Below are 57,671 nucleotides of genomic sequence, written 5' to 3' on the forward strand. Positions count from 1 at the left end.
GGGAATGATCGAATAGCCAGCCACCATCGGCGTTGAATGGCTTTGGTGGGCTAAAGCCCCACCCTACGGTTCATGCCCCTGGGGAGTAGGGTGGGCTTCAGCCCACCACATCGATCGTTCCTCACGCTCCGCATGGGAATGCCTTTGCAGGACGCTCCGCGTGCGACTCAGGTGCGGTAGCGGGCGCGGAACGCTCAGGGCATCAGAAGTCCAGCGACGCACCCAGCCAGTAGGTACGGCCATAATTGACCGTGCCGTCGTCCTCGTCGTTGAGGCGTTTGTTACCCAGGTTGTAGACGGCCGAGTTGAGCGTCAGGTTCTGCGTCAGCTTGTACGAGCCACCGATGTCGGCAGTGGTGTAGGCGCGGGACGATTGGCCGGTCAGCGTAGCGCCATATTCCTCGCCGCTGTAGTTGGTGGCAGCCCAGGCCAGGGTTCGGTCATTGATATCCCAGTCGGCACGCAGGCTCGCCTTGCGCTTGGGGGTCAGGGACAGCGGCCGGCTCTTGTCAACGCCGCTCTTCTGCTCGGAATCCAGGTAGGTGAAGTTACCCTTGATCGCCACGTTGGCCAGCGCCTGCCAACTGCCGCTCAACTCCAGGCCACGGATCACCGCTTTGTCGACGTTGACCCGCTCCATCACGGTCAGGCCCTGCCACTGTTCGGTGGTGGTGACCGTGGACAGCTTGTCCTTGAAGTCGTTGTAGAACAGCGTGGCGCCAGCCGACAGGTCGTCACGGTTCGACCACATCGCGCTCAACTCGTAGTTGGTGCTGCTCTCGGGTTTGAGGTTGGAATTACCGAACTGCACGAAGCGGTTGCGGCGCACCACGGCGTAGTCGTCGATTACCGCGCGCAGTTCCGGCGCCTTGAAACCGCGGGCCACGCCACCTTTCAGCGTCCACTCGTTATTCAGGTGCCAGACGCCATAGACACGTGGGTTGACGTGACTGCCGTACTGCTCGTGATGATCCAGACGCACGCCGGTGGTAAGGGCAAAATCGTCGGTGATCGACCATTCGTCTTCGGCGAACAGGGCCTTCTGTACCACCGAGTATTCCTCGTTCTCGCGCTCGCGAGAGGTGCCGCGGTTGGCCTGGTTCCAGTCGGTCAGCGTGGCTTCGTTCCACTGCACGCCGGTGGTGGTGACGTGGTAGTCGGTAGGGATCACCAGCTTGCCGTCCAGCACGCGGTTGCGGATCTCCGGCTTGCGCCCGAACACGTCGGCCTGCGCCGGTGTCGCCTTGCCTTCGCGGCTGGTGGTTTCTTCGGCGAACGACAGTGTCGAATCCGCCCAGCCCCAGCGGCCTTCGTGAGTCAGCGACCAGTGATCACGGTTGTTCTTCTGTTCGCGGGTCGACCAGTTGGCGCTGAGACCATCGCCGTTCTTCAGGCGCGAGGCGCCCGCTTCGAGCAGGAAGTCATGATTCTCGGTCGGCGTAAGGGCCAGGCGCGCGGTCAGGCTCTTGTTGTCGGACTTGGCGAAGCCTTCGTTGGCTTCGACGTCGTCATCGGCCTGGCGGTCGAGGTAGCTGCCCCAAACCTGCAGGCCGAGCACTTCGTTGATCAGCGGGCCATTGAGATAGAACTGGGTGTTGCGGGCATTGCCCTGATCGCTATTCGGGCGTGCCGAGTAGTCATGGGAAATGTTACCGCCCCACTCGGGCGATACCTTGCGGGTGATGATGTTGATCACCCCACCGATGGCATCCGAGCCGTACAGCGACGACATCGGTCCGCGCACCACCTCGATGCGCTCGATGGCTGCCGTGGGCGGCACGAAGCTCTGCTCATAACCCCGGTTGCCATTGACCCGTGAGTCGCGCCCGCTCTGGCGTTTACCGTCGACCAGAATCAGCGTGTAGTCGCCAGGCATGCCGCGAATCTGGATGTCGGTCTCGTTGGCGCCACCGTTGACCACCACACCTTCCACATCACGTACCGCATCACCCAGGTTCTGCACCGAGCGCTTGCGCAGATCATCACCGCTGATCACCGTGACCGACGCCGGGGCGTCTTCCAGATTCTGGGCAAAGCCGGAGGCGGTCACCACCATGTCGTCCAGTTCGACGGTGTCGGCATGGGCGAAGGTGCTGCCAGTGGCCAGGCAGAAGGTCGCCAGGCGAATCAGGGTGCCAATACGGCGGCGAGGGAAGGGCGCGTGCATGGAGTGTTCCTTAAGAATCGTTTGCAGGCGCGAATCGTATGCATCCATGGCGAGGAAGGTTGGACAAAGTGAGACAGGCTGGTCGCGTGGGTTGGGAACTTGGAGTATCTGTTGGAACGTGCCGCGGACAGCAGATCTGCCGATAGCCTAATGGTTGACCTTGATGGCTACGTGTACCAGTGCCAATTGCGGCAATGCCCGCGATCATCCATGCAGGCTTCCGCGACCGCGATTGCGGAGAAGCCGATGAGGATCAATGTCGCCACAACGCAAGCCGTTATCGAGCCCCAACCACGCTTTTCGGTGCAGAACACCTTGAAGGAGGCAATCAACCCCAGCGCTAGCAGTGCGAGCGCCATATGAGACATCAGTAGCTTGAGTATCAGTTCACCAAAGCCCCCAGGCCCATCACCGCGGATCATCAGCGCCTCTCTGACGAATAGAGAAAACAGAGCCGAGTTGAATAGGTTGTAGGCCAGGCATGCCACCAACGCTCTTGGATTTCTCCGACGGCCATTGACGGTGCTGCTTGTCGGTTCGCCGGTATGTCCGCACGGCGTTTGCTTGGGACGCTTCAGCATGGCGCTAATGTTTCACCCGAATGCCTTCGCCGCAGCGGGCGGTAAAACGCTCTAGACGATCACGGCGCTCCATGTCATTGCTGTGATCCTGATTCGACAGTCTGTTGGCGTGCCTTATGGCTGCGTTGAACGAAGCCTCTTCGCTGGCAGAGGCAGGTTCAAAGGCGCCCCGAACCCTATGGTCTTCGTCGAACTGCGCGTCCCAGCTTCTGAACACCAGGTTGTATTGATGGTCCTCGGCGTCTTCATCGTAGTGGGCAGTATCGACCTCCAGGGCGACACGGCCTGCGAAGTCAGGCACGGGCGAGCGCAAGGCTACCCAGGCCATGCTCGTATCGGGCGAAAACCTCACCACGACAAGACCCGGTTGCCATTCGACGCACCAGTAGATGGCTCCTGCGCTGAGTATGTAACTGTAACGAGCGCCGGTTTGCAGTATCGCCGCCGGCCCATCGAGATATTCCTCATCGCTCAGCGGTTGCAGATGAGGGATCACGCAGCGGGTGAGGTAGCCAGCGTCTTCTGGCGCGACCGGGCCGGTGTAGAGACCGTCGGGGCATGATTGTTCACTGATGAATATGGCGTACTTCATAGGCGATATGGGTTCTGAAAGTTTGATCCAGCAGAGAGTTCGGTGGACAAGCTTCGCGTTGTCCACCCTACCTCGCTTTATGATTGATTTTGAGTGGGTAGATTGTTCAGTGGGTTGATCGGTCTGTTATGTGCTTTTGTATTGATCAAGCAATCGGCGCAAGCCAGTTCGATCTTTAGAAGGCTGGTTTGTGATTAAGAATTCAAGAACCTGAAATGCATTCAGTCCATTAATATACTTCTTGGTGCTTGATATTTTTAAATAAGGGTCTGCGCCGCTATCTAGAAGCATTCTTGTCAGCGCCGGTTCGTTATATAAGATCGAGGCCACCAGCGGGGTTGAGCCTACCTCATCCGGCTCCTCAACATTGCAACCTGAAGACAAGGCCACTCGGATCATTTTTAAAGCTATTTCTTTTGGGAACCCTGGTTCATGATAAAGCCCGGTAGCTAGCACGATGGTTGGGCCTGTAAACCGACCATCTGTAAGGTAACAGCCTGTATCATCCGTGCTTCGTAGTGCCTGGGTGTTATTCGCTTGAGCAATTGCATGGCTCAAGCCCCCGAGACTTGAGGCCATCATTATTCCTAGCGTGAATAATAGAGCTTTTTGCATTTTGCGGTCCCTGCGTGCATAGCGCCTGAGTTAAGTTGCTTCGCGCAACAGTGTTGGTTTGGGGCGTCAAGCGGACTCACTGGAATGCGTCCATAAGCAGGTAGGTTCCAGGCGATCGTTGATGCCGATCTATCAGCGGCACAAGTCTCTTGAAATGTTCGGTATTGCAGTGCGCGTCCAGAGCCGCACGATCAGGCCACTCCTCTATGAAAATGAAATGCCCCGGCTCTTTCTGGTTGATGTATAGGTCGTAAGATACACAGAGCGGTTCTTCTTTGCTTCTATCCACAAGCTCCCGATACAGAGGCATCACGTCCTCAATGTGTTCTGGCTTGATGAAGTCCTGTGCAATTACCTTGAGCATCAATATCAGTGTCCACTAATTCAGTAAGGAGGGGCGCTTTTTATCCGCCGCTGTGCGACCTGATTTCAAGGATCTCTGCCGGTTGAAGGTTTTCAAACGTGCATGGCAAGCGTCTCGTTGTTCGCTCTACAGAGCTGGGCTATCTACTGGGGCCTCGGTCGTCTCATTAGCCAGTTTTAGTCGGTCAGCCTTGCAGATGTATTTAGGCTTGTTTTTCGGCGCCAGCTTGGCATTGGCCTTCTTGGCATGGGCTTCCAGTAACTGTTTTATTTTCTTTCGACGATTCATGGTTTTCTGCTTGGTTTTCAAGGTGCCGTATGGCGCAAAATTAGGGTCTTGAGGTGCATTGTGAAACGCTGCCACTAACTGGCAGCCCGCTTGGTTTTTTGAAACCCGGCTAGGCCGTGATCCACGACGGTGACCCCGATGAGAAGTTATTCACTGTACAGGCACCGTGTACCATTGCCTTGCTCTAACCACTATCGTTTTCTCTGGGATCTCGATTTCTGCATCCCCGATGGTTACCGTCCCCAAATGCAAGACCCAGCGCGAGCTTGCGTGAGGCGGAGCGGTGTCAAAACGCAGGCTGACTCCACCATGCAATCCGCCACTGTCGTTGGGGTCGATTGTCTGTTCATGTACGACAATATCGGGGATTTTTCCACCCCAAGGAAGGCTAGACGGTATGTTTTTTGCGCTCGGGCTGGTGACATAAAGCGCTGGCGTGATGCGTTGGCCATCCTCCTTTTCTATATAGGCCTCCCCTGCGGAATATCGTATGAGCATGGATGCTCTTTTGAAGTCATTCACATAGAGATAGATCCATAAGCTGGACTCGTCTACATAGTGTATTTTCGTTACAAGTTCGAAAGGCTCTGGTTTTTCATCATTGCTGACGTCAAATCTATGAATGCTTGGCCATTCGGTCTCTCCCTCAAACCAGGGTTGAGGGGGAATCGATCCCATGCACGCAGTAAGTAGAAAGAAAAGAGGGTAAGCAAGCCTGGTCTTCCATGGCAGACCCATTACTACCTCTGCATTCTGGGCGTTTGGTTAAGGGCGGAATTTAGTCCGTCCCAGCGACGGTTCGAGCCAATTGTTAGCCGCATTTTCGCACAATAAGATTTTGCCTATACCCGCTTTCTGCAAGGGTGAGCGGATATGTATTATTGTTAAGCAGTTGTTGAAGCTTAGCAAGGCCGTTGGCCTCTTCGTAAACCACTTGGCATGAAGCCGAATCGAACAGTTCTCTCAGCTTGCTTTTGACGATTGAGACTAGCCTCGGAGAGGCGCTGGCGAAAATAGAGATTATATCTAATTGATCTGTAAGCTCTCGATATGTATCGATGGCAAGAAGATTTTCAGGGGTGTGAGTGTTTAAAAAGGCGTAGACGTCACCTTGACCGATATCTGTCTCATGAAAATATTTTCTATATAGCTGTTTAATATTCACCTCTAAACCCAAAAGCTCAATGACAGACTGGATTTCTCTTTTGGCCTCAAAGTCATCGTCGTCTTCACCATGCCATTGCACTAAATCGCTCATGGATATTGCTAGATAAAATTGGCGTGTTTCAATTAGTTTCATAGTGTGGCTAACATTTGGTTGCGGAGCGAGCTTTAGCGATGAGTGCGTAAGGCGTTTTTCCATCCGCCGACTTAATGCGCGATCCAAGAACTATCTTGAGCAACAGTATCGTTTTAGTCTACGCCGTCCATCACATCGCTCTCTATAGATTGAGTCCCGCCGATCTACCTTAAAGCTTCTTGACGCCATCCCACACATACCGCTCCCCACCACCAAAATAACGCCACTCGCCATAAAACTCCGTGAAGCGGTCATCGAAGTTGAGTTCGAGATCTCCGTAGCCGTATTTGTCTATCCACACGCACTTCAGGAGCTGGCTGTGCAGGGGCTTGCAGTCCTTCAGCCGGCCTTTGGTTTCGCCATCCTGATCGGTCAGGACATAGCTGCCGGACAGGGTGTCTTTGGCGCTCCAGCGCAGGGAGGTGACCACTTTGTCCAGCTTGCCGGCGTTTTCGATCTGGCCCACATAGTCGCCTGCCATGTTCGGCTTGGCGGCGATAGCCAGTGCGGGGCAGCAGATGACGAACAGCGCGAGTAGGGCAGCCTGTATCGGATATTCATGAGCGCGGAGGGCGGTGGCTAAGCCGTGCCGTTTGGCGATGCGAGGGGGGCTGGCGGGTAACATTCCTTGTTTTCTCACAGCTCAGATCCGGTTTGAGCGTTTGGCGTTTCGGTGACGGGTTATGGGCCGTCAGCGCTTGGTTGGGAGTGGCAAGACACTACTCGGCTTGTGCCTGGTCTGTCCATCTCTAGCAGGCTCGCGCCGGTACAAAAACGCCCACTGTCCAGGCTGGCGCAGTGGGCGTTTGTTAGGCGAGTGAGCTTAAACCCGCTCAGCCCACATATCGTACTCATCGGCATCGACGATACGCACGCGTACCTTGTCGCCCGGCTGGAAGTCGGTGCCTTCGATAAAGACGCTGCCGTCGATTTCCGGGGCATCGGCCCAGGAGCGGGCCACGGCGCCCTGGTCGTCGACTTCGTCGATCAGCACGTCAATTTCGCGGCCGATCTTCATCTGCAGGCGTGCGGTGCTGATGGCCTGCTGGTGGGCCATGAAGCGATCCCAGCGATCCTGTTTGACGTCATCCGGGACGATATCCACGTCCAGGTCGTTGGCCGGCGCGCCTTCCACCGGCGAGTACTGGAAGCAGCCGACGCGGTCGAGCTGGGCTTCGGTCAGCCAGTCGAGCAGGTACTGGAAGTCTTCTTCGGTTTCGCCGGGGAAGCCGACGATGAAGGTCGAACGGATGGTCAGGTCCGGGCACTGCTCGCGCCACGACTTGATGCGCGCCAGGGTGCGGTCTTCGAAGGCCGGGCGCTTCATCAGCTTGAGGACGCGCGGGCTGGCGTGCTGGAAGGGGATGTCCAGGTAAGGCAGGATCTTGCCGGCGGCCATCAGCGGGATGATGTCGTCGACGTTGGGGTACGGGTACACGTAATGCAGGCGCACCCACACGCCCATGCTGGAGAGCGCTTCGCAGAGCTCTTTCATGCGTGTCTTGACCGGCTGGCCGTTCCAGAAATCGGTCTTGTACTTGAGGTCGACGCCGTAGGCGCTGGTGTCCTGGCTGATCACCAGCAGCTCCTTGACGCCGGCCTTGACCAGGCGCTCGGCCTCGCCCAGCACGTCACCCACCGGGCGGCTGACCAGCTTGCCACGCATCGACGGGATGATGCAGAAGCTGCAGCTGTGGTTGCAGCCTTCGGAAATCTTCAGGTAGGCGTAGTGGCGCGGGGTGAGTTTGACGCCCTGGGGCGGCACGAGATCGATCAGCGGGTTGTGATCCTGGCGCGGTGGCACCACGTCGTGCACGGCGTTGACCACCTGCTCGTATTGCTGCGGGCCGGTGACCGACAGCACGCTGGGGTGCACGTCACGGATGCTGCCTTCTTCGACGCCCATGCAGCCGGTGACGATGACCTTGCCGTTCTCCTTGATCGCTTCACCGATCACTTCCAGCGACTCGGCCTTGGCGCTGTCGATGAAGCCACAGGTGTTGACCACCACCACGTCGGCGTCCTGATAGGTCGGCACGACCTCATAACCTTCCATGCGCAACTGGGTGAGGATGCGTTCGGAATCGACCAGGGCTTTCGGGCAGCCAAGGGAGACGAACCCAACTTTCGGGGTGGCGGTGGTGGTCATGCGGGCGAACCTCAGGCTGAGATGATGCGGGCGCTCGGGCGCCTCTGATCAAAAAGTGCGCAATTCTAGCGGCGAGCGCGAGACTTTGCCAGCACTGCCGACGGGCCGTGCTGCACGCCGACGCCTGGTCTCACCTCAGAGGCTCAGTTGTGTCTACTTCTGGCGCTTCTGGATCGCCCCGATGAGCCGCTCGGCCAGCGCCGGGTAATCCTTGTCGTAGTGATGCCCGCCGGGCAACTGTAGTTTCTCACCGACGCTCTGCTCTTGCGTGCAGCCGCTTTCCGGCGCCTCTTCGCTGCCATAGACGCACAGCACCTTTTCCGCCGGCAGCTTGACCAGCTCCGGCCCGGTGGCCGCTTCGCTGGCATCTTTGCCGAGCCAGCCCTGAACGCGGATCTCGAAGGCGCCGCTGCGCGCCAGGGCCAGCAGCAGCACGGCGTCGACCTGGCGCTTGTCGCTGTCGGGCAGGCGGTTGTAGAGCGCCGGCATCACATCGGCGCCGAATGAGTAGCCAATCAGCACGAAGCGTTTGGCGTGCCATTTCTCCCGGTACTCGCGCATCAGTTCGGAGAGGTCGCTGGCGGCTTGTTCGGGGCTCTTGCGCTGCCAGAAGTAGCGCAGGGTGTCGACGCCAACCACCGGGTAGCCCCGTTCGGCCATCTGTTCGGCGACTGCCTTGTCCAGGTCACGCCAGCCGCCATCACCCGAGTAGAACAGGCTCACGGTCTCGCCGGGCTGGGTTGCCGGCACTTCGACCACCGGCAGGGCATCGCTGGCGCCTTGCAGCAGGCGACGCAGTTGCGCGGTGAGCAGCGCCTTGGGCGCGGTCTGGTAGTCGCCGATCAGGGTTTCGGCATTGCTCTGCTGGCGCACGAAGCGCGCGCTGGCGTCATCCGGGTTGTCGTTCCACACGGCCAGCCAGTGACCCTGTGCGCTGCTCGTTGGTGGCGGCGTATCGCAATCGGGTTTGTCCAGCGAGAAGCCAACGGAGAGTGCCTGGGCCTTGTCATCATTCTGGGTGGCGAGCCAGCGCCAGGCGAGCATGGCGGCATTGTCGCTGCCAGCGAACAGGTTCACTGGGCCGTCCATCTGGGCGGTGGCCTCTTGCAGACGTTTGGCCTGGGCCTCGCAGCTCTGCGCTATGGCCTGGTACTGGCCGATCATGGCGTGATTGGATTGCGCCAGTTCCAACAGCTCGGCATCGCTGAGTTGCTGGTCGGTGGGCAGGGCCAGGAGCACGCGGCGTTGCACCCTGTCACCCGGCGTGGCGAGCAGCAGATCGCCGCCGGAGGCCAGTGGCTGGCGTGCCAGGCTGGCTTCGGCGGGCGGCCGCAGCCAGTAGTAGAGGCCGCCAGCGAGCAACACGAGCAGGAGGATCAGTATCGGTATCAGGTGTTTGGCAGTACGGGTCATCAACGTTTCACCAGTCCGGTAAAACCGCCGGCGATCAGCGCGGCGGTATCGGTCAGCGCCACCAGCGGATCGAGCCCGGCAGGTACGGCCATGTAGCGGGGTTCCCAGTCCGGCTGGAACTTGTCCTTGAAGCGACGCAGGCCTTGGAAGTTGTAGAACGCCTCACCGCGCTGGAACACCAGGGCGCCAAGGCGCTGGGCCAGTGGCGCACCGCGACGCGGCTGCAGGCCGGAGAGCGGTACCATGCCGAGGCTGAAGCGGGCGAAGCCGGCTGCCTTGAAATGCAGGATCAGGCCGAGCATGAGAAATTCCATGGTCAGCTTTGGCGCATCCGGCAGCACACGCATCAGATCGAGAGTGGCGAGGTCGCGGCTGTCGGTCTCCAGCAGGTTGGCGAAGGCCACGGCACGGCCCTCGACCCGCGCGACGACGATACGGAAGTGACGCAGATAGGCGGGGTCGAAACGACCGAGGGAAAAGCCTTTCTCGCGCATCTGCTTGCCGTTCAGCCAGGCATCGGAGATGCCGCGCAGTTCGTCGAGAGGCGCTTGGCCGGGCTCGAAGAATTCCAGCACCAGGCCGTCGCGCTGCCCGCGGTTCCAGGTGTAGCGCAGGTCCTTCATGGTCTTGCCGGTGCTGTCCAGGTCGAAGCGATTCAGATCGACCCGGGCTTCCTCGCCCAGCTTGATGGCGGTGAGGCCGATGTCCATGTACAGCGGCAGGTTCTCGGCGCGCACCTGATAGAACACCGGGCGGGTGTGGTGGCGGTCGCACAGATCGCGGAATTGCCAGACCAGCTCGGCACGCCGCTGCGTGGTGCCGATTGGATCGAACAGGGCGACCATGCTGCGGGCGCGGCGCGAGTACATCAGAAAGGCATCGCCCTGCGGGTGTACCAGCAGGGCCTTGTCGCCGGTCAGTGCGAGGCCGCCATCGGCCTGGTCGGAGGCCTTGATGATCTGCGCTGCGCGATCCAGTTCTTCGCTGCTTGGCAGGGTGATGGCCGGTGGTGCGGCGCGCAGCAGCCAGGCAAGGAAGACCACGCCGAGCAGCAGCACGCAACCGAGGGCGGCACGCAGGCCCCGTGGTGCATCGGCGTTGACCGCGAACTGCCACCACAACTGGTGTTCGTAGGGCACGTCCTGATAGGCGAAGAACAGCAGCCAGATGGAGGCACCGAGCACGCAGGCGCTGGCCGCCAGGTGCCAGGGTGAGAACGGCAGCTCCATGATGCGGCTGGGGCGATAGAAGTAGGGGCGGAATAGGGCCAGCAGGCCAGCGGTGATGCTCAGCAGCAACGCTTCCTCCCAGTCGAAGCCCTTGAGCAGCGAAAGCACCGCACCGGTGACCAACAGCCCAAGGGTCATCGCCCAGGCCGCGGAGAGACGGCGGCGCAGCCCCTGGGCCAGCAGCAGACAGAGCAGGCCGATCAGGCTGGCGCCGAAGTGCGAGGCATCGATCAGTCGGTGCGGAATGAGAAAGTCGAGAATCTCCAGGCGTTCATCCAGGCTCGGTGTCGCGCCGGAGAACAGCAGCACCATCCCCGAGATGAACACCAGCAGCGCCAGAACTGGAGCGGCCAGGCCGCTGGCCGCACGAATCGCCTGGCGGGCATCCACCAGACGGCGCAGCTCGATGGCCAGCAGCAGCAGGCAGGCCACCAGCAATGGCAGCACGATATAAATGAGGCGATACAGCAGCAGCGCTGCAGCCAGGGGGGCAGCGCCCAGTTCGTTGGCGAAGGCTGCCAGCAGCACCGCCTCGAACACCCCTACGCCGCCGGGCACGTGGCTGAGCACGCCAGCGGCCAGCGCCAGCAGATAGACCAGCAGGAAGGTGGTGAAGGGCGGCGCTTCGGGCAGCAGCAGATACAGCACGCCTGCTGCGGCGCTGACATCGACCAGGGTGATCAGTACCTGAAGCAGGGTCAGGCGTGTGTCGGGCAGGCGCAGCAGGTGCCTGTGCAGGCGCACGGTGACGCAGTCCGGGGCTGGTCTTTCCGCCAGGCGAGCGCGGTGCAAAGCCAGAAGCAGCGCCGCGCCGAGGGCCAGAAGAACCAAACAGAGGGCGATCAATACCGGTGTTGGCAGGTGCAGGGCGGCGGCCGCTGCACCAGGATCCGCCAAGGCTGCGAGGGCTGCCAGCAGGGGCAGGGCGCAGCCGAGTGACAGGCTGGCGAATACCGTCATGCGCGCCACGTCACCGGCGCCGATGCCATGGCGGGCATACAGGCGATAGCGAATCGAGCCCCCGGAAAGCATCGACAGGCCGACCGCATTGCCGATGGCGAACGCGCAGAAGCCGCCAGTGGCCAGTGTGCGGGCTGGCAGGCTGACGGCTGCGTAGCGGCTGGCCGACCATTCGTAACCGAGCAGGGCGATGAAGCCCAGTACGGTCAGGCCAACGGCGCCGAACAGATTCACGGTCGGCACCGCCAGTATGGATTGGTGCAGCGCACTCGGGTCGAGCTCATCGAGCAGATGCCGGCAGGCGAGCAGCGCCACCACGAATAGCAGCAGGGCGGCACTCAGCCCCAGCGGCTGGCGGTATCGGTCCAGGCGTTGGCGCCATAGCAGCAGTTGAGATTTGGGCAGGGAAGGTGGGGCAGTAGCGTCGGAGCTGGCGCGCATCGGATACCTCTTGGGTAGTGCGGCTCAGATTGGAAGGCGGAAGCCAAGTTTCTTTGTGTGACAAATAATGTATGGGTACAGGCGTGCCGCTTCAAGGTGTGCATGCCTGACACCAGGAAAGATTTATCTGCAGAAGAGGATAGTGCCTGAAGAGAGTGTGTGCAGGAGGTGCCCGGACGTTTTCAGGCGCCCATAAAACAAAAGCCCCGACAGCTAGGCTGTCAGGGCTTTCATTTCGAAGGTGGTTGCGGGAGCCGGATTTGAACCGACGACCTTCGGGTTATGAGCCCGACGAGCTACCAGACTGCTCCATCCCGCGCCGGCAATTCTATATGGAAACGGACATCTGTCAATCGATTTGTGCTTTTCAATCAATTAGTTAAATCGACAGAGCGGAAAAACAAAAAGGCCACTCGATTGAGTGGCCTTTTTGAGTATCTGGTTGCGGGAGCCGGATTTGAACCGACGACCTTCGGGTTATGAGCCCGACGAGCTACCAGACTGCTCCATCCCGCGCCGGCAATTATATATGGAAACGGACATCTGTCAATCGATTTATGCTTTTCAATCAATTAGTTAAATCGACAGAGCAGAAAAACAAAAAGGCCACTCGATTGAGTGGCCTTTCTGAGTATCTGGTTGCGGGAGCCGGATTTGAACCGACGACCTTCGGGTTATGAGCCCGACGAGCTACCAGACTGCTCCATCCCGCGCCGGCAATTATATATGGAAACGGACATCTGTCAATCGATTTATGCTTTTCAATCAATTAGTTAAATCGACAGAGCAGAAAAACAAAAAGGCCACTCGATTGAGTGGCCTTTCTGAGTATCTGGTTGCGGGAGCCGGATTTGAACCGACGACCTTCGGGTTATGAGCCCGACGAGCTACCAGACTGCTCCATCCCGCGGTCGCCATTCTATTCATCTGAGGCATGCTGTCAACGCTTATCTGGGAAAAAACTGTTTTCCGTTCAATCAGTTAGCAGCGCTGCGTACGTGTCGTAGACAGTCTAGCCCCTGCCATGCGGGCCTTTCAGGCGGTTTTATGGTGTCAGCGCCCATGGCGTGCAGGGCGATGAAATGCGCAACGTCGGGCTGGAAGGCTGTTCTTATATACAGTAAGGTGCCCATCCACCTTTGCCCGCCGCTGTTCATGGTCGGCCAGCTCTCTCGTTATCAGGTCTATGGCACAGCGCAAGATCATCCATATCGACTGTGACGCCTTCTACGCCTCCGTCGAAATGCGCGACAACCCGGCCCTGGCCGACAAGCCCATGGCCGTGGGCGGCTCGGCGGATCGGCGCGGAGTGATCGCCACCTGCAACTACGAGGCGCGTGCCTATGGGGTGCGCTCGGCCATGGCCTCGGGGCATGCGCTGAAGCTGTGCCCGGACCTGCTGATCGTCAAACCCCGCTTCGATGTCTACCGCGCCGTATCCCGGGACATTCACGCGATCTTTCGCGACTACACCGATCAGATCGAGCCGCTGTCCCTGGATGAGGCCTTTCTCGACGTGTCCAACTGCCAACACTTCGGCGGCAGCGCCACACGTATCGCCCAGTACATTCGACGCCGGGTATCCAGCGACCTGCATATCACCGTGTCGGCAGGGGTCGCGCCGAACAAGTTCCTGGCCAAGATCGCCAGCGACTGGCGCAAACCCAATGGCATATTCGTGATTACCCCCGATCAGGTCGAGGACTTCGTCGCCGAGTTGCCGGTCACCAAGCTGCATGGTGTCGGCAAGGTGACCGCCGACAAGCTGACCCGCCTGGGCATACGCACCTGCAGTGACCTGCGCGAGTGGAACAAGCTGCGCCTGGTGCGTGAGTTCGGCAGTTTTGGCGAGCGCCTGTGGAGCCTGGCCCATGGCATCGACGAGCGCGCGGTGCAGACGGACAGTCGCCGTCAGTCGATGAGCGTGGAAAACACCTACGATCAGGATCTGCCAGACCTGGAAGCCTGCCTGGCGCAACTACCTGCGCTGCTGGAAGAGCTGGAGCGGCGCATGACCCGCCTGGACGGCAGCTATCGGGTGGGCAAGCCCTTCGTCAAGGTCAAGTTCCACGACTTCACCCAGACCACCCTCGAACAGGCCGGCGCCGCCCGTGATCTGGACAGCTATCGAGCCCTGCTCAGTAACGCCCATGCGCGCGGCAACCGACCGGTGCGTTTGCTGGGCGTGGGCGTGCGTTTGCAGGATCTGCGCGGCAAGCACGAGCAACTGGATTTGTTCACGCAGCGTGAGCCGTAAATAGGCGCAGCTGCGCCAGTAGTCCCCAAAGTGTATCGCCGGCAAGCCAGCTCCTACGTGTTGTCTGTGCACAGCAGTTGCCAGACACAGCACCATGTAGGAGCCCGCTTGCGGGCGATCAGGGTTTTCCGCCGATCGCCACGTCGGCCCCGGCTCTTATTCGTCAGGCCACAGCCGGATCGGTTTGCCGCTGGCTGGCCACAGGCGCAGTTGCTCGATCGGCGAGATGTCCCAGCGTTCGATGGTGCTCAGGCTCTGCAGGAAACGGCTTTCCTGTTCCATCAGTGCCGGTGCGCACATTTTGCGGGTGCTGCCGGCCTGGCTGAAGGTCAGCTTGTCGCCGTCGCGCTGGTAACTGGCGAACCAGTGGTTGCAGCCGGCGTTGCCATAGGCGCGACCATCGTCATCCAGGGTGATGGTCAGGTGGCTGTTGTCGATCAGCGGACGTTCGCCAATCCATTCGACGCGGTAGACGCGCTCGGTTTCCAGTTGCACCGGTTTGCCGGCGCAGCCAGCCAGGGCAGCGGTCGCCAAGCCCAGGGCGAGAAGCGGTTTCATCAGGCCTCCTTTTTCAGACACGCAGGACACAGGTGTTTGTCCTGCTGTTTACGCCAGCCCAGCTCCACGAGGCGAGCATCGGCAGCGGGCGTCTGGGCTTTCTTGCCCAGCGCACTATCGACCGCGAATTCGAAGTCCAGTTGCTTGCCGCAACCGTCGCAGGTGACTTGCCAGTTGAAGATCGACAGTTCGGTAAAGGCAGGCCCGTGGGCGACCGCGACCCACTGGCCGGGAGGATTGATCAGGTGGCGAACCTTGTCGACCTGCAGACGCATGCTCAGGTCACGGCTGCCTTTGAGGCTGACCACCAGGGCGTCGTTGCTCTTGATCGAGCCGCCGTTACCGGTGACCTGATAACGGCCGGGAGCCAGCGCGCGGCACTCGATCAGGGTGTGTTCGGGGTTGAGCAGGTTGTAGCGGAAATCGTGTTCGGCCATGGTTCCTCCGGGTGAGGAGGGCATTCTAGCAGGCCGCGATTGGGGAGGGCGGGGCGGTGAAACGCTGTTTGATCACGTTCCACCCTTGGCTCTTCAGGCTGCTGGGAAGATCTCGCGTAGCGCGGCACGATAGAAGTCGAATGCCGCAACGGCGCCGCTGACCGCTTCTTCGCGCTGGGGCTCGGTCAGCTCAAGGCCGTCGAGCAGGGCGACGAACTGGCGCCAGTGCAAGCCGCGACCATCCGGGTGGGCCGCCAGGTGGCGGGCGCCGTTCTCGGCATCGAGGCCGATCTGCTGGGTTTCCTTGAACAGAAAGGCCGCACCCAGGTTGGAACCTTCACTGCAATACAGCCAGCCCAGGGCTGCATGGGTGCTGGTGGGGGCCACCGCTGGCGGGGCGGATGGCACCACCAGATCCAGGTCGGCCATATCCGCGCACACCGCTTCGAAACGCGGCAGCTCACTCAAGCCCGGCAGCAGACGATTGAGTTCGATATCGTCATACAGCGCGTCGATGGAACCATGGAAGCGATGCTGCAGGCGCAGAAAATAGCCATAGCGCAGCAGGCTCTCGAACGGACGGGCCTGCATGACCAGTGTATCGACGCTGTCATGGTCGCGGCTGGTGCCGGCTTTCAGGCGTTTGCTCAGGGGCAGTTGCGCGGTGGGGTGGGCGATGGCTGTCATCGTTGGGCTTCCGGTGCAAGATTCTCAATGAGGCCGATGATGGCGAGAACCCGGGTGCAGGGCAATCTGCGGATCATTAAGAACGCTTAACCGTTCAAAACGCCGATTCACGTATCAGAATAGTCAGCACGCGGCGCCACGCCTGCATCAGCGGGCTGCGGGCATCACCACTGATCGAGGCATTGCCACGCAGGGTGATCGGCATCGCTTCGCTGTGGTTGTCCAGAGGGCGCAGTTGCACACGATACAGCGCCTGTTCGGGAACCGGTACACGCTGCTCATCGAGTTGCGCCGCCAGCGCGCCCTGATAAACCGACGCCAGTTCCGGGGCAGAGGTGAGCTGGCGTACTGCGGTCTGGCCAATGTCCTCGACCTGCAGCAGGCGGCGCGGGCGCCCCGGATCTTCTGGCAGGAACCAGGCCTGAGCGCCGACCTGCAGGCGCTCGCGATCCGCCTCGCCGACGAACGCTTCGACCCGTTCGCTGCCTGCATTGGCGACCGTGCCCAGCCATTCGCCGGCAGGCAACCATTCGCCTGCGGCCAGCGGAGCGGCGCTATCGACCAGCACGCCATCGAATGGTGCCTTGACCTGCAGTTGCGCCATTCGCTCCTGCAGGGCAAGACGCCGCTCGAGCGCCACCTGTAATTCTTCCCGGGCGATCGACTGGCGGGCGGATCCTTCACTGGCGCGAACCTGCAGGCTGCTTTGCTGGCGCAGTTGCTCGATTTCTCGCTCGAGGCCTTGCAGGTCGTGCTGCAGCTGCGCCGAGTGCAGGCGAAACAGCGTTTGCCCAGCACGTACGGGTTCCCCCGGCTGCACCTCTATACGCTCCAGCCTGGCGCCCGCCGGGGTGAGCAGAATCGCCTGTCGTTCTGCGCGTAACAGGGCTGGCGCCTCGATTCGGCTGCGCCACGGCCAGGCCAGCAGAAAGAGTGCGACCAGCAATACGCTGGCGCAGATCAGGGTGTTGCGGTTCATGCGGTAGTCCTTGCGGCGTTGGTGCCAGTGGCGCAGCTCGCCGATGATCGGGCGGAGAATGAAATGCACGATCTCGACGATGAACAGCAGCACGCCGAGCAGCTTGAAGGCGAAGTGATAGACCAGCAGGGCGATGCCCAGAAACAGGAAGAAGCGGTACACCCAGGTGGCGAATGCGTAGCCCAGCAACACGCGCCGCAGCGCCGGTGCGAAGTGTTCGGGAGGCGCATCGCCGAAGCCGAACAGGGTTTCGCGCATGCGCCAGCGGGCGAGGGCGAAGGCGCGCTCCTGCAGGTTGGGTACGTCGAGCAGGTCGGAGAACAGGAAGTAGCCGTCGAAGCGCATCAGCGGATTGAGATTCACCGCGAGGGTGAGTATCCAGGTGGTACTGGCCAGCATGAATGCCGCGCTGCGCAGCATGCCATCCGGTAGAAAGCTCCAGGCCAGTGTCGCCCAGGCGGCCAGACACAGTTCCACGCCCATGCCGGCAGCGCCGATGGCCATCCGTTGACGTCGTGAGGTGAGCCGCCAGGCGCCGCTGGCGTCGGTGTAGAGCACCGGCCACAGGACCAGAAAGGCCACGCCCATGGTCGGCACTCGGCAGCCATAGCGTTTGCAGGTGTAGGCATGTCCGAATTCGTGGAGCACCTTGGTCAGGCTCAGCGTTACGGCTGCCAGCAGCGCGCCTTCCAGGCTGAAGAAATGCAGGAAGGTGTGTAAGAAACTGTCCCACTGGCGCGCCGCCAGATACAGGCCAAGCACTGCTGCCGTGAGCGTGGCCAGTGCGAAGCTGCGGCTGAACAGCGGGGCGACGTGGCGATAGCTGCGCGACAGGAAGCGATCCGGACGAAGCAGCGGAATGCGGATCGACAGGTAGTTGCTCAGCAGCCAGGCGCTCCAACCGCTGCTCTTGCCCGCTTCGCCGCGTTTGCGCAGATCGGCCAGGGCTGCGTCACCACTGACTTCGACCAGTTGCATACTGCGCAGGAACTGGCTGAAGGCGTCGACGTCCTCACGGCTCAGGGCCAGCGTGGTTTCCCGGTTAATTGCTTCGGCGATTGCCTGGGCACTGCCCATCTGCCAGCGGGCGAGAATTTCCGCTTCGGCCCAGCCGATCCGGTAGAAACGCCCGCGGGCAGCGTCTTCGAGTGTCCAGCTTGGCGCGCCGTCTCGCGAGCGAGGTCCTGGGTGCAGGCGCAGGGTCCGGCGCAGATCGGGCAGGCGTGGTGCGCGATTCGTGGAGGGCAGAGCGAGCGGTGCGTTCATCTACCAGCCCAGGTGGACGCGCAGCGCTGCCAGGGGGCGGCGCAGCAGGTAGTGAATCAGCAAGGTACGTTCGCCATATAGCTTGGCCGTGCCCTTGAGGCCGACGCGCAGGCGCGGGTCGGCCTCGCTGAAGCCCGCTTGCAGGCGGTAAGCCATGCTGCCGTCCGCACTCGCTGAGGCACGATAGCCATAGCGCTCGAGGCTGGCGGGGAGGGGGCTGCCCGGTTGGCTGTTGAGAAACAGCAGCACCTCGGCACCCGGCTCCAGGGCGATGGCATCGGCCACCGGTAGCTGGATTTCCAGGCGCGCGTCGTGGGGATCGGCGACCTGCATGATGCGCTCGCCGAGGCTGACCGGCCGGCCGATCCAGTCACTGGGGTCGTCGAAGATCGCCACCCCATCACGGGGGGCCAGAATCAGGCTGCGCTGCAGGTTGTCTTCGATGAAGGCCAGGTCGGCGCGGGCCTGGTCGCGACGGGTGATCAGTTCGGCCAGGGCGGCCTTGGCACGCTCGTCGAACAGTGCCTGCTGGCGCGTCTGGCGCAACTGGGCGTCGGCCGCCGCGAAGGTTTGCCGGGACGATTCCAGTCGGCTTTCCAGCTCGCGCTTGTCCAGCTGTACCAGCGCATCGCCGTTCTTCACCTCCTGGTTGGGTTGCACCAGAATGCGTTCGACCACCGCCTGCAGCGGGGCACGCAGCACCGCCGGGTTGCGCGGCATGATTTCGGCCGGGGCCAGTACCGTCTGATGCACCGGCAGCAGCGCGGTCGACAGTGCCAGGGCGCAGGCGACCAGCGCGATCCGCCGTGGTCGCTTGCGCAAGCGATTGACCAGCGAGCGCTTCTTGCCGCCCATGAGGCTGGCCCAGGCATGCCCGTAGGCGTCCAGCAGTAGCTCCAGCAGCGCCCGTTCCGGACGTGCCAGCGCGGGTTCGCGGCTCAGCAGCAGGCTGCCGAGCACCTGGCCGTCGCGGTTTTTCAGAGGCAGGCGCAGCAGGCGGGGCGCCAGGTATTCCGACCATTCGGCCTGCAGAGCCGCGAGGGCATCGGCGGTGCTCAGATCACGCAACTCGGCCGCCCAGGGCTGGCTATCCCAGCCCGAACAGAGGCGGCCCAGAAACAGCATCAGGGGGGCATTGGCCTCTACCTGGGCGAGCCCGGAGCAGGCGCTGATACGTCCCTTGTCGGCATCCCACAGAAAGGCTTCCTGATAGTCGAGTAGCTGGCGCGTATCGTTGACCATCAGGAAACCGAGGCCGGCCACGTCGTTCTGGGCGCGGGCGCGACGCTCGAGTTGCAGCAACAGCGCCATGCGCTCGGCGCGTTTGTCAGGCAGGGTGGTGACACTGGCGTTCATGAGCCATCTGCCGGCGGTTGCAGCAGCGCGACGCCGCTCATTCCCGGGAGCAGACCCGCGTTGTCGCCGGTGATGCGCGCGAATACCTTGAGCGATTGGCTGAGTGGGTCGATGGCCGCGCCGAGCCGTTCGATCTGCGCGGGGTAGCGTTGCCCAGTTTCGTCCAGCTTGACCTCGAACTCGACGCCGGGCTTGAGCCAGGTCATCCAGGTCGAGGGGGCGATCAGTTCCAGCTGGTAGGCGCTGTCGTCATAGATCGCCAGTAACTCGGTGCCTTCGGCGACGTGCTGGAAGCGCTGTGCCATGCGTTGCGAAACACGTCCGGCAAAGGGCGCATCCAGATTGCAGCGCTTCAGCATGGCGCGGCCCACGCCGCTTTCCGCCTGGGCCACGGCCATGTCGGCCTGGGCCTGGGCGACCTCGGCCTGGCTGATGGATTCCAGGGCATCGAGGCGCTTGGCGACGTCGAGCTTCTTCTGCGCACCGCGCTGCACCGCTTCACTGCGGTTGAGTTGCGCGCGCTGCACCGAACAATCGAAGGCGGCCAGGCGCTGGCCTTCCTTGAAACGATCACCTTCCTTGACGGCCAACTCGGTGAGCTTGCCGCTGAGCTCGCTGGACAGCACCGTCTGGCGGACCGGGCTGAGTTGCACACGCAGCTCGTTGCTCGTTTCATCGGCATGGGCGAGGTTGGCTGCCGTGGCGACCAGTATCGCCAGGACGGAGGGCCAGAAGCGTTCCGTGGCGCGCGGCTGATCAGCGGCCATTGGCCTGCTCCACCGGAACCAGCTCGGCGCCCCGCAACGAGCCGAGGCTTTCCCACATATCCAGGCGCAGGGTCTTGGCGGGTGGCTGTGCACGCTGGGCTACCAGTGGCCCGCTCGGTGCCGCAGCCGTCACCAGCGGCGTGGAGGTGGCGTAATGAACCTGCTGCGTGGCGGCGATGCCGGCCGGCACGGCACCCTGGCCCTGGTTGAGGCGCATGGAGTTGCCTGCGATGGCGCGGGTCAGCTCATCGACGCTGCTGCCAGCGATGCGTTCGGGCAGCGGATCGAGGCCGGCGGCCTGGTAGACGGCGCCGTGAGCGACCTGCAGTTCGGCGAAGGCGCGGTCGCGGGTACGGGTCGCCAGTACCGTTTCGGTTGCCGTGCGTACGCGCTCCAGTCGGCTCTGCGCCTGGCTGGAGAAGGCGCTTTCACTCTGCCGCAGGATGCCGCGTTGCACCTGCTGCAGTTCATTGGAACGGGCGAACACCTGGCTGGAACGCTCGTACTCGCGCCAGGCCACGTTGACCTGGGTGAGCACCGCCATGCGCATGGCCTGGCGGCGCAGCTCGGCGACCTGCAGGCGGGTTTCACCGGTTTTCTTGATGGCCGGGTAAGCCAGGACGTTGAACAGGTTCCAGCTCACCTGCATGCCGGCGTCGGCCCAGTTGTCGTTGACCAGATAGCTGTTGCTGTCGTAGTTGGCGCCGACGAACAGGTTGGCTCCCGGCAGCAGCTTGAGCATCGCGGCTCTGGTTTCCAGCACGGCATTGCGTGCCTGATAGCTCTCGCTGCGAATCTCCGGGCGCTCCGTCATGGCGGTCACTTCGAGATCCGCCAGGTTGTAGGCCAGGGCCGGTTGGGTGTAGCTCGATTCGTCCGGCAGAACCAGGCTGAAGGTCGTCGCCGGCGGCAGATTCATCAGGCTGGCCAGGCGCGCCTTGGACACCGCCAGTTCACCTTCCACCACTTCGAGCTGGCGGATCATTTCCAGCAGGCTCTTCTGGTAGCGCAGCGATTCCAGGGGCGCAACGAGGCGCTGGCGCTCGGTCTGCCGAGCCTGGTCCAGGGCGCCGCGGGCATCACTCAAGGCGCGTTGCACCTCCGGCTGCAGGCGCTCGGCGCTTGCGGCCTGCCAATAGGCGTCACGAACCTGCTGAACGATATCGGCGACCACCTTGCGGCGCGCCTCTTCGGCGGCCAGTACCTTGTTGGCCTGGGCCTTGGCGCTGAAGTAGCTGACCCCGAAGTCGAGTACGTTCCACGACAGGCGCAGGTTGGCGTCGCGGCTGGAGCGATCGCTGCTGGTCGACGGCTCCAGGGATTGCCGCCCGGTGGTGACCGATTCGCTGGATGAACCGGCGACATTGTCGCGTCCCTTCCACCCGGCACTGGCCGCCAGTTGAGGCAGCAGGCTGAGGTTGGCGACGCTCAGGCTGTTGTCTTCCAGGGCGCGCTGCATCAGGCCCAGGCGCTGTTGCAGGTTGTACTTCACGGCGCGGGCCATGGCTTCGTCCAGGCTGATGGCGCGCGTCACCGGCTCCTGATCGTCGAACATCGCGCTGCGATCTTTCTGCGCGTCGGCCAGTTGCTGCTCGGGTGTCAGCTCTTGCGGGGTGACCGCGCAGGCACTCAGGCCCAGCGCGGCACAGGCGATGGCCAGACGCAGGGTGGAACGGTCGAAGGTTTTGCGGTTCATTGATCGATGATCCTTGGCAGTGTTCAGGCGATATGGCGTGTGGTGACAGCGACCGGCTCCCCAGCCAGGTCGCTCAATTGCTCGAGCAGCTCGAGCGCTTCGCTGAGCAACGCGCTCGAGGTGTCCTGGCGTATCCGCTCCGGCAACGACTCTGCTGCGGGAGCGGGTTGCTGCAGCGCTTCACTGGTGCTTTGCGCCGCCGCGCCCTCGGCACGAATGTCCATGGGCGTACGCTGTTCGCGGCCCTCGCCATCGCGGCTGATCAGGGTCAGGCGCAGCACGCCATCGCGCTGCAGGCGCTCACGATCGATGCGCAGCTCCCCGCTGCGCGCATCGAACGATGCCCAGCTCGGCAGCGGCAGGCCGTTGGCCAGGGTGATGCGCTGCGGTGCACTGCCATCGGGCAATTCCCCGGGCAGTTCGAGGGTGATGCTGCGGGCACCGCCCGAGCTCAGGTCTACGCTTGCGCTCAGGCGCGAGCCCTCGACGCTGAAGCTGCCTGCGCTGTTCTGGTGGCCCGTATCGGTGAGCACCGTGTCGGCGTTGGCCAGTTGCTGGCTCAGCGAACCGCGTCCGTCGGCCAGGCCGTTACCGGTACTGCGCAGGAGGCTTTGCACCGTTGGTGCCGGTTGCGCGGAGGTAGGCGCTTCGGCCGGGGTGTTGGCCGGTACATCGCTGGCCCCGAACAGGGGGGCGTTCAGGGCCTGGCCGCCGAAGCTGGCAGTTGGCGCCGTGTTCGCCTGCTGCGCGAAGCCGGTGTTCAGCTCCGGCAGGGCGGCTTCGCCCGTGTCTTGTACCGGGGGCAGGGCCACCGCCAGGGTTAGCGTGCGAGAAACCGTCGTGCCATGTGGGTCGGTGGCGGTGATGGTAATCGAATGGTTGCCCGCCACATCCGGCGCGGTGCCAGACAGGGTGCGGGTGGCCGCGTCATAGCTCAGCCACTCGGGCAGCTCGAGTTCCCAGGTCAGGTCGCTGTCATTGGCGTCGCTGAACAGATTTTGCGGCAGGGTAACGCTGTAGCTTTCCCCGGGAGCTGTTCTGTCCAGGCTGTAATCGCTACCAGCGACCGGCGCGGAGTTGCTGACGTTCAGCGTCAGCTCCAGCGAGACGGCGCCGCCGCTCGGGTCTCTGGCCGTGACCACCACGCTGTGCTCACCCATTACGGTCGTGTTGCCGGAGATGATGTGGGTGGTCGGGTTGAAGCTCAGCCCCGCAGGTAGACCCGTCACCGCCCAGGTCAGGCTGTCGCCTTCGGGATCGCTGAACAGGTTGGCCGGCAGCGTGATGCTGTAGGCCTGACCGGCCTTGGCCTGGTTCAATGCGTAGTCGCGGTGCGCGTCGTTGATCAAGGGCGCCTGGTTCGGCGCCAGCAGGGTGACGTCGACACTGCGCGCCTGGCTGTCCACGACACCATCATTGAGCACGATGCTGACAGCGTGGCTGCCTGGCACAGCCGAGGTGCTGGTGTAGGTCACCTGGCGCAGCAGTGCGGTGGCTTCGCTCCGGGTCACGCCGACGCCAAAGCTCAGTACCGCTCTATTGCCGTTCTGCGTCAGTGTTGCGACGTCGACATCACCACGCACAATGCGCTCGCCATCGAGATGGTAGGTGCCATTGTTGAGAAAGCCGAACTGATCGCCGCTCTGGCCGCTGATGGTGACGCTGGCGCCCTGGTAATCATTGGCGGCATCCAGTTCGGCATCGTTCAGGGTCAGCGCTGGGAACAGCACGACAGGTGCGCCGTTGACCTCGACGGTAGGGCCTGGCACCGCAGGTGCATTGAGCACCAGCAGTTTGCTGCCGGTGACGATAACGCCGCCATCGGCCGACACCGAGATATGGCTGGTCCCTTGCAAGCCGTTCTGCGAGGAGTCGAGCTTCTCCAGGGTAATGGCCGAGTAGTACGCCACCGAGCCGTCGGCACGGATGACGAACAGGGCCTTGCCGTCGCTGGAGACGGCGATGTCTTCGACCGTCGGGGTGTCGTTGAGGGTGCCCTGGTGGGTGAGGGCGCCGGTGGCGGGGTCGAGACGGAAGGCGTCGATCTGCTGCGGGTGGTCATGGATGATGGTGGTTACCGGCGTGCCATCCCCGCCACCGCCTTCAGTCGTGGTGGTGCGGCTGTTGGCGATGATAATGGTACGGCCATCGGCGCTGACGGCGATGTGCTGAACGCGGTCCAGGGTGATGGTCTTGCCGGTGGCGTCGGTTTCGCCTGAGTGGATATGGCCCAGTGAGCTGAGGCCACCGTTGGCATCACGCTTGTAGACGAGCAGGGTCGAGCCATTGCTGGGGTGCGTGACGACGAACACCAGCTCGCCTCTGACGACGATTTCCTGTGGATCCCACAGGTAAGGCGCGCTGGTCATGGAGCCTTCGAGGGTGGTGGCCAGGCTGATTGCACCCGTTACCGGGTCGCGGTTGTACACGTACAGGTTGGTGGTGTGGATCAGGTACAGGTTCTTGCCATCGTCGGACAGGGCGAGGCCCTTGATATTCCACAGCGACTCGGAGAATGAACCCTGCACCTGCAAGGTGCCGTCGGTGCCGATAGTGAACCAGGCGATGGTGTTGGCGTTGCCGTCGACCTTCAGCACGTACAGGCTGTTGCCGTCGGCGCTGAGTTGCAGGCTTACGACCTCCTGTTGGCCTGGGAGGGTTTGCACATGGGTCAGTTCGCCCGTTTCGGTATTGCGGCTGAACAGCGCGATGTTGCCTTGGCTGTCGGCCACGTAGACGCGGCTGCCATCGCTGGACACCACGCTGGTGGTGGGTGTCGAAAGGCCGGGAATGTTGGTCAGGTCTTGCAGGCGTTCGAGGTCGCCCAGCGACAGGATCGGGTCATCGTTGATGGCTGGCGCGTCGTTGACGGCGGTAATCGCGATGTTCAGGTCTTGCGCGGTTGACGCCAGGCCGCGCTGGTCGGCCAGCTTGATGCTCACCTCGACCCTGGCGGGCGGTGCGTCGCTGCTGTTGGCGTAGGTGACCTGGCGCAGCGTGTTCTGTACGTCGGCCGTGGTCGGGATGGCGCTGTGGGCATCGGTGAAGGTAATGGTCATCACGCCATCGGCAACGGTTACGCTGCCGATCACCTTGCCATCCTTTTGCAGGGCGTTGCCCGCCAGGGTCAGGCCGTTGACGGCCTTGAAGCCCAGGCTGTCGGCGGAACTCTTGCCGTCACCCAAGGTGATGGTGAGCGTGGCGCCATCGTAGTTGCCGGCACCGCCATTGAAACGGTCCAGTTGAGTATCGCCAATGCTTGCGCCCGGCGCGATCAGCACCGGTTCCTGCTGCTCGGTGTAGGGTACGGAGCCTGAAATACCGCCCAGCGTGGGTGGCGTGTTGGGCTCAGTGGCGGCGGTAAGGTTCACCACGGCACTTCGCTGTACCACGGTGGTGTCGTTTTCGCGCCAGTCGGCCACGCTTTCCACGATGCTCAGGCTGATGTTGCGTTGACCGCTGCTCTCATTGCCGGTGTGGCCGTAGCTGAGGCTGTCGATGACCTCGGTGGTGGCCGCGGCAGAGCGGGCTACGTAGAGCGTGACCGTGGTGGTCCCGGTGCCGGCGTTGTAGCTGACCATGTACTGGATAGCGCTTCGGCCGACGAATACGCTGCCGTCGATGCTCCGGGCAAGGTCGACCCTGCCGCCGTCCACACCCAGCACGTCGCCTGCGGTTACGCCGGTAATGGTGACGATGACCCGGTGAATGTTCTGGCCCGCCTCGACGGTGTCGATGGTGGTGTTCTCGAACAGTGGCACCCGCTCGCCTTCGGCATTGAAGGTTGGGGTCAGTGCGGTGGTGTCGATGATGGCGGTGTCGTTCACGCCCACCAGGTTGACCTCGAGGGTGCGCTCGTCACTGAAGCCGCTGCCATCGTTGAATGTCAGGTTGAAGGTGGCTTTGCTACCCCCGGCGGTAGGGTCGTCGCTGGCGTTGCGGTAGGCGATGCCGCGCAGCACGTTCTGCGCGTCGGCACGGCTGACGTCGCTGGTGAAGGTCACGGTCAGCGTGCCGTTGGCCGAGGCCAGGGTGGCAAGGCTCATGTTGCCAAGCCAGATGGCGCCGTTCCTGAACTGCAGGCCGCTGCCGTCGAGGAAGTCGAATACGTCATCGGCATTGGCCTGGCCGTCACGGCTTATCACGATGGATGAGCCTTTGTAGTTACCGGCGCCGTTGTTCAGCGCATCCAGTTGCGGGTCGGACAGGGTACCGCCAGGCAGCAGCGCGACGACCTGGTTCAGGGTGGCGGTTTGGGCCGAGCTCACCCCACCCTCGTTGATGCTGACCGAGAAGCTCATTTGCTTGGCCGGCTCGCCAGACAGGTTGTCGTAGGCGATCTGACTCAGGATGTTCTCGGCCTGGGTTTGCGTGGCCTCGCGGGTGAAGGTCAGGGTCAGCGTGCCATTGGCCTGAACGAAGTCGGCGATCACCGTGGTGCCATTCAGAATCTGGCCGTTGACCAGCCTCAGGGCGTTATCTTCCAGGAAGGTGAAGCGATCGGTGCCCTGGGCCCCGCCAGTGCGTTCGATCACGATGCTCGCACCGGCAGTCAATGCGGCGCTGTAGCTGGCGTCCGGAAGCAGGACCGAAGCGTCTGCCGCCTCTACATAGCTCACGCTGGCGGGCTTGAGGTCGAGTACCAGCAGCCCCTCGTTCCAGGAGAACGAACCCGTCACGTAGAGCTGCGTGCCATCGGTGCTGAAGTTGGCGCCACGCAGCTCGGTGCCGTTATCGGCAAGGCGGGTGAGTGCACGTGCGGCGCCCAGCGAGCCGTCGCTGGCACGGGCATGCAGCGTCACCTGTTTTCCGCCGACGACGACCAGGAATTGGCTGTCTGGGCTGACGAGCAGTTGCTTGATCGGCCTCTGCACGTCAACCACGTTGCCGCTGAGGGTCAACTCGCCGCTTGCCGATATCGACAGGCTGCGCAGGCTTTCATCGTTGTCGATGAGGTACAGCGACCTGCCGTCTGCGGACAGCGCCAGGCGGCTGACGTAATGCTCCTGCCCATTGCCTTGCACATCAGGGCCGCGGGTGAGGGCGCCGTCACTGCCGACCCTGAACACGCTGAGCAGGGTATTGCCGCCGGTGGTGGCGACATACAGGAAGCTGCCGTCGGCAGACATTTGCAGGTCGGTGAAGCTGCTGTCGCCCGGTGGCGCGAAGGTACTGCCGGCTACCCAGCCGTCGGCGCCGCGCTGCAACACGGTCACGCCGCTGGAGCTGCTGACGTAGGCGGTGTTTTCGCTGATGTGCAGGTCGTTGACCAAGCCGAGGTCTGCACCGATCGCGCCGAGGGCGGTGAGGGCACCGGTTTCGCTGTCGCGGGCGAACAGGGCGATCCCTTTGTCGGTGATGGCGTACAGCGTAGTACCGTCAGCCGATACCCCCAGGCCGCTGGCGCTGAGCAGGCCGTTCTGGTCGTTCGAATCGAGGCTCGACAGCAGTTGCAGCGTACCGTCCGCGCCACGCTGGAAGACGTGGAGGGTGCTGATCGGTACGTCGGCGAGGGCGTCCGAGTTCCACACGGTAGTGGTACGCACCACATACACCTTGTCGCCTACCTGGATGACGCTCTTGGTACCGTCGTACGGGCTTGGGTAGTCGCTGGAGCTGATGATTTCGGCCACTTCGCCTGCGCCGACTTCGGCGCCCAGGGTCGGGCTTTGGTTAACCGTCACTTGCAGGGTATTGCTGATCTGCAACTGAGCGGTGTCCTGGCCACCGTTGGCGCTCCCGCCGTTGTCCTTGATGCTGGTCAGGGTGACGGTGCGCTCGCCCGTGGTGCCGGTGGCCTTGTCGAGGTTGGCATAGCCCAGCCCGCTGACCAGGGCGCTGGCTTGGGCGCCTGTCAGCCCGGCAGCGCTGGACAACGTCACCGTGGCCGCACCGGTGGTGGTATCGAGGGTCACGGTCCAGGCATGGCCACCGCGCGTGGTGCCGCTACCCGCGACCAAGGCAATGCTGCTGCCATCGATACGCAGGGTTTCGTTGGCGCCATCCTTGAGGCCGGAGACGGTGAAGGTGAGGCCGTTGATCAGCTGGCCTTGCTCGGTGGTGGTGATGGCTGCACCGCTGAACAGTGTCACAGCGGCGCGCCCGGCATCCTGGCTGAGGTTGGGACGTGGCGTGGCGCTGGCCTGCGGGGCGTCGTTGATCTGGGTGACGGCCAGGGCCAGGGTGATGCTGTCGGTGCCGCTGGTGAACTGGTCTTTCACGCCCAGGGTGAGGCGGATGCTGGCGCCGGGGTCGGCGCTTGCGTTGGTGTAGGTGATCTGGCGCAGAACGGCGTTGGCGGTGGCGGTGCTGACGTCGGCGGTGAAGACGATGGTCAGCTTGCCGTCGACGTTGCTCAGGCTGGCGATCTTCTGGCCATCGAGGCGGACTTCCTCGCCAACCAAGCTCAGGCCGTTGCTTGCGCTGAGGCCGAAGCTGTCGTCGGTATTGGCACGGCCTTCGCGTTGCAGGGTGAGGGTGGCGCCGTTGTAGTTGCCGGTGCCGTTGGCCTGGGCGTCGAACTCGGTGTCGGAGAGGGTCAGGCCACTGGCTGGGGTAGTGGTTTGTTTCTCGGTATAGGGCACGGATATCGCGTCTTCGACGGCGATATGGCCTAGCCCCTTGAAGTTGTAGAAAGACCCGACGTAGACCGACGAACCGTCAGGGGCTATTGCGATCCGGAGGGCACGGTAGTCGCCGTTGGCACCGTTGTACCCCACGGTCTTGACCAGCGTTGGCTTGCCATCGCTGCCGATGCTGTAGATGTGCAGCGCTCCGGTGTTGTTGCCTGCGTAAAGCGTTTTTCCATCGTCAGACAGTTGCAGCCCCCAGACCTGGCTGGCGGAAAGAGCGCTGGGCGTGGTGAGCGTTTTTGCCCTGGTGTCGTAATGGAAGGTCAGGATGCTTCCGGGGGAACCGGTCGAAATGTAGACATAGCCGTCGTCGGAAACCGCGATGGTGCGGACAAAGTTGCCGATATTGCCGGTGTGGCTGGCAACCCTGACCAGTTGCCCATCCGCATTGCGCTCATAAATGACCAGTGAGTTGGTACCGGTTACGAACACGCGGCTCTGGGCGTCTATCGCAATGGCGTAGCCGGTGCCGCCGAAAGTTTGGTCGGTGAAAGTCTCTGCTGTGCCTAGGGTGCCATCCGCGCCGATCGCGTAGGCATAAAGCGTATTGCCTGCGACCGCGTAGATATGGCCGTCAGCCGAGGTGGCCAGGTATTTGACCTGCGTATTTCCGAGCGTCACGCTCTCGCCGGTTGCACTGAGTGTGCCGTCGGCATTCACGGTGAATTTACTCAGGACATAGCCTGTCTGGCCTTCTTTTTGGCCAACCAGATACAGGTACTTGCCGTCGGCGGAATAGGCGGCTGAGGCAGAGACGCGCAGACCATCGACCTCAATGCCATTGCCGTTGTTGCCATCGTTGCTGGCGCCTTGCACGAACCGCTGTAGCTGGGTAAGAGCGCCGGTCGCCGGGTCGCGGCTGTAGACGGTGAGCGTGCTGTTTCCGGTTGGATTCAAGGCGTGTTGAGTCGAGTCATTACCCAATACGATCACGGTTCGACCGTCGTCGGATATTTCAATGCTGTAGACAGATGCGCTGTAGCCGTTGATACGCCCATCCGAGGTGTGGATCAGCCCACTGGTGCCCGGTGAAACGGAGGGCGGGCGGTTATCGGCCTCCGCCTGGCTGATTACACGAAGTACCACGGTGTGTTGGGCGCTAGCGCCGTGTTCGTCGGTAGCGGTCACGACAAGGGCGTAATCATTGACCGCGCTCGGCGCGCCACTGAGCGTGCGGGTCGCCGGGTCGAAACTCAGGCCCGCTGGCAGCCCACTGACGCTCCAGGTCAGGGTGCTGTCGCTGTATAGGGCGTCGGCATCGCCGAACAGCTCGGCGGGCAACTCTTGGCTGTAGCCAGCGGTGCCGACCACCACGGAAGGCAAGGCGGTGATGGCATCTGCACTGACCACCGGCGCGCGGTTGGCGATCTGTTCGACCTCCAGCACCAACGCCAGCTCGGCGCTCTTGCCGTCACTGTCGGTGGCGATGAGGGTCAGGGTGTGCGTGCCTGTTTGCGTCGTGCTGCCGGAGAGGGTACGTGTCAACGGGTTGAAGTGCAGGCCGGCGGGCAACCCGCTGATCTGCCAGGTCAGCTTGCCACCGTCGGCGTCGGTGAACAGGCCGGCAGGCAGAGTGATTTCATAGGCTGTTTCGCTGGTGGCCTTGGGCGGACGATAGCCATCGGCATTACCGCGTGGGGCGCTATTGGCCCATAGCTGCAACACCTCGGTGTTGCTGGCCAACAGTCCATCGCTGCCCTGCAGGGTCAGGCTGACGAAACTGCCGGCGGTGAGGCTGGCGGCACTGCTGTAGGTGACCTGGTGCAGTACCTGATTGGCAACGGCCTTGCTCGTGTCGCCAGTGAAACGAACGGTGAGCTTGCCATCGCCTGCCACGCTGAACGTGGCGATGACGTTGCCGTTCAGGCTGATCGAGGTGCCAGACAGCACCAGCCCGTTTTCATTGGCGAAGCCAAAACTTCCACTCGAAACACTGGCAGCGAGGGTGAAGTCGGTACCGTTGTAGTTACCGTTGCCATTGGCGAGGGCGTCGAAGTTGCTGTCCTTGAGGGTGATGCCAGAGGCGACTTTCGTGGCTTCGCCAATGTTCAGGGTCTGCACGGCGCTGTAGCGGGTGACGCCTTCGCTGGCTGACACCAATACAGAGCGGCCATCGGCGGAAAGCGCGATGTCGCGGATATCGGTTTGGGTGGCGATGCTGCTCAAAAGGTTCAGGGTGCCATTGGCGGCGACCTTGTAAACCATCACACCGCCATCGCGGCTGCTGGCATAGAGCAGGCTGCCGTCACTGTTCAGGGCAATGTCGCTGACACGAGGCAAGGACTGTGTTGCTACCAGCGAAAGCTCATTGCCCGTGGCGTAGACGTCGATGGTGCCGTTGCCTGGGTGAGCGATGTAGAGGTAGCGACCATCCTGGGACACCGTCAGGCTGTAGTCGACCGCGGCGAAGCCGGCGGCGCTGCTGTTGAGGCTGGCCACTTTGGTAAGGGTGCCATTGTCGTTGCGCTGGTAGCTGATCAGCACATGGGCGGTGCCCGAATAAATCACATAGACATGGTTGCCGGAGACGGTGACCGAACCGTTTCGGCTGTTGCTCCCGCCTTCACCCTCGGCACGGGCCAGGAACGTGATGCCGCCGGTTGCGACATCACGGCTGAAGATGGCGACATCGTTGCTGGACGTGCCGACGTACAGGTAGCTGCCGTCTTGCGAAAGCGCCAACCCGCCGGTCGTGCCGCCATTGCTGCTGTTGACCGTGGCGGCATGCTCGATTGCACCGCCGTTGACGTTGAGCACGTAGATGTAATCAGGGTTGTATTCAAACTGGCCGGCGCCCAGGGTATCGATCAGGTAGATCGAGCGGCCATCGGCGCTGATGACCATTTCGGTGGCCGTGTTCATCCCCTCGACGGTGAGGGTTGCGACCAGCGTCAGGCGGCCACTGCTGTCCACCGAGAATGAAGTGACGGCGCCGCTGCCCGCCACGTAGGCGTACTTGCCATCGCTGGAATAAACCACCTCGGTCGCGCCACCAATGCCCAGTTGCTCGGGGCTGAACGACTCACGGGGTGTGAGCGACTGGTCGTTGACCAGCACCGGTGCGGCATTGATCCGGTTGTCCAGGGTAACGGTCGCGCTGATGTCCAGCCTGGTGCTCTCACCTGTGTCGCTGAGGCTTTGCAGCGTGATGTGGCGATCGCCGGCTTCGACCGTGGTGTCCCGGGCCTGGTACTGCAAGCTGTCGATCAGGGTTTCGATCTGCTCGGGCGTGACAGCGGTTGAGGTCCCTTCGAAGTTCAGGCGGACAGTTGTCGTCGCGCCACTGACCTCGACGGTGTAGCGATAGCCGTTGGCGTTCGTGAAGCCCGACTGGTTTTCCAGGGCGAGCAGCTGCCCATCGACGTGCAGCCCCTGGTTGGCGCCGCTGGTGTCGAGGGTGACGACGAGCTCCTTGAGCTCTTCATTGTCGGCGGCCAGGGTAACGTCGACGTTCTTGAACAGGTCCACCGGCGGAAAACTGTCGGTGCTGCCGGTGATGGTGATTACGCTGTTCTGCGGCGTCGCCTTGACCCCAGGCGCCTCGGCGGTCGCATCGACCTGGGCAGCCACGTCCGCGGCGGTGGCCACTGCAGCGGCATCCAGAAGGATGCGCGGCTCCAGAGCCAGAGCCCGGAAATAGCGTTGCGAGTGCTTGCGTGTGGTCATGGCAGTCTTCCAGGACAAGGGGCGGTGAAAATGAAAGAGTGGGATGAGAGTCGGGGCTACTCGACCAGCCGGACGTAGGAGCCTTGCCTGCGTATCTCTTCGAGAATCTTGTCGAGGCGATCCTGTATGCCGCCTTCGGCGGTCGTGAAGTCGAAGCCGGGCAGGTAGGTGATGTCGCCCGCCTGTTCGGCGCAGCGGGCCAGGCCGGGGCCGGCAAGGCGGCGGAACTCGGAGGCGCCGTTGATCAGCGTGCCTTCGGCGCCCAGGTCGTTGTTCTCGATTTCGTCCTGGCCGATCGCGATCATGAAGAAGCGCAGCTTGCGTTGGCGAAAGCTGTCGCACAGCCGGGCGAAGCGCTGTGTTCTCAAACTCTGGTTTTCGCCGTCAGTGCCAGCCTCGCCATCGATGGCCTGGGCCGTCTCGGCGTTGTAGGAATCGCTGTCGAACCAGCGCTGGCCGGTGGTGTTGACCAGCATGACGATGGCCTTGTAACTGTCGCCGCCATCGTCCTTGAAGTCCTTGGGCAGCTCGTCCGGCAGATCCCAACCGCTGCTGCCCCGGAAGGCTGGAGCCAGCGCCATGGCGCTCCAGCCCATGGCAATGGCGTAATTGACATTGAAACGCGTGGACATCTGATCGAGGCGCTCTTCGATCTTGTCGAGGTCATTGCTCAGTGGCAGCAGGGGGGCCGAGGGGCAGCCTTTGTCGGCGACCATCCAGCGGGTATCGTTGGTGCCGGTGGCTTGGCCATCCAGCGGCGGAGGGCCGATCCAGCTGATTGGCGTGGCGCCGGGGCTGCCGTTTTCTGGCAGGTCATCGCGATAGTAGATACGGAATTGTCCAATGGGCGCGCGATCCCAGAAGTAGTTCTGCCCACGGCCCAGGCCGCGGTACATGCACAGCAGATTGGCGCGGCGATCCGGAATGCGGCGATCCTGCAGACCCGCGTAGCCAGTGCGGAACAGTGTGGTCAGTTCCACCGGGCGCAGGGCGCCGGTCATTGCCCAACCGTTCAGGCGTCGCGCATGGTTGGCGCTGGGGCCAGGTGGGGTTCGTGACGTCGGGTTGGTGTAATCCGGCGAGACGTTGACCGCCTGGCTGTAAGGCACCAGTGCCAGCCAGGCATCGTCGCGCCCCTCTACCAGCTTTCGGGCGAAGCGCATGCTCTGGCGACGCAGTACGCGCAGATTGCTTTCGTTTTCCGAGCCCGTGTTGGGTAAGGCTAGCGCGACCTCAAGGCCGCTGGGTTGCACCTCGACGGTGGAGTGCACGCGGATCTCTTCCACCTCGCCACCGAGCAGTTCCGGACTGGCCTCGAAGACCACCTCGACTCTGTAGCGCGTGCGTTGCTGGTCATCGGTTTGCTGGCTCAGCACGATGGCCTCGCTGCTGATCTGTTCGCCCAGAGCGCTGTCCATGCCGAGGTTGTTGAGTACGTAGCCCTCGGCCAGCAGCTGCAGCTTTTCCAGGGGTTGCTCACCATTGAGCAGACGCTCGTTACCCACCGCCATCGCCGCAGCATCGGTCGCGCGTTTGATCTGGCTGGCGCTGTTGGTCATGCGGCTGGTGTCCAGCGCATAGGCGGTGGCCAGCAGCGCGCCGCCGATGGCCAGCACCATGAAGGGCGCGACGCTGCCACGCTGCTGCGTGCGGCGCATCATGGGCGGCGATCCTCACGCAGAGTGCAGCTGAGGATGAGAGGGCAGTTGAGGCAGAGGTGGGCGGCTGTCATGGAGGGTAGGCGAGCGATCCGTGGGCGATGCTGGTGGGAGGTGCCAGAATGGGTATAAAGATAAGAATAATTCCCAATATCAGGCAATCGCCGCTTCATTAAGAATGCTTAATGAGCGCTGTGCAGTGGGACTGCAGGCCCGTGCGTCAGGAGGTCGTTCGAAGGTGATGCAGGGGCTCAGTGGCTTTCCAGCTCTGCGTGAACGACCTGCTGCGGGCGTTGTGGCTCCGTACGTGACCACAGCCACAGTGCCCCGCATGACATGCCGCCACCGGCAGTCAGCAGTAGCCATAGCGGCGGTTGATGCCAGAGCAGCACGGCCAGGCACAGCAGCATGCTCAGGCTCGCTGCCCATTTGGTTCTACGTGCCACCACCCCGACCTGCCAGTCGCGCAGCAGGGCGCCGAACAGGCGGTGTTGCAGCAGCCAGCGATGCAGTCGAGGCGAGCCCTTGGCAGACGCCCAGGCGGCCAGCAGCACGAACTCGGTGGCTGGCAGGCCGGGGAGGAGTACGCCGAGAATCGCACAGCTCAGGCTTAGGTAAGCGAGCAGCAGATAGGCCATGCGTTTGATGCGACTCATCGGCGGCTGCCGGCTGGCGTCGGAAGCATCCCGGGAGGTGTTGGCGGTCATGGCGAGAATCCGTTCTGGAGAGCGCGCAGTTAAAGAGACGTGCCGCTGGCCATCAAGTTAAGAGGGCTTCATGTTTGCGGTGGGGGCGTCTCAGTCCTGATAATCCACGCCGACTTCCTCGCTCAGCAGCCGGTCCAGTGCGACTTCGCTGTAGACCATTCGCCCAAAGGCGATGGCCTGCATGTCCTTGTCCAGCAGCAGGCCATTGCTCAGTGCCAGGTTGTCACTGTTGCGACAGAGCTGCACGACCAGTATCGACGCGCTGCTGGCCGCGGTCTCTTCGCTTTCTGCCGCTGTCCGTTCTATCTCCTCGGGGAGTTCGCCCGTGTAGCGCTCGCCTTCCGAGTTCTCGGCGCACAGCCCTTCGAGATTGCCCCGTCGCAGTGGGCGCCAGGTCATGCTGCGGTCGAGGTTCACCTTGCTGATCAACAGTTCGTAATCGCCCAGGATATCCGGCGCAGCGACCTGATCGATAAGTGCCTGCAGGCCGTCCTGATCAAGACGGTTCTGCATGGCCAGCGTGCTGGCGATGCCATGGGCCGATTGTTCGAGGTGGGCGCGAGCCAGGTTGATGTTGTACAGATCGCCGATCAACAGGGCTGCGCCGATCAGCAATGGCAGGCTCAGGGCGCCTTCGACCAGGGCATTGCCGCGCTGACGCTTGAGGCTGTTGCTCATCGTTCTTGCTGCTCCGCTTCACGCTCGCTGGTCAGGTTACCCAGCAGTTGGCGGTACTGATATTGAAAGGCGTCACCCAGGCCGAACAGGGCCGGCAGTGGGGTGATGAAATGCTGGGTCATATCGACGGTGACGCTCAGTACTTGGGGCGAAGCGTCCCCATCATCGAGCTCGGCATTGGGCTGGCCGCCGCCGAACTGGCGCAGGTTGTCGAAGGCCAGCAGCTCGACCTGCAGGTCGCTCTGGTCGAGCAGGCCATAGGAGCCTTCCACCAGGCGGGTCTCGATGGCCTCCTGAAGGGTTTCCGGGCTCTGCTGGTAGAAGGCGCGATCCTGGCGGAAATCCTGTAGCGAGCGCTCCAGCGCCAGGCTGCCGACGCCGATCATCAGCGCGATGCGCGCCAGTTCGAAGATCATCATCACACCGAACAGCAGGACCGGCAGGATCAGCGCGGTCTCCACGGCGGTGACGCCATCCTGCTCGCGCAGCAACGCCTTGGCATTCATGGCTTCAGTCCTGCTCCTTGAGTGACAGAGGCTGCTGACTGGCGGCCAGCAGTTCGCTTGCCAGCGGCGCGCCACCCTGAATGCGTTCGCGGGCGGCGCGGAAGCCGTCGAGAATCCGCGTGGCGTATTCCTCTTCCAGATTGTCGAGCAGGACCCGTTTCGCGGTGTCGTCATGGCCGGAAATCACATAGGCCAGGGCGAGGTTGAGCTGCAGTGAAATATCGCCTTGGCCGCGTGCGCCGTTGAGCAGGCCAATGGCCCGGCTGCTGTCGCCATTGGCCAGCCAGGACAGTGCCAGATTATTCAGCGCCGGGCTGTAGCCAGGGGCGTTTTGCAGGGCCAGTTCGAATTGTTGGCGCGCCTGATCGTTCTGGCCTTGCAGGTTCATCGCCACGCCCAGGCCGTTAAGGGCCGTGGCATCGTTGGGGCTGGCCTCCAGGGCGCAACGGAAGTCCCGTTCTGCCTGGGTGGCCTGACCCAGTGCCAGGCGTGCGCGCCCCGTGCCGTTGCACAGCGCCAGACGCTGCTCGTTCGGCAAGCGGCTGCTGTCGCTGGCGAGCGCCAGCTGAGCGCGCAGGTACAAGGCCAGGGCTTCCTGCGCAGGTCGCACGGCACTGGCGACGCTGGCGTATTCGAGCAGGTAGCTGCCATCGAGCTGGCCGCGTTCGTCCATGCGCGCATAGACCGCGTGAGCCGCCTGCAGGCGGCCATTGTCACGCAGGGTGTGGGCGAGATGCAGGGCTTCCCTGGCTTCCTTGCCCAGTGCGGGATTGGCGTTCGGCAAGCCGATGCTGGCGCAGCCGCTGAGTGCCAGGACCAGCAGGGCAGGCAGCAGAAGAGGGCGGATCAGGTGCATGGCAGGTCTCGATTCATTGGCTGAGCAGGCGGACGATGCGCACCATGGCCGGTGCACCCATCATCGCCACGATGGGGGGAAGGATCAGGGTCATCAACGGAACGCTGAGTTGGGCAGGCAGCTTGCCGGCGCGCTCTTCGAGCGTGAGGATCAAGGTCTTGCGGCTTTCCTCGGAAATGGTGCGCAGCGCCTGAGACAGCGGCGTGCCGTAGCGTTCGGCCTGGATCAGGGTCGCCACCATGCTCTCGATACCTTTGGCACCCGTGCGTTCGGCGAGATTGAGCAAGGCGCGCGGGCGATCGCTGAGGATCTGCAGCTCGGCATAGGTGTAGCGCAGCTCGTCGGCCAGCTCCGGGGCCGAGAGGGTCAGCTCCTTGGAGACCACCTGCAGCACACGGCCGAGGGGCAGACCGGCTTCGGCACAGATCACCATCAGATCGAGGCCGTCCGGCAGGCTGCGTTCCAGGCGTTCGCCGCGCTGAGCGCTGCGCAGCTTGAGCCAGACTTCCGGCAGGGTGGTACCGACGAACAGCGCGATCAGACCGCCTGCCAGGCCGTTGAGGCCCAGCCGCGAACCAGGTTCGAGCACACCGAACAGCACGATACCGGCCAGCAGCAGACCCAGTGCATATTTGCCGGCCAGCAGCAGGCCCAGCGCTTCGCGGTTGCGCAGGCCGGCCATGGATAGCAGCCGCCGCAGTTTCTGGCGATCCTGGTCGGTGCCGGCGAGCGTTTCACCCACGCGCGCCACCGGCAGCAACAAGGCCTGCAGGCGTGGCGGCAGTTGCATGCCCTGCTGGCGCAAGATGTCGTTGACTTGAGCCGCTCCCAGAGCAGGGCTGCTCCGCTGGCTGCCGGGCAACAGCCGTTCACGCAGTGCCGCCGGTCTCGAACGCTGGTGCAGGGCGATCAGCAGCAGGCCGATGCCAGCGAGCAGAATGGCCAGGGCGACGCTGGTCAGCGGGTCATCGGGCCAGTTGGTCATGACACCCTCCGAACCATCAGTTGGGTGATCGTCAGACCCAGGGCGACGCTACCGAAGGCGTAGAAGAGCACGATATTGCCGGTCGGGTCGTTGAGCAGGAAGTGAAAGTCCTTCGGCGAATTGAGGTACATGTAGCCCAGCGCGAAGGGCACCAGTGAGGCGACGATCTTTGCCGATGCACGTGCCTCGGAGGTCTTGGCCTGGATCTTCAGGTGCAGTTCCTGGCGGTCGCGCAAAGTGGCGGAGAGGCGGTCGAGGGTTTCTCCAAGACGGCCACCGGCTTCCTGGTTGATGATCAGGATCACCGCGAAGAACCGATACTCGTTGAGCGGAATGCGCCGTGCCGAATCCTGCATGGCCTGGCGCAACGGCACGCCGAGGCGCAGCCAGTTGTCGATCAGGGCGAATTCCAGGGCCAGGGGGCCTGTGAGGTTTGGTCCGACCAGCGCGAAGGCATTGCTGACCGGCACCCCGGCACGGGCGGTACGGGTCACCGCGTCGATGGCTTCCGGCAGGCTCATCTTCAGTTCGTGCAGGTGCTTGGCCATGCCGCTGCGGTACCCCAGCAGGGCCAGTACGGCGAAGGCGAACAGGCCCAGCAGCAGGCTGCCGAGCACGGGGAAGGGCGTTTCGCGGCCGAGCAGCACGCCGATCATCAAGCTGGCGAATGCGGTCAGGGTCACGCGCATGCCGAGGTTCTTCTGCCAGCCCAGCACGCTGAGGCCGAGCCAGATACGGGCGATATGCGGGCCGAGCAGGGGCAGGTCGGCGAATGGCGTGCGCTCCATGTCGCGCAGAATGCCGTCTACCGTCGGCAGGCTGCTGTCCTGACGAGCCTGGCCGTCCAGCGTCGCCTTGAGCTTCAACAGGCGCAGGTGCACGGCCTTGTCGCCCTGACCGCGTCGGGACAGGCTGCGGGCCGCGAGCACGGCGAGAATCACGGCGACGAATACCAGCAGGGTCAGCAGGTCGAGTACGGCGTCCATCAGTGCTGGCCTTCGAACAGGTGTGCGTGGGTGCCGTAGAACTGCGGGCGCTGCCCGCTGGCCACGTACTGCCCGACCAGGCGCCCCTGGGCATCGATGCTGCTGGTCTTGAAGGCGAACAATTCCTGAGTCTGGATCACGTCGTTTTCCATGCCGCACACCTCGGTGATGGAGACGATCCGTCGACCGCCGTCACGCATGCGTTCGACCTGCACGATCAGGTTCACGGCACTGGCGATCTGCCGGCGAATGGCCTCCAGAGGGAGCTGCATGCTGGCCATCATCACCATGTTTTCCATACGCATGATGGCGTCGCGTGGGGTGTTGGCGTGCACCGTGCAGAGCGAACCGTCGTGGCCGGTGTTCATTGCCTGCAGCATGTCGAAGCTCTCACCGCCGCGCACCTCGCCGAGAATGATGCGGTCCGGGCGCATGCGCAGGGCGTTGCGTACCAGATCGCGCTGGTCGACCTTGCCGGTGCCTTCGGCGCTGACCGGGCGGGTCTCCAGGCGCACCACGTGAATCTGTTGCAGCTGCAGTTCCGCGGCGTCTTCGATGGTGATGATGCGGTCATCGAAGCTGATCTTCTGCGACAGGGCGTTGAGCAGCGTGGTCTTGCCCGCGCCGGTGCCGCCAGACACGATGATGTTGAGCTTGGCGACCATCGCCCGGCGCAACACCTCGACCATCTCCATGGACAGCGCGCCGCGTTCGGCGAGGATCTCCAGCGACATGTTGCGCCGCATGAACTTGCGGATCGAAATGGTCGTGCCGTCGATCGCCAGTGGGTAGGTGATGACGTTGACCCGGCTGCCGTCGGCCAGGCGCGCATCGACCATCGGATGGCTTTCGTCGATGCGCCTGCCCACGGCGGCAGCGATGCGTTGGGCGGTATTGAAGACGTGTTCCTCGTCGACGAAAGTGATCGACGACAGTTCCAGTTTGCCGAAGCGCTCGACGAACACCTGGCCGGCGCCGTTGACCAGAATATCGTTCACCGAGTCGTCGGCCAGCAGCGGCTCGATGGGCCCGATACCGACCATCTCGTTGAGCATTTCCTCGCCGATGGCTTCCTCTTCCTGGCGCGACAGCTGCAGGCGATTGTCGTCGCAGATGCGGCGGATCATCGACTCGATCTGCCCGCGCAACTTGTCGCGCCCCATGGCCGCCGCCTTGAGGGGGTCGATCTGGTCGTAGAGGTAGCCGCGAATCAGCCTGCGATTCTGTGCTCCGAGGCTATCGGTGGGGCGTGCCTGTGCAGTGCGCTGCACGCTGGTGGCGCGCACGTCCTGGGTTGCTTCGGGGGTCGCTTGCGGCGCAGTGGTCTTGCGCGCTTCGCGGCTGCGGGTGGGATGGCGGATAAGCATCGACGGTATCCTCTCAGGCCGCAGGGCGCTGACGGTTCAAGACCTGGCGCAGGCGTGCCAGCAGGCTGCCCGAGACGCTGGCAGCGCGTTTCGGTGAATGACCGGTGGCGAGGTCGGCCAGGTCCAGCAGCGCATCCTTGAACCCGGCTGCATCGTCCAGCCTCAGTGGCCCGCTCAGCAGGCTGCCGGCCAGAGCGCCAGCAGCATGGGGCAGCAGCAGGTCGATGGGGCGCTCGATGAACGCCTCGAACTGCTCTCGCTCGACGACCGCCGAGGCATGGCCGCGTGCGGCGTTGGCGACCACCAGCAATTGCTGGCCGTCGCTCTCGTCACCGATTTCGCGCAGCAGGCGATGCAGGTTGCGAGCGTCCTGTACGCTCAGGTCGGTGATCACGATGCGCGTCTGGGCGTGGGCCAGCACATCGAGGCTGCCTGGCGGCTGACTGGCCGGCAGATCCCAGATCACCTGGTTGAACAGACGGCAGAGATTGCCGCCGAGGTTCAGCAGGTGTTCGCGGTCGAGCGCGGCATCGGCACGCAGCACGGGGGTCTGGGCCAACAGGTGCAGGCGCTCGTTGATTTGTCCCATGGCCCGTTGCAGCAGGCGGGTGTCGATCTCGCTGCTGGACAGCGCGCCGGCCAGGCCGGCCTCGCCGTCATAGCCGAGCAGCAGATTCTGATCGCCGTTGCTGCGGTCGAAGTCGACGATCGCAGTGGCCGTGTGGCGTTGTTGCGACAACAGCAAGCCGAGGCCGGCGGCCACCGTGCTGGTGCCGCAGCCGCCGGATGCGCCGGTGACGGCGATGGTACGACCACTGCGCACACCATGCGGGTCACTGTGGCCGAGGGTACGGGCGCGGTTCAGGGTCGCGGCGAGCAGATCCAGCGGCACCGGCTTGACCAGGTAATCGAACACGCCGCCGTGCAGCAGGCTGCGGTACAGGTCGACGTCCTGCTTGCTGCCCAGGGCGACGATATGGCAGGCGGGGTCGCAGACTTCGGCCAGTTCGGCCAGTGACTGCAGGGGCAGCGGATCGTCATCCAGATCGACGACGAGAAGCTCCGGTGACGGGTTGCCGCGACTCCAGGCGATGGCGGCGGCCAGGCCTCCGGTACGCGCCTGTTCGGCGCCGAGGCCGAGGCGGGCGAGGCGTTCGCCGTAATGCCCGGCCTGTTCGCTGTCGACGGCGAACAGCATGAGATTCGCCGTGGCTTGGCTTTGGATCGAGGTGTCGTTCATGTCGCGATTCTCTCTGCGCCGGGCCCGGGGGCTCAGTCTTCCTGGAAGTCGATGTCGAGCAGTTCACGGATATCGTCGTCGTGGTAACGGCCAACCGCATTCACGGCAGCCATGCCGTCGCCGGCATCCAGCGCCTGAGGACGCATCAGGTCACGTGGGTCCGAGACCATGCGGGCGAGGTTGGCGCGGGTGGCGCAGCCCAGCGGGCCAACGGCCTCGTAGGGTTTGACCGTCCAGGCTTTCTGGTTGGCGATGCTGCAGTCCGGCACTGTCACGACCAGGGCTTCGGAGACCACCTGCAGATCCCAGTCACCACCATTGGCCGCTTCCAGGCGCGACGGCATGACGATCACCTGCTGCGCGGGCGCGCCCTGTTCGCGCAGTACGCTGGCCAGCCGCTGAGCCAGGCGCTCGCCGCTCGGGGTATAGGGCTGCAGGGTCAGCGTCTGCTGTGACAGCCGGCCCTGGGCGCGCAGGAGGGTGTTGAGGTTGTCCAGTGACTCGGCCGTGAAGCTGCCGTTGCCACTGGCCTGCAGTGAGGCGACCAGCGCGGAGGGGGCGACGCTGGCCTGTGGCGCGGTTTCGTACGGGGCCAGGCGTTGTTCGCGCAGTTGGTTGATGTGCCGGTCACAGCCGGAGACCAGCAGTGAAACTGCCAGCAGCGGCAGCAGCGATCGAATGGGCATGGTAACGCTCCTCAGAACAGATAGCCGGCGGTGGCCTGGGCAGGTAGCTGGGCATCCAGCGCACGAATGCCGCGGCCAGGTGTTTGCAGATCGCCGGGAGCGGTGGGCTCTACCACATAGGCGGTGGCGATGATCACCAGTTCGGTGTCTTCCTGGGTGTTGGTTTCGGTCTCGAACAGGCGGCCGAGGCCGGGAATGCTCTTCAGCCCGGGAACGCCATTGATCTGTTGCGCGAGGTTGCTGCGCAGCATGCCGGCGAGGGCGAAACTCTGGCCGCTGGCCAGTTCCACCGTGGTATCGGCGCGGCGCACCTTGAAGGCCGGGATGGTGAAACCGTCCAGCTCCACCGCGCCGTCGTTGGACAGGTCGCTGACCTCGGGTGCCACGTGCAGGCTGATGCGTTTGGGCGACAGCAGGGTTGGCGTCATGCGCATGATCACGCCGTACTGTTTGTAATCGATGTTCACGCTGTTGTTGACGAAGGTCACGATCGGCACCTCGCCACCGGCAGCGAAACCGGCGGTTTCGCCGGACATCGCGGTCAGGTTCGGCTCGGCCAGCACCGTAGCCAGGCCGTCTTCGGAAAGAGCGGTGAGCAGGCCGGCCACGGTGGTCGAGCCGTTGCGGTGGAAGCCGCCGGCCACCGCGTTGGTGGCCGTGCCGCCGCTGAAGGCGCCAGTGGTCGCGTCGAACAGCGACGCGCCGTTGCGCAGGAAGTAGTTGCCGTCTTTCAGCGCGACGTCCCAGTTCAGCCCCAGCGAAGTGCTCAGGCTGCGAGAGACTTCGACGATGCGCACGCTGATGTTGACCTGGGCGGAGAGCTCGACCTTTAGCTGGTTGATCACTCTGGGTGCGGGTGTCTGCCCCTGCTGACCGCCCTGCGGTGCGCGGGCATTGCCGCCCGCGCTGCTGGATGCTGCGCCGAGGTTGGCCTCCACGCTGCCCATCACCTGCTTGGCCTGCTGCGGGGTACGTACGCTGCCGCGTACGATCAGACTGCTGCCGGACGGCAGAAACTCGACCTTGGCGCCGGGAATCTCGTGGGCGATCTGGTCGCCCAGGCGGCCCAGTGCTGCCATATCCTGGCTGGCTACCAGGCGGATGGCGGAAATCACTTCATCGTTGCCATCCAGCGCGTAGAGCGTGGTGGTACCGGGGGCCTTGGCGAACACGAAGACGCTACCCGGCGTCGGCACCTGATAGCTGGCGATTTCGGGGTTGGCCACCATCACGGTGGCGGCGGCGCGTGGCAGTTGCAGCAGGCGGCCCTGGTTGAGCATCAGTTGCACGGTTTCGGTTTCGTCGACCTGCACAAGTTGCTTGCGCACCGGGCGTGGAGCAGGTTTTGGCGTGGGGCTTGCCGCCTCGGCGGGGCTGGCCATGCCATTCTGCGCGTAGTACTCGCGGGCGAACTGCAGATCCAGATCCGGGTTGTAATCGGCCGGCTCTGCAACCGGCAGATCGAGTTCTTCCTGTGTTTGCGCTTGTGCGAACCCGGAGGCGAGACTGCCGGCGGCGAGCAAACAGGTCAGGGACAGGGCGAGAGGGGTATACGCGAACTTCATTCTCGGTATCTCGGTTGGCCGGCTCACCGGGAGCCAAATTGCACGGCGGTGGCTGCATCGCCACGGAAGGTCTGCACGTTCGGTGTAGAGGTTTGCGCCGACGCCTTGTAGACGCTGGTGGTTTGGGCCAGCGTGGTGACCCGGTCAGTGCCTGGCTTGGCCTGACCGTCGCTGGCTTCCAGGCTGCTGCGCAGAACCAGTTGCAAGGTGCCGATCTGGCTGGCCAGGGCCAGGCGTTCGGCATACACGGGCGGGACTTCCAGGGTGACGATTTCCGGGTAGGAGTCAGGGTAGGCGTCCGGGCCCTTTTTCTGAGCCTTGGCGTCCGCCGCCGGCATCGGCTGCAGCGGGCTGCGCACGCGGTTGTTGATCGACAGCACGCGCACGTCCTGCAGCAGGGTCTGTGCTGCCAGGCGCGGCGTCTGCTGAGCGTCGCCCTGGGCTTGTTCCTGATCGCGCTGCAGGTTGACCAGCACATCGACGCGGTCGCCCAGGCTGAGCATGCTGTACAGGCTGGCACTGTTGCTGGTCGGTACGGCGATGGCACGCATCCCTGGCTTGACCACGGTCGCGATGAAGCCGGGTTCGTTGGCCTTGACCACCAGGTTGCTGGTCAGCGCGGCACCGGCGGCAATCGGCTGGCGCACGCTGGCACCGGTCAGCAGGCGGCTTTCTTCACCCCCCTCGACGAAATACAGGCGATCGTCATGGGCCGTATCGCTGGCTTGCCAGCGCAGCGCCGACGGGTCGATGAAATCCCCTGGGCGCAGGTCACGGCTGGCGACCAGAATTGCCGGGTGGCTGGGCTTGGGCTGCTCCACGGGCTTGCTCTCGACCACTTGTGGAGGGGGCGGTGGTGGGGTGAGCAGTACGCGAGCCAGCAGCGCAGCGCTACCGGCAACCAGCAGGGTGCCGGCCAGAAGAAGGACGGAAGGGGTTTTCATGGTTGAACCGTGCACTCAGTAGTGAATGGGGCCTAACAGCGTGTAGAGGGCACCCGCCGCGATAGCCAGGCCGTACGGGATTCCGGCAGGCCTGTCGTCGGTCAGTACCGTTGGCGTAGGTATCTGCAGGGATGGACAGTTGGCGCCGAGACGTTGCCAGGCCTGCGCCAGTGCGGTCTCCAGCGTCGCGAGCAAGGGCAGGGCCAGTGCCAACAGGCCACCGGCCAATGCGGTGACGATGAGGAAGGTCACTTGATTGCCCTGTCCCATCCACAGGCAGATGACTGCCATCAGCTTGACGTCCCCCGCACCGACTCGACCGAGACAGAACAGGCCGTAGCCCACCAGCATCACCAGCGTGGCACCCAGCAGGTTGCGGGCGATGCGCTCCAGCAGTTCGCCGCCGCTCAGGTCGCCCCAGGGGCCGAAACCGAACGGCGCGCAGACCGGCAATATCAGCCACAGTGCCAGCAACACCAGAATCAGCAGGTTGTGTATGCGCCGGTAGAGCAGGTCCGAGGCGCAGACGAAAGCCAGCGCCGGCAGCAGGACCAAAAGGCTGAAGGTATCCGTGTCCATGGGGTGCTCCAGCCTGGATGCTTACTTGCTGCTGCCGGGATTGTTGGTATTGGTGATCTGGTCGGCGATCGACGAGAAACGCTCCTTGAGAGCGGTGACGAACACACCGTCCGAGCCGAAGATCACGCCAATGGCTGCGGCCATGGCGGCGGCGAGAATGCCGTATTCGATGGCGGTCACACCGCTTTCATCGGCCAGGAATTTCTTCAGTTGGTTGGCCATGGGCACAACTCCTTGGATGCATTTGGAGGGTGATTAATAGAGAGTGATATTAGGATTCATTATCAATTGAGCTTCAAGCGGCGCTTCATTAAGAATGCTTAAGGAAGGTTGCCGGGCGGCTGCAATCAGGCGATCGAGGCGTGTTTCGCGGGGTCTGTCACTGCGTTGTCGGGCAGCGGTCTGGCGGCGGCCTTGAGACGTAATATGGCGCGCAGGCCGGGCTTGTTGTCTTCCAGAAGCAGTTCTCCGCCGTGCAGCTCGGCGATCGCCTTGGTCAAGGTCAGGCCCAGGCCATTGCCGGGAATATCCGCGTTGAGGTGCAGGCGCTGGAAGCGCTCGATGGCCTTGCCGTTGAGCTCTGGCGCGATGCCGGGTCCGCTGTCGGCCACGCTCAGGTGCGCCCAACCGGCCTGGCCATAGGCGCTGAGCGTGATGGGCCGGCCGGCCGGGGCGTACTTGAGGGCGTTATCGATCAGGTTGGCCAGCGCCTGGAACAGCAGGGCCTGGTCGCCATACAACAGCAAGTCGTTGTGCCTGATCTTCAGTTCGCAGCCGCGCTCCTCTGCCAGAGGCAGGTAGTAGTCACAGATGTCTTCGAGCAACTGGCGTGCCCCGAGTGAGCTGAACTGGTGGGCGCAGCGGCCGGTCTCCACCTCGGCCACCCGCATGACCGCACGGAACAGGTTCTGTATGCGTTCGCTGTCCTGCACGGCGCGTAACAGCTCTTCGCGCGGCTCGCCTTCGAGGGTCTCGGCGACATTCAGCAGGCGGTTCTGCAGGCGGGTAAGCGGTGTGCGCAGTTCGTGGGCGATATGGCTGGTGATGTTCTGCACCTCGTCCATCAGCCGGTTGATGCGCAGCAGGGCGTGGTTGATCTCTTCGCCGAGCTGATCGAACTCGTCGCCGCGATGGTCGTAGGGCACTTTCACGCTGTGGTCGCCACCGGCATAGAGCACCAGGGCATCGCGAATACGGTTGATGCGATACAGGTTACGCAGGCTGAACGGCAGGCTGATGATCAGGATCGAGAGCAGAATGATCAGCAGGCCGGCACCAGCCATCAGCGGGATGATGCGTGTGCGCTCGAGCATGGGACGCAGGTCGTAGGCGCTGAAATACTGACCGCCGTCGTTTAGCGGGACCACCAGACCGAGCATTTCACTGGGGTTGCCCTGAGCGTCCAGTAACTCCGCATGGCGCCAGTTGGTTTCGCAGGGGGCAGGGCAGTCGCTGGGAAACAGATGGGCATCGCCGTACAGCGCTGTGCCTTGACTGTCGAGCACGATGGAGTGGCGGTCCTTGCGTATCTCCATTGGCTGACGGTAGCGCAGTGCCGAGGCGACCTGAGGTGCGTTGGCCAGGCGGCCGTGCATCTGCTGGGTGCGGATGTCGAGCAGAATCATGTCGCGAACATGGTTGCGCATGATGATTTCGAGCAGGTGGTTGCTGAGGATGATGGAGGCCAGGGCAACCAGCAGGCAGATGAAAGCCACCGTCGTGGCCTGGCGGAAACTGCTGGTATTGAGTAGTTGATGCAGGCGGTTGTTAGCCAAGTACATAGCCGATCGCCCTGATGGTGCGGAGCAAGGCGGGCTTGAAGTCCTTGTCGATCTTGTTGCGCAATTTCGACAGATGCACGTCGATCAGGTTGGTCTGCGGATCGAAGTGATAGCCCCAGACCTTTTCCAGCAGCATGCTGCGCGTCACCGTCTGGCCACGGTTCTCGGCCAGGACCTGGAGCAGCTTGAATTCCTTGTCGGTGAGGTCGATGCGCTGTCCCGAACGCGAGACCTCGCGGCGGCCCAGGTCGATGCGCAGGTCTTCGATGTGCAGGCTGTCGCCCGCTTGTGCCTGCGGTCGGCGGCGGATCAGCAGCTCGAGACGCAGCAGCAGTTCGGTGAAGTCGAAGGGTTTGCCCAGGTAATCGTCGGCACCGGCGCGCAGGCCTTCGATACGATCCGAGGTCTGGTCGTTGGCCGAGAGAATCAGGATCGGTGGATGGCTGCGACCGTTCAGGCGGGTCAGCACTTCGATGCCGTCCATCTTCGGCAGGATGCGGTCGAGCACCACCACATCGAAGGCCTCGGTCTGGATGATCTGCAGTGCACCTTCGCCATTGTCGACCATTTTGCAGTTATGGCCGGATGCGTGAAGTTTGCTGCTGATCCAGCGGCTGACGGCTACATCGTCTTCGACTACGAGCACACGCATGAACTGTTCCTCGCCCCGACTCCTTCTTCGCGAGCGCCTTTTTAACAGGCCGGACGAGGAGGCAGGAGTTAAGAATTCTTAATTTTAGTGTTAATGATTCTCATTATGCAGCAAATCTGAACTAAGTTGATAGAGTTTTGTCATGCGCGCTCAATTGGTGTATGAGCGCTGCATGCGGTTGGGGGGGGGCTGCCGCCAGCGCCAGGCCGGCGAGGCGAAGGGCTGCATCAGGCCTGGTAAGGGCCTTGCGGAACACCTGCAGTGGTGTTCCGCCGTTCACATTGGTGGCTGGCCAGGCTCATTCCTGAGTCGGTGCCTGATCGAAACGAGCCTGCTGCTCGAGGCGCTCGATGGCTTGCTCCAGCTCATCGAGCCCGCTGCTGCGAATGGGCTGATCCTGCTTGAGCTGGGTCTCGCTGTTCTGGCAGGCGGCGCGCAGTTGCGGTACGCCGCAGTATCGAGTGGCGCCATGCAAGCGATGGATGCGCTCGATCAGCGCATTGCGGTCGCCGTCGGCTCGGGCCTGACGGATGGCCTGGAGGTCGCCTGGCAGCCCGGCCAGCAGCATGCTCAGCATGTCGGCGGCCAGGTCGGCCTTGCCAGCGGCCAGGCGCAGGCCTTCCTCGTTGTCGAGTACCGCGGTGGGCGGTGCAGCGATATCCGCGGGGGCATGGTCCTGGTTGGCGCCCTGCAGCGACAGGCCTGTCCACTTGAGCACGACCTGTGCCAGTTGCCGCTCGCTGATCGGCTTGGTGAGGTAGTCGTCCATACCGCTCTGCAGCAGGGTGCGTTTCTCGTTGGCCAGGGCATGGGCGGTCAGCGCGACGATGGGCATCGGCGAACGAGCGCTGTCCTGTTCCCACTGGCGAATCGCTTCGGTGGTCTGGCGCCCATCCATACCCGGCATCTGCACGTCCATGAGCACCAGGTCGAAATCCTCTTCGCGGGTGATGGCCAGGGCATCGAAGCCGCTGCTGGCGACCGTGACCACGGCGCCCATGTCGTCGAGCAGGGTCTGTACCAGCAGCAGGTTGGCGGCGTTGTCGTCGACGCAGAGGATGGCGGGCGAGCGCGTGGCGCTGCGGGGTGCCTGCTGGCGGATCTGCTTGGGCACCAGCAGGTCGGTCAGTGCGCGTTGCAGCCTGCGCGTACACGCGGGCTTGGCCTGCAACTGGCTGTGCCAGTCGGGCACGCAGTCCTGATACTGCGTCTGCTCGGTGGTAGGGCACAGCACCACGCTCTTGCAGGTCAGGTGCTCGAGGTCCCAGACGTACTTGCTCAGCTGATCCGGCGGCAGATAGCTGGCCGTGACACCGAATACCGCGCAGTTGAATGGCTGTGCAGAACGACTGGCGGTGCTCACGGCTTCGCAAAGGCTTTCCGGGTCGCTGAATACGCTGACCTGCAAGCCGCAGTCTTCCAGTTGATGCTGCAGCGCCTGCCGGGCCAGTTCGTGGGCTTCCAGCACGGCAGCTCGGCGTCCGGTGAGCGCGCGCGGTTGATCTTCCGCGTCACTGCGCGCCTTGGGCAGGCTGAGGCTGACCCAGAACTCGGAGCCTTCGCCGGGGGTGCTGTCCACGCCGATTTCCCCACCCATCTGCTCGATCAGACGCTTGGAGATCACCAGACCGAGCCCGGTACCGCCGGCCTGGCGCGAGATGGAGTTGTCCGCCTGGCTGAAGGCCTGGAACAGCGCACGCAGGTCTTCTTCGGCGAGGCCGATGCCGGTGTCGCGCACGCTGATGCGCAGTTGCGCGCGGTCGGCCGTCTCTTCCTCGAGCATGGCACGAATGACGATGCTGCCTTCACGGGTGAACTTGATCGCGTTGCTGACCAGGTTGGTGAGCACCTGCTTGAGGCGCAGCGGGTCGCCGGACAGCGACACCGGGGTGTCACGGTAGATCAGCGAGAGCAGTTCCAGCTGCTTTTCGTGAGCGGCGGGGGCGAGGATGGTCAGGGTGTCCTGGAGCAGGTCGCGCAGGTTGAACGGGATGTTCTCGAGCACCAGTTTGCCGGCCTCGATCTTGGAGAAGTCGAGCACCTCGTTGATGATGCCCAGCAGGCTGTCGGCGGACTTTTCGATGGTGCTCAGGTAGTCCTGCTGGCGCGGGCTCAGCTCGCTCTTCTGCAGCAGGTTGGTGAAACCGAGTATGCCGTTGAGCGGGGTGCGGATCTCGTGGCTCATGTTGGCCAGGAACTCCGACTTGATGCGGCTCGCCTCCAGGGCTTCCTTGCGGGCGAAGTCCAGTTCGATGTTCTGGATCTCGATGGTTTCCAGATTCTGTCGCAGGTCTTCGGTGACCTGATCGATGCTGTGCTGCATTTCCTCCTGGGCATTCTGCAGGGACTCGGCCATGCGATTGATGCCCGAGGCGAGTTCGTCCAGCTCGTGGCTGCCCAATGGCGGCAGTCGGGTTTCCAGATGGCCGTCCTTGAGCAGGGCGACGCCATTCTTGATGCGCAGCAGGGGGTCGTTGATGCTGCGGCTCATGCGCAGCGCCAGCAAACCGGTGATGATCAGCCCGGTGACCACCAGCAGCAGGCTGGTGAGCAGGCTGCGATAGCCGCTGAGCAACGTGTTGTGATGCGACAGTTCCAGCTCCACCCAGCCGATCGGGTCGCTGCCCGGGCTGGACTCTTCGCCGCTGAGGGTCAGGTGCTGGGCCATCACCGGCAGCAGAAAGCGGGTCGCGTCCTGGCTGCTTTGCTGGGCGACGTCCACGGTGTCGCTGTCGATGGTGGGCCGCTCGTTGAGCATGCTGGGGCCGGCGTGGGCCAGACGTTCGTTCTGCGTGGCGAGAAAGCTCACCGCGCGCACGTCCGGTTGTTCCAGGGCTTCGGTGGCGATGCGCTGCAACAGCGATTTGTCGCTGTGCAGCAGTGCGGGCGCAGCCAGAGGCGCCAACTGCTCGGCGATCATGTGCCCGCGCTGCAGCAGTTGCGCCTGCAGCCCGGAGAGTTGCATCCAGATGAAATAGCCACCCAGCACCAGCGCCAGCAGGCTGGTAGGCAGCAGGGTAAGCATCAGTACCCGGCCCTTGATGCCGATATCCTTGAACACGCGACGTCCCCTTTCCACGATGCCAGGCAGTGTAGCGATTCCGCCGTGCAGACGCTTGCCTGGCGTTCGACTGCTTACCGGGTATGCCGCTAGTAGGTAGAATCGTTCACATTTGCTTTCAGAGCGCTCTCGTCATGATGTCCTCAGCCACCCACGCCATCCGGATTCTCGCGGTCGAAGATGACCCGGCTCTCGCCTCCCACCTGCAGGCTCATCTGCAGGGCTGCGGTTTCGAGGTTACCGTCAGCCGCGACGGTAGCGAGGGGTTGCGCCTGGCTCAGGAGCAGGATTTCGACCTGATCCTGATGGACATTCTGCTGCCCGGCAGCAACGGCCTGGATGTGTTGCAGCGCCTTCGCGAGCGGCGCCATGTGCCGGTGATCCTGATGTCTGCGCTGGGCGCCGAGCAGGATCGCATCGCCGGGTTCAGCAAGGGGGCTGACGACTACCTGCCCAAGCCATTCAGCCTCGGCGAACTCAGCGTGCGTATCGAGGCGATCCTGCGTCGGGTGGCCTACGAGCGGCGTGAGCAGCCGCCGCCCTTGCAGGAGGGCGCGCTGAAATATGACGAAGACCGTTCCGATGTCTGCCACGACGGTCACTGGGCGTTGCTGACACCTACCGAGTACCGTCTGCTGGAAACCTTCTCCCGGCATGCCGAGGAGGTGCTCAGCAAGGCCTTCCTTTATCAGCATGTGCTGCACCGCGGTTATGCCCAGCATGACCGTAGCCTGGACATGCACGTCAGCAACGTGCGCCGCAAACTCAAGCAGATCGGTTACACCGGCATGCGCCTGGAGTCGGTCTGGGGCAAAGGCTACGTGCTGACCGGTCGGGAATCCTGAGGTGCCCGGCCGGCACTCGCTGTTCTGGAAACTGGTCGTCGGGCTGGCGCTGTTCTGCCTGCTGATCATCAGCCTGCATGTGGATCTCGACAAGCGTGTCTACGACTCGATGTCCATTTTGTCCGACTCCAGCCAGCGGGCTATGCGCGGCTTCGCGCAGGAGGCCGAAAGCGCCTGGACAGAGCGAGGGACCCCGGGGCTGGATGATTTTCTCCGTGAGTTGCGCGAGCGCGAGGAGGTCTGGGCCATGGTGGTGAATGACGATCACCGGTCGCTGTCCTCGCAGGCGCTCACTAGAGAGGAGGCGCTACGCCTGGACTTCGTGCGCAGCCTCGATCAGAAGGTCGGGCGGCCAGGCGGGCGGCCGACCTTTTACGTGCCCTTCAGTGACGGCCATACCCGTCTGGTGATGGAGCTGCCGCCACGGCTGGACCCGCGCTACTACCAGCCGCTGTGGGAGTTTCTCCTGCGCCAGGTGCTGCCGGCCTCGCTCGCCATACTGCTTGGCACCTTGCTGTACCGCCTGTTCATCGCGCCGCTGGTGATCCTGCGCCGCCAGGCCAATGCCCTGAGCGCCGGGGACCTGAGCGCTCGCGTGGGGCCACCGGTGGCGGCTCGCAAGGACGAGCTCGGTGAGCTGGGACGGGCTTTCGATCACATGGCCGAGCGCCTGCAGGGCACCGTCGCCTACCAGCGCCGCCTGCTGCGCGACCTGTCCCATGAGCTGCGAACGCCCTTGAGTCGCCTGCGCGTTGCCGCTGACGGCGAGAGCGACCCGCAGGTGCTGCGCCAGCGTCTGGATCGTGAAATCACCATCATGCAACGCCTGGTGGAAAACTCTCTGGAGCTGGCCTGGCTGGATTCCGAACGCCCGCAGTTTGCCCGTGAGCCGATTCGCCTGGTGCAGCTCTGGGACATGCTGGTCGAGGATGCCTGTTTCGAAACGGGCTGGTCGAGCGACCAGTTGCAGTTCCAGGTGGATGAGAGCTGCCTCGTCGCCGCCAACCTGACCAGCCTCGCCCAGGCCCTGGAGAACCTGCTGCGCAATGCCATCCGCCATTCGCCAGCCGACGGCAGGGTGCGTTTGCTGGGAGAGCTGGAAGGGGATAGCTGGCACCTGCGCCTGGTCGACGACGGGCCGGGCATCGATGTCCGTTATCTGGAGACCATCTTCGAGCCCTTCTCGCGGCTGGACAGCGCACGGCCCGGTGACGGTGGCTTTGGCCTCGGCCTGAGTATCGCCCGTAGTGCCATCGCCTTGCAGGGCGGCCGCCTGTGGGCCGAAAGCCCGCCCGGCAGCGGCCTGCACATGCATCTGCTGCTGCCAGCCGCCGAGCTCCGGGAGCAAAGTGTATAGAGTGTAAATGACGTTTACTCTCATATGATATTTACTATCATTTGCGCCGTTATGACGGCGGGGACGCCTCTAGAATGGCTGCCTGAGTAATCAGTTCCGACATCCCCGTCCGCCGATTTCTGCCCGCTTGGGCATGACGCGTATGGGGTTGAAGGGACGTCTATGAATCCGAAGTACAAACCGAATCTGCTGGCCACGGCCATCATGCTGGCATTCAGCGCGCCCGCGGCGGTGTATGCGCAAGTGACCGAAATTACCCTCGACGAGGCGGCAGCCAGCGGCGAAGGCAGCGTTTCTGCCGAGGGAACACGCGCACTGGAAATCGGCGAGACCCGGGTCATCGGCACGGCCGAGCAGGAGCTCAAGCAGGCACCCGGGGTGTCGGTTATCACCGCTGACGATATCCAGCGTCATCCGCCTGCCAACGATCTCTCGGAAATCATTCGACGCATGCCTGGCGTCAATCTGACGGGTAACAGTGCCAGTGGGCAATTCGGCAACAGCCGGCAGATCGACCTGCGTGGCATGGGGCCGGAAAATACCCTGATCCTTATCGATGGCAAGCCCGTCACTTCGCGCAATTCGGTGCGCATGGGCCGTTCCGGTGAGCGTAACGGCCGTGGCGACAGCAACTGGGTACCAGCCGAGGCGGTCGACCGCATCGAGGTGCTGCGTGGCCCGGCGGCGGCGCGTTATGGTTCCGGCGCTGCCGGGGGCGTGGTGAATATCATCACCAAGGCACCCGGAAAAACGGTGTCCGGCTCCGTCACGGCCTACACCAACATTCCGGAAGACAGCGATGAAGGGGCCACCCGCCGCTTGAGTTTCAACACTGCAGGGCCGCTGAGCGACGACCTGTCCTTCCGCGTCTATGGCAACCTGAACAAGACAGACGCCGATGAGCCGACGCTCAACGGCGAGCATGCGGCCGGTACCAATCCGGCTCCTGCAGGGCGTGAGGGCGTGCGCAACAAGGATCTCAATGCGCTGCTGCGTTGGGATATGAATGATCAGCAAACTTTGGAGTTCGAAAGCGGTTTTAGCCGTCAGGGCAACATCTACGCTGGCGAGCGCGCCCAGGATCACCCCAGTACGATCGCCAATACCACCGGCCTGCTGGGCCGGGAAACCAACACCATGTACCGCCAGACTGCCGGCGTTACCCACCGTGGTGATTGGGATTTCGGCACCTCGCAGCTCGGTCTTTCCTACGAGAACACTCGCAACCGTCGCATGTCCGAAGGCCTGGCCGGTGGGCCGGAAACCGGTATCAACGGGACGGATAAGGCGACCTCCGAGCTGCAGAACTATCGCCTCTTCGGTGAGCTCAACCTGCCGCTGGAGCTAGGTTTCCACCAGACCCTGACGGTCGGTGGTGAGTTCGTGCGCGAAGAACTGGACGATCCGTACTCCAACAGCCAGTCGGGTAGCTACAACGGCGCAACGCTGCCAGGCATGAGTGCCGGTGGGCGCAGCGGGGAGTCGGACGCCGACAACTATGCGCTCTATATCGAGGACAATATCGAGCTGACGCCGGACTGGACGCTGACGCCTGGCCTGCGCTTCGATGACAACAGCATCTTCGGCAGCAACTGGAGCCCGAGCCTCAACAGCTCCTACAAACTGACCGACACCATTACCCTCAAGGGGGGAGTGGCCAAGGCGTTCAAGGCGCCCAATCTGTATCAGTCCAACCCCAACTACGTGTATTTCTCGATGGGTAATGGCTGCCCGATCAACTCCCCGAATCAGGGCGCCGGTTGCTACATCCTGGGTAACGAGAATCTCGATGCCGAGACCAGCATCAACAAGGAAATCGGCATCGCGTTCGATGACGCGGGCTGGATCGCGGGGTTGACCTACTTCCATAACGACTACAAGGACAAGATCGTCGCCGGCATGGGCAACGGCAGCGGTCCGGTTCAGCTCATTCCTGGTACGGGTACCAATGTCGCACAGGTTTTCGAGTGGGAAAACGCCCCCAAGGCCATCGTATCCGGCTGGGAAGGGAACCTCACGGTCCCGCTGCTCGGCACCCAGGGCGAGACCCTGAGCTGGAATACCAATTTCACCTACATGATCCAGAACAAGAACAAGAGCACTGGCGAGCCGCTGTCGGTGATTCCGAAGTACACCGTCAACTCCATGCTCGACTGGAGCGTCACCCAGGCGCTGGATCTGTCGCTGATCGTCACCCATTACGGCAAACAGGAACCGCGACGTCTGACCACCGATGGTGGCGCTGCCAGCGGCGATGCCTTGCGGGCACGTGATCCCTACACGCTGGTCGGTCTGGGGGCCAACTACGAACTGAGCGAAAACTGGCGTTTCGCGGCTGGTGTCAGCAACCTGTTCGACAAGCAGATCCGCCGCGAGAGCATTTCCGGTGCCGAAGGCGCCAACAACTACAACGAGCCAGGTCGAGCGTTCTATGTCTCCGCGACCACCTCGTTCTGACTAGTCGCATCCAGGCCATCGCCCCTTGCACAGGGCGATGGCTTTTCGCGTTTCTACGGATCGAGATCCATGGCTGCCGAGTACATCACCGACGTTCCCTATCCGCATTTCTTCCAGCGGGAAACCACGCCGATCTGGCTGAGTTTCGCGGCCCGTGCGCTGGGGCGTGCGAGCCCCGACTTGCGTCAGCCATTCGTGTCCTGCGAGCTGGGTTGCGGTCAGGGCTTCGCCACCGTGCTGCAGGCTGTGGCCAACCCCCATGGGCATTTCGTTGGAGTGGACTTCAATGCTCGGCACATCGCCCACGCCCGAGCGTTGGCCAAGGCCGCAGGCGTGAGCAACGTGGAGTTCGTCGAAGACAGTTTCCAGGCCATGCTGGAGAACGCCAGCCCATCGCCACGATACGATTTCATCATCCTGCACGGCGTGTACTCCTGGGTTCCCTCGGCGGATCGGCAACGGCTCCGGCAGTTCGTCGAGCGGCAACTGAAGCCGGATGGCATCGTATTCCTCGGCTACATGGCACAGCCCGGGCTGGACTTCTTCGCGGCGCCTCGACGTTTCGTGCAGCAATACGCACAGACCCTCTGCGGCTCTTCCGCGCAACGCGTCGTCGAAGCCTTGCGTGCACTGCAGCGTCTGTGCGCGAGTGGTGCGGGGTTGTTCGCCCATGATCGGCAAGTAGCCGGGCATATCGAGCGCAGCCTGCAGGACGACCCTTGTTACCTTGCCCACGAGTTGCTCAACGAGCACTGGTCGACGCTGCCGGTCGCCGAGGTGATGGCGGACTTCGAGTCGTGCGGCACGGGGTATATCGGCAGCGCCAGCCTGATGGACAACATCGACGACCTGTCCCTGCCGGCGAACGTCATCGAGCAGCTCGCCGGGCTGCAGGGGGCTGCCCTGCGGGAAACCTTCAAGGATCTGGCACGCAACCAGACCCAGCGCCGCGATCTCTACCAGCGTGGCGGCAGCACGCTCGACGAATACGCGCACAAGGCTGCCTTGTTCGATCAGGTAGTGGCCGCGTTACCGGGGGCGCCGGCCAGCGGGGGCGTGACATTCGATACGCGGATTGGCGCGGTCGAGGGCGCCGAGCAGCTGTTCTCGCCGATTCTGCAGGCCCTGGCGCAGCGTCCGCAGAGCTTTCCCGCTTTGTTGAGGTTACCCGCGCTGGCAGGGCAGGCAGGGAGTATCAGCCCGGCGCTGCAAGCACTGGCTGCCGCCGGGCACGTGCATCCCTTGCTGCCCGGCCAGATCGATCTGGCGGGCTGCCAGGCCTTCAACAGAGTGATCAGCGAGCGCGTTCTTGGCGGTGCTCGCTATTCCCATCTGGCGGCGCCAAGTCTGGGCTCAGGGATCTCCGCTAATTTCGTCGAGATGGCTGCCGCGCGGGTTCTGCTCGACCATCCGCACTTGCGTGGCGCGGCGCTTCGCCAGACCGTGGACGCCTTGCTGCGAAAGGTCGGCTGGCAGCCCCTGGCCAACCCCGTGGATCCCCTGCAGGCCCAACTGAGCCGCTTCGAAAGCGACACGCTGCCCATCTGGCAACAACTCGGTGTGGTGGGCTGATGAACGCATGGCTGGGCATCTTCGTCCTGTTACTGACAATCACTGGTGTCGCCGTGGCCAAGCCGGATCTTTCCCAACCGCTGGGGCCGACCTTGGCCGATCACGGTTCTGCCCATTACCGTTTCACCCAGCAGGATCTGGCTTCCGTTGATGGCCAACGCCATTACCGCATCTGGATCGCTACCCCCAGACAGGCCGCGCCTGCCTCTGGCTATCCGGTGCTTTACCTGCTCGATGGCAACGCCGCGCTCGGTGCATTGCAGGAGCAGCAGTTAGCCGACCTGGACCGGCGTGGGCCGCCCGTGCTGGTGTTCGTCGGTTATGCCACTGACCTGCGTTTCGATGCGACTGCCCGGGCGTACGACTACACACCACCGCTGCCCGGCGGCGAACCGGTGATCGACGATATAGCCCGCCAGCGCCACGGCGGGGGGGCGGATCTGTTCCTCGATCTGCTCGAGCAGCGCATCAAGCCGCTGGTCCAGGCTCGGGTCAGCATCGACCCGCAGCGACAAAGTCTGTGGGGACACTCCTATGGCGGTCTGCTGACCCTGCACGCGCTGTTCACCCGTCCTGACAGCTTCCAGCGCTACATCGCTGCCGATCCTTCGCTGTGGTGGCAGAGCGGTTTCATTCTTCAGGAGGCCCGGGCATTCATCACCAGGGGGCAGGCGTTCGACCTCACGCTGCTGACCGGGGGCGCAGAGCGCAAGCGCCCGCCTGTCGACAAGGACGAGGCCCCGCACGTGCGTGCGCGCCGCGAGGCCACCGCAGCAGTACCGGCCAACG

The 57,671-nt window shown here is 63.1% G+C and carries 43 protein-coding genes and 4 tRNA genes (1 of these 47 running past the window's edge); 6 read left to right on the plus strand and 41 right to left on the minus strand.

The features are described 5' to 3' along the window. Positions 1–202: 202 nt before the first annotated feature. From ACT9T4_RS19450 to ACT9T4_RS19525, 16 genes are all read right to left on the minus strand, one after another. Positions 203–2,167: a TonB-dependent receptor domain-containing protein gene (locus ACT9T4_RS19450; protein ID WP_499118524.1), complete on the minus strand. Its 1,965-nt coding sequence runs from the start codon at positions 2,165–2,167 to the stop codon at positions 203–205. Between the two features lie 167 nt (positions 2,168–2,334). Continuing rightward, complete coding sequence (locus ACT9T4_RS19455) at positions 2,335–2,748, minus strand: hypothetical protein (RefSeq protein ID WP_156152631.1); 414 nt, start codon at positions 2,746–2,748, stop codon at positions 2,335–2,337. 4 nt (positions 2,749–2,752) lie between these two features. After that, the gene (locus tag ACT9T4_RS19460; protein WP_499118527.1) at positions 2,753–3,406 is read right to left on the minus strand and encodes a hypothetical protein; all 654 of its coding nucleotides are present in this window, start codon (positions 3,404–3,406) and stop codon (positions 2,753–2,755) included. A 60-nt stretch (positions 3,407–3,466) separates the two neighbouring features. Further along, positions 3,467–3,955 (minus strand): hypothetical protein, encoded by a 489-nt coding sequence (locus ACT9T4_RS19465; protein WP_499118529.1) that lies wholly within the window; start codon positions 3,953–3,955, stop codon positions 3,467–3,469. 76 nt (positions 3,956–4,031) lie between these two features. After that, complete coding sequence (locus ACT9T4_RS19470) at positions 4,032–4,319, minus strand: putative quinol monooxygenase (protein ID WP_499118531.1); 288 nt, start codon at positions 4,317–4,319, stop codon at positions 4,032–4,034. A 126-nt stretch (positions 4,320–4,445) separates the two neighbouring features. Further along, a complete protein-coding gene (locus ACT9T4_RS19475) occupies positions 4,446–4,607 on the minus strand; it encodes a DUF2986 domain-containing protein (RefSeq protein ID WP_499118533.1) in 162 nt (53 codons plus the stop codon). A gap of 150 nt (positions 4,608–4,757) precedes the next feature. Next, positions 4,758–5,345, minus strand: coding sequence for a hypothetical protein (locus tag ACT9T4_RS19480; RefSeq protein ID WP_499118535.1), 588 nt, complete (start codon positions 5,343–5,345; stop codon positions 4,758–4,760). A 73-nt stretch (positions 5,346–5,418) separates the two neighbouring features. Then, positions 5,419–5,907 carry a hypothetical protein gene (locus ACT9T4_RS19485; RefSeq protein WP_499118537.1) on the minus strand — a complete coding sequence of 163 codons (489 nt, stop codon included), beginning with the start codon at positions 5,905–5,907 and terminating at the stop codon, positions 5,419–5,421. A gap of 169 nt (positions 5,908–6,076) precedes the next feature. Beyond that, positions 6,077–6,547: a hypothetical protein gene (locus tag ACT9T4_RS19490; RefSeq protein WP_499118539.1), complete on the minus strand. Its 471-nt coding sequence runs from the start codon at positions 6,545–6,547 to the stop codon at positions 6,077–6,079. A 183-nt stretch (positions 6,548–6,730) separates the two neighbouring features. After that, positions 6,731–8,056 (minus strand): 30S ribosomal protein S12 methylthiotransferase RimO, encoded by a 1,326-nt coding sequence (rimO, locus tag ACT9T4_RS19495; protein ID WP_499118541.1) that lies wholly within the window; start codon positions 8,054–8,056, stop codon positions 6,731–6,733. 153 nt (positions 8,057–8,209) lie between these two features. Then, complete coding sequence (locus ACT9T4_RS19500; protein ID WP_499118543.1) at positions 8,210–9,469, minus strand: virulence factor family protein; 1,260 nt, start codon at positions 9,467–9,469, stop codon at positions 8,210–8,212. Next, on the minus strand, positions 9,469–12,099 hold the full coding sequence (mprF, locus tag ACT9T4_RS19505; RefSeq protein WP_499118545.1) for a bifunctional lysylphosphatidylglycerol flippase/synthetase MprF: 2,631 nt from the start codon (positions 12,097–12,099) through the stop codon (positions 9,469–9,471). The genes ACT9T4_RS19500 and mprF overlap by 1 nt, the downstream gene beginning before the upstream one ends. 242 nt (positions 12,100–12,341) lie before the next feature. Next, positions 12,342–12,418, minus strand: a tRNA-Met gene (locus tag ACT9T4_RS19510). 120 nt (positions 12,419–12,538) lie between these two features. Then, positions 12,539–12,615, minus strand: a tRNA-Met gene (locus ACT9T4_RS19515). A gap of 120 nt (positions 12,616–12,735) precedes the next feature. Beyond that, positions 12,736–12,812, minus strand: a tRNA-Met gene (locus tag ACT9T4_RS19520). Between the two features lie 120 nt (positions 12,813–12,932). After that, a tRNA-Met gene (locus ACT9T4_RS19525) sits at positions 12,933–13,009 on the minus strand. Between the two features lie 276 nt (positions 13,010–13,285). Here ACT9T4_RS19525 and dinB point away from each other — a divergent pair. Then, positions 13,286–14,356, plus strand: a complete 1,071-nt coding sequence (gene dinB / locus ACT9T4_RS19530) for a DNA polymerase IV (protein ID WP_499118546.1) — start codon at positions 13,286–13,288, stop codon at positions 14,354–14,356. 156 nt (positions 14,357–14,512) lie between these two features. Here the strand turns inward: dinB and ACT9T4_RS19535 are convergent, their stop codons facing one another. The 25 genes from ACT9T4_RS19535 to ACT9T4_RS19655 all read right to left on the minus strand — a co-directional run bounded on the left by ACT9T4_RS19535 (position 14,513) and on the right by ACT9T4_RS19655 (position 50,651). Beyond that, positions 14,513–14,914 carry an META domain-containing protein gene (locus ACT9T4_RS19535; protein ID WP_499118547.1) on the minus strand — a complete coding sequence of 134 codons (402 nt, stop codon included), beginning with the start codon at positions 14,912–14,914 and terminating at the stop codon, positions 14,513–14,515. Then, on the minus strand, positions 14,914–15,351 hold the full coding sequence (locus ACT9T4_RS19540) for a hypothetical protein (protein WP_179538750.1): 438 nt from the start codon (positions 15,349–15,351) through the stop codon (positions 14,914–14,916). The genes ACT9T4_RS19535 and ACT9T4_RS19540 overlap by 1 nt, the downstream gene beginning before the upstream one ends. Before the next feature lie 93 nt (positions 15,352–15,444). After that, positions 15,445–16,038, minus strand: a complete 594-nt coding sequence (locus tag ACT9T4_RS19545; protein ID WP_179538749.1) for a biliverdin-producing heme oxygenase — start codon at positions 16,036–16,038, stop codon at positions 15,445–15,447. 94 nt (positions 16,039–16,132) lie between these two features. Next, positions 16,133–18,283 carry an HlyD family efflux transporter periplasmic adaptor subunit gene (locus ACT9T4_RS19550; RefSeq protein ID WP_042551926.1) on the minus strand — a complete coding sequence of 717 codons (2,151 nt, stop codon included), beginning with the start codon at positions 18,281–18,283 and terminating at the stop codon, positions 16,133–16,135. Further along, the gene (locus ACT9T4_RS19555; protein ID WP_499118550.1) at positions 18,284–19,639 is read right to left on the minus strand and encodes an efflux RND transporter periplasmic adaptor subunit; all 1,356 of its coding nucleotides are present in this window, start codon (positions 19,637–19,639) and stop codon (positions 18,284–18,286) included. Then, positions 19,636–20,406, minus strand: coding sequence for an efflux RND transporter periplasmic adaptor subunit (locus ACT9T4_RS19560; RefSeq protein WP_052493736.1), 771 nt, complete (start codon positions 20,404–20,406; stop codon positions 19,636–19,638). Before ACT9T4_RS19560 ends, ACT9T4_RS19555 begins: the two co-directional genes overlap by 4 nt. Then, positions 20,396–22,102, minus strand: coding sequence for a TolC family protein (locus ACT9T4_RS19565; protein WP_499118552.1), 1,707 nt, complete (start codon positions 22,100–22,102; stop codon positions 20,396–20,398). The genes ACT9T4_RS19560 and ACT9T4_RS19565 overlap by 11 nt, the downstream gene beginning before the upstream one ends. A 23-nt stretch (positions 22,103–22,125) precedes the next feature. Continuing rightward, a complete protein-coding gene (locus ACT9T4_RS19570) occupies positions 22,126–32,400 on the minus strand; it encodes a beta-propeller fold lactonase family protein (protein ID WP_499118554.1) in 10,275 nt (3,424 codons plus the stop codon). 56 nt (positions 32,401–32,456) lie between these two features. After that, entirely contained in the window at positions 32,457–34,061 is a 1,605-nt protein-coding gene (locus ACT9T4_RS19575) for a Tad domain-containing protein (RefSeq protein WP_499118556.1), read from the minus strand. Positions 34,062–34,309: 248 nt separating this feature from the next. Continuing rightward, positions 34,310–34,765, minus strand: coding sequence for a YbaN family protein (locus ACT9T4_RS19580; protein ID WP_042551921.1), 456 nt, complete (start codon positions 34,763–34,765; stop codon positions 34,310–34,312). Positions 34,766–34,855: 90 nt separating this feature from the next. After that, a complete protein-coding gene (locus tag ACT9T4_RS19585; RefSeq protein WP_042551920.1) occupies positions 34,856–35,443 on the minus strand; it encodes a TadE/TadG family type IV pilus assembly protein in 588 nt (195 codons plus the stop codon). Then, positions 35,440–35,949: a TadE/TadG family type IV pilus assembly protein gene (locus ACT9T4_RS19590; protein ID WP_042551919.1), complete on the minus strand. Its 510-nt coding sequence runs from the start codon at positions 35,947–35,949 to the stop codon at positions 35,440–35,442. The genes ACT9T4_RS19585 and ACT9T4_RS19590 overlap by 4 nt, the downstream gene beginning before the upstream one ends. 4 nt (positions 35,950–35,953) lie before the next feature. Next, on the minus strand, positions 35,954–36,805 hold the full coding sequence (locus tag ACT9T4_RS19595; RefSeq protein WP_499118558.1) for a tetratricopeptide repeat protein: 852 nt from the start codon (positions 36,803–36,805) through the stop codon (positions 35,954–35,956). Between the two features lie 13 nt (positions 36,806–36,818). Beyond that, positions 36,819–37,790: a type II secretion system F family protein gene (locus tag ACT9T4_RS19600; protein ID WP_499118560.1), complete on the minus strand. Its 972-nt coding sequence runs from the start codon at positions 37,788–37,790 to the stop codon at positions 36,819–36,821. After that, positions 37,787–38,776, minus strand: coding sequence for a type II secretion system F family protein (locus ACT9T4_RS19605; RefSeq protein WP_042551916.1), 990 nt, complete (start codon positions 38,774–38,776; stop codon positions 37,787–37,789). The genes ACT9T4_RS19600 and ACT9T4_RS19605 overlap by 4 nt, the downstream gene beginning before the upstream one ends. Beyond that, on the minus strand, positions 38,776–40,143 hold the full coding sequence (locus ACT9T4_RS19610; RefSeq protein ID WP_499118562.1) for a TadA family conjugal transfer-associated ATPase: 1,368 nt from the start codon (positions 40,141–40,143) through the stop codon (positions 38,776–38,778). Before ACT9T4_RS19610 ends, ACT9T4_RS19605 begins: the two co-directional genes overlap by 1 nt. Before the next feature lie 13 nt (positions 40,144–40,156). Further along, a complete protein-coding gene (locus ACT9T4_RS19615; protein WP_499118564.1) occupies positions 40,157–41,383 on the minus strand; it encodes a CpaE/TadZ family protein in 1,227 nt (408 codons plus the stop codon). 32 nt (positions 41,384–41,415) lie between these two features. Then, a complete protein-coding gene (locus ACT9T4_RS19620) occupies positions 41,416–42,069 on the minus strand; it encodes a CpaD family pilus assembly lipoprotein (protein WP_499118566.1) in 654 nt (217 codons plus the stop codon). A gap of 11 nt (positions 42,070–42,080) precedes the next feature. Then, entirely contained in the window at positions 42,081–43,634 is a 1,554-nt protein-coding gene (locus tag ACT9T4_RS19625) for a type II and III secretion system protein family protein (protein WP_499118568.1), read from the minus strand. A 23-nt stretch (positions 43,635–43,657) separates the two neighbouring features. After that, on the minus strand, positions 43,658–44,578 hold the full coding sequence (gene cpaB / locus ACT9T4_RS19630; RefSeq protein ID WP_042551912.1) for a Flp pilus assembly protein CpaB: 921 nt from the start codon (positions 44,576–44,578) through the stop codon (positions 43,658–43,660). Between the two features lie 15 nt (positions 44,579–44,593). After that, entirely contained in the window at positions 44,594–45,157 is a 564-nt protein-coding gene (locus tag ACT9T4_RS19635) for an A24 family peptidase (protein ID WP_042551911.1), read from the minus strand. 21 nt (positions 45,158–45,178) lie between these two features. Further along, positions 45,179–45,379, minus strand: a complete 201-nt coding sequence (locus ACT9T4_RS19640; protein ID WP_042551910.1) for a Flp family type IVb pilin — start codon at positions 45,377–45,379, stop codon at positions 45,179–45,181. A gap of 125 nt (positions 45,380–45,504) precedes the next feature. Beyond that, positions 45,505–46,938 (minus strand): sensor histidine kinase, encoded by a 1,434-nt coding sequence (locus ACT9T4_RS19645; protein WP_179538741.1) that lies wholly within the window; start codon positions 46,936–46,938, stop codon positions 45,505–45,507. Next, positions 46,925–47,590 (minus strand): response regulator transcription factor, encoded by a 666-nt coding sequence (locus ACT9T4_RS19650; RefSeq protein WP_042551909.1) that lies wholly within the window; start codon positions 47,588–47,590, stop codon positions 46,925–46,927. Before ACT9T4_RS19650 ends, ACT9T4_RS19645 begins: the two co-directional genes overlap by 14 nt. 298 nt (positions 47,591–47,888) lie before the next feature. Continuing rightward, the gene (locus tag ACT9T4_RS19655; RefSeq protein ID WP_042551908.1) at positions 47,889–50,651 is read right to left on the minus strand and encodes a response regulator; all 2,763 of its coding nucleotides are present in this window, start codon (positions 50,649–50,651) and stop codon (positions 47,889–47,891) included. A gap of 134 nt (positions 50,652–50,785) precedes the next feature. On the opposite strand from ACT9T4_RS19655, the gene ACT9T4_RS19660 reads away from it, so the two are divergent. From ACT9T4_RS19660 to ACT9T4_RS19680, 5 genes are all read left to right on the plus strand, one after another. Beyond that, a complete protein-coding gene (locus tag ACT9T4_RS19660) occupies positions 50,786–51,496 on the plus strand; it encodes a response regulator transcription factor (RefSeq protein WP_042551907.1) in 711 nt (236 codons plus the stop codon). A gap of 1 nt (position 51,497) precedes the next feature. Further along, the gene (locus tag ACT9T4_RS19665) at positions 51,498–52,853 is read left to right on the plus strand and encodes a HAMP domain-containing sensor histidine kinase (protein WP_042551906.1); all 1,356 of its coding nucleotides are present in this window, start codon (positions 51,498–51,500) and stop codon (positions 52,851–52,853) included. A gap of 162 nt (positions 52,854–53,015) precedes the next feature. Next, complete coding sequence (locus ACT9T4_RS19670) at positions 53,016–55,310, plus strand: TonB-dependent siderophore receptor (RefSeq protein ID WP_499118571.1); 2,295 nt, start codon at positions 53,016–53,018, stop codon at positions 55,308–55,310. Positions 55,311–55,379: 69 nt separating this feature from the next. After that, positions 55,380–56,882, plus strand: a complete 1,503-nt coding sequence (locus ACT9T4_RS19675; protein WP_179538737.1) for a class I SAM-dependent methyltransferase — start codon at positions 55,380–55,382, stop codon at positions 56,880–56,882. Continuing rightward, positions 56,882–57,671, plus strand: partial view of an alpha/beta hydrolase gene (locus ACT9T4_RS19680; RefSeq protein WP_499118574.1) — the 5' portion only. It continues 167 nt past the right edge of the window; 790 of the gene's 957 nt are visible here — the first part of the coding sequence; it begins with the start codon at positions 56,882–56,884; its stop codon lies off the right edge, out of view. The genes ACT9T4_RS19675 and ACT9T4_RS19680 overlap by 1 nt, the downstream gene beginning before the upstream one ends.

The organism is Pseudomonas sp. SZ40 (assembly GCF_052958135.1).

What these genes read in the sequence shown, in the direction of transcription:
- ACT9T4_RS19450 (WP_499118524.1), bottom strand. Translation starts at nt 2,167, where the DNA reads ATGCACGCGCCCTTCCCTCGCCGCCGTATTGGCACCCTGATTCGCCTG.
- ACT9T4_RS19455 (WP_156152631.1), bottom strand. Translation starts at nt 2,748, where the DNA reads ATGCTGAAGCGTCCCAAGCAAACGCCGTGCGGACATACCGGCGAACCG.
- ACT9T4_RS19465 (WP_499118529.1), bottom strand. Translation starts at nt 3,955, where the DNA reads ATGCAAAAAGCTCTATTATTCACGCTAGGAATAATGATGGCCTCAAGT.
- ACT9T4_RS19470 (WP_499118531.1), bottom strand. Translation starts at nt 4,319, where the DNA reads ATGCTCAAGGTAATTGCACAGGACTTCATCAAGCCAGAACACATTGAG.
- ACT9T4_RS19475 (WP_499118533.1), bottom strand. Translation starts at nt 4,607, where the DNA reads ATGAATCGTCGAAAGAAAATAAAACAGTTACTGGAAGCCCATGCCAAG.
- ACT9T4_RS19480 (WP_499118535.1), bottom strand. Translation starts at nt 5,345, where the DNA reads ATGGGTCTGCCATGGAAGACCAGGCTTGCTTACCCTCTTTTCTTTCTA.
- ACT9T4_RS19485 (WP_499118537.1), bottom strand. Translation starts at nt 5,907, where the DNA reads ATGAAACTAATTGAAACACGCCAATTTTATCTAGCAATATCCATGAGC.
- rimO (WP_499118541.1), bottom strand. Translation starts at nt 8,056, where the DNA reads ATGACCACCACCGCCACCCCGAAAGTTGGGTTCGTCTCCCTTGGCTGC.
- ACT9T4_RS19500 (WP_499118543.1), bottom strand. Translation starts at nt 9,469, where the DNA reads ATGACCCGTACTGCCAAACACCTGATACCGATACTGATCCTCCTGCTC.
- mprF (WP_499118545.1), bottom strand. Translation starts at nt 12,099, where the DNA reads ATGCGCGCCAGCTCCGACGCTACTGCCCCACCTTCCCTGCCCAAATCT.
- dinB (WP_499118546.1), top strand. Translation starts at nt 13,286, where the DNA reads ATGGCACAGCGCAAGATCATCCATATCGACTGTGACGCCTTCTACGCC.
- ACT9T4_RS19535 (WP_499118547.1), bottom strand. Translation starts at nt 14,914, where the DNA reads ATGAAACCGCTTCTCGCCCTGGGCTTGGCGACCGCTGCCCTGGCTGGC.
- ACT9T4_RS19540 (WP_179538750.1), bottom strand. Translation starts at nt 15,351, where the DNA reads ATGGCCGAACACGATTTCCGCTACAACCTGCTCAACCCCGAACACACC.
- ACT9T4_RS19545 (WP_179538749.1), bottom strand. Translation starts at nt 16,038, where the DNA reads ATGACAGCCATCGCCCACCCCACCGCGCAACTGCCCCTGAGCAAACGC.
- ACT9T4_RS19550 (WP_042551926.1), bottom strand. Translation starts at nt 18,283, where the DNA reads ATGAACGCACCGCTCGCTCTGCCCTCCACGAATCGCGCACCACGCCTG.
- ACT9T4_RS19555 (WP_499118550.1), bottom strand. Translation starts at nt 19,639, where the DNA reads ATGAACGCCAGTGTCACCACCCTGCCTGACAAACGCGCCGAGCGCATG.
- ACT9T4_RS19560 (WP_052493736.1), bottom strand. Translation starts at nt 20,406, where the DNA reads ATGGCCGCTGATCAGCCGCGCGCCACGGAACGCTTCTGGCCCTCCGTC.
- ACT9T4_RS19565 (WP_499118552.1), bottom strand. Translation starts at nt 22,102, where the DNA reads ATGAACCGCAAAACCTTCGACCGTTCCACCCTGCGTCTGGCCATCGCC.
- ACT9T4_RS19570 (WP_499118554.1), bottom strand. Translation starts at nt 32,400, where the DNA reads ATGACCACACGCAAGCACTCGCAACGCTATTTCCGGGCTCTGGCTCTG.
- ACT9T4_RS19575 (WP_499118556.1), bottom strand. Translation starts at nt 34,061, where the DNA reads ATGATGCGCCGCACGCAGCAGCGTGGCAGCGTCGCGCCCTTCATGGTG.
- ACT9T4_RS19580 (WP_042551921.1), bottom strand. Translation starts at nt 34,765, where the DNA reads ATGACCGCCAACACCTCCCGGGATGCTTCCGACGCCAGCCGGCAGCCG.
- ACT9T4_RS19585 (WP_042551920.1), bottom strand. Translation starts at nt 35,443, where the DNA reads ATGAGCAACAGCCTCAAGCGTCAGCGCGGCAATGCCCTGGTCGAAGGC.
- ACT9T4_RS19590 (WP_042551919.1), bottom strand. Translation starts at nt 35,949, where the DNA reads ATGAATGCCAAGGCGTTGCTGCGCGAGCAGGATGGCGTCACCGCCGTG.
- ACT9T4_RS19595 (WP_499118558.1), bottom strand. Translation starts at nt 36,805, where the DNA reads ATGCACCTGATCCGCCCTCTTCTGCTGCCTGCCCTGCTGGTCCTGGCA.
- ACT9T4_RS19600 (WP_499118560.1), bottom strand. Translation starts at nt 37,790, where the DNA reads ATGACCAACTGGCCCGATGACCCGCTGACCAGCGTCGCCCTGGCCATT.
- ACT9T4_RS19605 (WP_042551916.1), bottom strand. Translation starts at nt 38,776, where the DNA reads ATGGACGCCGTACTCGACCTGCTGACCCTGCTGGTATTCGTCGCCGTG.
- ACT9T4_RS19610 (WP_499118562.1), bottom strand. Translation starts at nt 40,143, where the DNA reads ATGCTTATCCGCCATCCCACCCGCAGCCGCGAAGCGCGCAAGACCACT.
- ACT9T4_RS19615 (WP_499118564.1), bottom strand. Translation starts at nt 41,383, where the DNA reads ATGAACGACACCTCGATCCAAAGCCAAGCCACGGCGAATCTCATGCTG.
- ACT9T4_RS19620 (WP_499118566.1), bottom strand. Translation starts at nt 42,069, where the DNA reads ATGCCCATTCGATCGCTGCTGCCGCTGCTGGCAGTTTCACTGCTGGTC.
- ACT9T4_RS19625 (WP_499118568.1), bottom strand. Translation starts at nt 43,634, where the DNA reads ATGAAGTTCGCGTATACCCCTCTCGCCCTGTCCCTGACCTGTTTGCTC.
- cpaB (WP_042551912.1), bottom strand. Translation starts at nt 44,578, where the DNA reads ATGAAAACCCCTTCCGTCCTTCTTCTGGCCGGCACCCTGCTGGTTGCC.
- ACT9T4_RS19635 (WP_042551911.1), bottom strand. Translation starts at nt 45,157, where the DNA reads ATGGACACGGATACCTTCAGCCTTTTGGTCCTGCTGCCGGCGCTGGCT.
- ACT9T4_RS19640 (WP_042551910.1), bottom strand. Translation starts at nt 45,379, where the DNA reads ATGGCCAACCAACTGAAGAAATTCCTGGCCGATGAAAGCGGTGTGACC.
- ACT9T4_RS19645 (WP_179538741.1), bottom strand. Translation starts at nt 46,938, where the DNA reads ATGTACTTGGCTAACAACCGCCTGCATCAACTACTCAATACCAGCAGT.
- ACT9T4_RS19650 (WP_042551909.1), bottom strand. Translation starts at nt 47,590, where the DNA reads ATGCGTGTGCTCGTAGTCGAAGACGATGTAGCCGTCAGCCGCTGGATC.
- ACT9T4_RS19660 (WP_042551907.1), top strand. Translation starts at nt 50,786, where the DNA reads ATGATGTCCTCAGCCACCCACGCCATCCGGATTCTCGCGGTCGAAGAT.
- ACT9T4_RS19670 (WP_499118571.1), top strand. Translation starts at nt 53,016, where the DNA reads ATGAATCCGAAGTACAAACCGAATCTGCTGGCCACGGCCATCATGCTG.
- ACT9T4_RS19675 (WP_179538737.1), top strand. Translation starts at nt 55,380, where the DNA reads ATGGCTGCCGAGTACATCACCGACGTTCCCTATCCGCATTTCTTCCAG.